General features: G+C 30.8%; 28 protein-coding genes. 5 read left to right on the plus strand and 23 right to left on the minus strand.

The window, feature by feature from the left end; translation table 11 throughout:
• The 10 genes from ACTG3V_RS09340 to ACTG3V_RS09385 form a co-directional block, all read right to left on the minus strand.
• The coding region (locus ACTG3V_RS09340) for an NAD(P)/FAD-dependent oxidoreductase (protein ID WP_439131898.1) at window positions 1–793 on the minus strand (793 nt) is incomplete at its 3' end.
• A gap of 82 nt (window positions 794–875) precedes the next feature.
• Window positions 876–1,451: a precorrin-2 dehydrogenase/sirohydrochlorin ferrochelatase family protein gene (locus ACTG3V_RS09345; RefSeq protein WP_439131899.1), complete on the minus strand. Its 576-nt coding sequence runs from the start codon at window positions 1,449–1,451 to the stop codon at window positions 876–878.
• A complete protein-coding gene (cobA, locus tag ACTG3V_RS09350) occupies window positions 1,451–2,227 on the minus strand; it encodes a uroporphyrinogen-III C-methyltransferase (RefSeq protein WP_439131900.1) in 777 nt (258 codons plus the stop codon). The genes ACTG3V_RS09345 and cobA overlap by 1 nt, the downstream gene beginning before the upstream one ends.
• A gap of 4 nt (window positions 2,228–2,231) precedes the next feature.
• Window positions 2,232–4,337 (minus strand): HEPN domain-containing protein, encoded by a 2,106-nt coding sequence (locus ACTG3V_RS09355; RefSeq protein WP_439131901.1) that lies wholly within the window; start codon window positions 4,335–4,337, stop codon window positions 2,232–2,234.
• Between the two features lie 85 nt (window positions 4,338–4,422).
• Window positions 4,423–5,670, minus strand: coding sequence for a sulfate adenylyltransferase subunit 1 (locus ACTG3V_RS09360; protein ID WP_439131902.1), 1,248 nt, complete (start codon window positions 5,668–5,670; stop codon window positions 4,423–4,425).
• Between the two features lie 85 nt (window positions 5,671–5,755).
• Window positions 5,756–6,661, minus strand: coding sequence for a sulfate adenylyltransferase subunit CysD (cysD, locus tag ACTG3V_RS09365; protein ID WP_439131903.1), 906 nt, complete (start codon window positions 6,659–6,661; stop codon window positions 5,756–5,758).
• A gap of 11 nt (window positions 6,662–6,672) precedes the next feature.
• Complete coding sequence (locus ACTG3V_RS09370) at window positions 6,673–7,287, minus strand: phosphoadenosine phosphosulfate reductase domain-containing protein (RefSeq protein WP_439131904.1); 615 nt, start codon at window positions 7,285–7,287, stop codon at window positions 6,673–6,675.
• A complete protein-coding gene (locus ACTG3V_RS09375) occupies window positions 7,287–7,550 on the minus strand; it encodes a DUF2061 domain-containing protein (protein WP_439131905.1) in 264 nt (87 codons plus the stop codon). The genes ACTG3V_RS09370 and ACTG3V_RS09375 overlap by 1 nt, the downstream gene beginning before the upstream one ends.
• 225 nt (window positions 7,551–7,775) lie before the next feature.
• Window positions 7,776–8,996 carry an acyloxyacyl hydrolase gene (locus tag ACTG3V_RS09380; protein WP_439131906.1) on the minus strand — a complete coding sequence of 407 codons (1,221 nt, stop codon included), beginning with the start codon at window positions 8,994–8,996 and terminating at the stop codon, window positions 7,776–7,778.
• Window positions 8,997–9,009: 13 nt separating this feature from the next.
• Entirely contained in the window at window positions 9,010–9,444 is a 435-nt protein-coding gene (locus ACTG3V_RS09385; RefSeq protein ID WP_439131907.1) for an RrF2 family transcriptional regulator, read from the minus strand.
• A 277-nt stretch (window positions 9,445–9,721) separates the two neighbouring features.
• Between ACTG3V_RS09385 and ACTG3V_RS09390 the strand changes: the two genes are divergently transcribed.
• Both ACTG3V_RS09390 and ACTG3V_RS09395 read left to right on the plus strand, forming a co-directional pair.
• On the plus strand, window positions 9,722–11,503 hold the full coding sequence (locus ACTG3V_RS09390; protein WP_439131908.1) for a T9SS type A sorting domain-containing protein: 1,782 nt from the start codon (window positions 9,722–9,724) through the stop codon (window positions 11,501–11,503).
• 28 nt (window positions 11,504–11,531) lie between these two features.
• On the plus strand, window positions 11,532–11,702 hold the full coding sequence (locus tag ACTG3V_RS09395; RefSeq protein ID WP_439131909.1) for a hypothetical protein: 171 nt from the start codon (window positions 11,532–11,534) through the stop codon (window positions 11,700–11,702).
• Window positions 11,703–12,897: 1,195 nt separating this feature from the next.
• On the opposite strand, the gene ACTG3V_RS09400 is transcribed toward ACTG3V_RS09395, so the two are convergent.
• The 13 genes from ACTG3V_RS09400 to ACTG3V_RS09460 form a co-directional block, all read right to left on the minus strand.
• A complete protein-coding gene (locus tag ACTG3V_RS09400; protein WP_439131910.1) occupies window positions 12,898–14,292 on the minus strand; it encodes a sulfatase in 1,395 nt (464 codons plus the stop codon).
• 41 nt (window positions 14,293–14,333) lie between these two features.
• Window positions 14,334–15,053 (minus strand): sialate O-acetylesterase, encoded by a 720-nt coding sequence (locus ACTG3V_RS09405; protein ID WP_439131911.1) that lies wholly within the window; start codon window positions 15,051–15,053, stop codon window positions 14,334–14,336.
• Between the two features lie 45 nt (window positions 15,054–15,098).
• Window positions 15,099–16,688: a sulfatase family protein gene (locus ACTG3V_RS09410; protein ID WP_439131912.1), complete on the minus strand. Its 1,590-nt coding sequence runs from the start codon at window positions 16,686–16,688 to the stop codon at window positions 15,099–15,101.
• Between the two features lie 10 nt (window positions 16,689–16,698).
• Window positions 16,699–18,093 carry a sulfatase gene (locus ACTG3V_RS09415; RefSeq protein WP_439131914.1) on the minus strand — a complete coding sequence of 465 codons (1,395 nt, stop codon included), beginning with the start codon at window positions 18,091–18,093 and terminating at the stop codon, window positions 16,699–16,701.
• Between the two features lie 40 nt (window positions 18,094–18,133).
• A complete protein-coding gene (locus ACTG3V_RS09420) occupies window positions 18,134–19,900 on the minus strand; it encodes a right-handed parallel beta-helix repeat-containing protein (RefSeq protein ID WP_439131915.1) in 1,767 nt (588 codons plus the stop codon).
• A 4-nt stretch (window positions 19,901–19,904) separates the two neighbouring features.
• Window positions 19,905–22,586 (minus strand): LamG-like jellyroll fold domain-containing protein, encoded by a 2,682-nt coding sequence (locus ACTG3V_RS09425; protein WP_439131916.1) that lies wholly within the window; start codon window positions 22,584–22,586, stop codon window positions 19,905–19,907.
• A 19-nt stretch (window positions 22,587–22,605) separates the two neighbouring features.
• Window positions 22,606–23,943, minus strand: a complete 1,338-nt coding sequence (locus ACTG3V_RS09430; protein ID WP_439131917.1) for a T9SS type A sorting domain-containing protein — start codon at window positions 23,941–23,943, stop codon at window positions 22,606–22,608.
• Between the two features lie 152 nt (window positions 23,944–24,095).
• Window positions 24,096–25,901 carry an alpha-1,3-galactosidase-related protein gene (locus ACTG3V_RS09435; RefSeq protein ID WP_439131918.1) on the minus strand — a complete coding sequence of 602 codons (1,806 nt, stop codon included), beginning with the start codon at window positions 25,899–25,901 and terminating at the stop codon, window positions 24,096–24,098.
• A gap of 41 nt (window positions 25,902–25,942) precedes the next feature.
• Complete coding sequence (locus ACTG3V_RS09440) at window positions 25,943–27,586, minus strand: RagB/SusD family nutrient uptake outer membrane protein (RefSeq protein ID WP_439131919.1); 1,644 nt, start codon at window positions 27,584–27,586, stop codon at window positions 25,943–25,945.
• Between the two features lie 11 nt (window positions 27,587–27,597).
• The gene (locus ACTG3V_RS09445) at window positions 27,598–30,714 is read right to left on the minus strand and encodes a SusC/RagA family TonB-linked outer membrane protein (RefSeq protein WP_439131920.1); all 3,117 of its coding nucleotides are present in this window, start codon (window positions 30,712–30,714) and stop codon (window positions 27,598–27,600) included.
• Between the two features lie 36 nt (window positions 30,715–30,750).
• Window positions 30,751–32,664: a right-handed parallel beta-helix repeat-containing protein gene (locus ACTG3V_RS09450; protein ID WP_439131921.1), complete on the minus strand. Its 1,914-nt coding sequence runs from the start codon at window positions 32,662–32,664 to the stop codon at window positions 30,751–30,753.
• Between the two features lie 72 nt (window positions 32,665–32,736).
• A complete protein-coding gene (locus ACTG3V_RS09455; protein WP_439131922.1) occupies window positions 32,737–32,919 on the minus strand; it encodes a hypothetical protein in 183 nt (60 codons plus the stop codon).
• 28 nt (window positions 32,920–32,947) lie between these two features.
• Window positions 32,948–35,488, minus strand: coding sequence for a T9SS type A sorting domain-containing protein (locus tag ACTG3V_RS09460; protein ID WP_439131923.1), 2,541 nt, complete (start codon window positions 35,486–35,488; stop codon window positions 32,948–32,950).
• 233 nt (window positions 35,489–35,721) lie between these two features.
• On the opposite strand from ACTG3V_RS09460, the gene ACTG3V_RS09465 reads away from it, so the two are divergent.
• The 3 genes from ACTG3V_RS09465 (at window position 35,722) to ACTG3V_RS09475 (ending at window position 43,082) form a co-directional block, all read left to right on the plus strand.
• Window positions 35,722–39,714, plus strand: a complete 3,993-nt coding sequence (locus ACTG3V_RS09465) for a hybrid sensor histidine kinase/response regulator transcription factor (protein ID WP_439131924.1) — start codon at window positions 35,722–35,724, stop codon at window positions 39,712–39,714.
• A gap of 127 nt (window positions 39,715–39,841) precedes the next feature.
• On the plus strand, window positions 39,842–41,410 hold the full coding sequence (locus tag ACTG3V_RS09470) for a sulfatase family protein (RefSeq protein WP_439131925.1): 1,569 nt from the start codon (window positions 39,842–39,844) through the stop codon (window positions 41,408–41,410).
• Window positions 41,411–41,435: 25 nt separating this feature from the next.
• Window positions 41,436–43,082 carry a solute:sodium symporter family transporter gene (locus tag ACTG3V_RS09475; RefSeq protein ID WP_439131926.1) on the plus strand — a complete coding sequence of 549 codons (1,647 nt, stop codon included), beginning with the start codon at window positions 41,436–41,438 and terminating at the stop codon, window positions 43,080–43,082.
• The last annotated feature ends 122 nt before the right edge of the window (window positions 43,083–43,204 follow it).

Raw genomic sequence — 43,204 nt, forward strand, 5'->3', positions numbered from 1 at the left:
TTTTTTCGATTTCTAAGCCCCAGTTACCAATTGGCCCCAATTTTGGTGATAAACCAAATAAAGGTATAAAATGATCTGTATCAATAATAAAAGCATCTTCACCTTTTTTCTCCACTGCAACACCTGTAACTTTATCTGTACCAATAACTCCTTTTACCTCTGCAGGAGTGATGATATTAATTTTACCTAAATTCTTTAATTCTTGTGCTTTTTCAACAGAATCTAATGCGCCTCTAAACTCATTTCTTCTGTGAATTAACGTTACTTCTGAAGCTACATCTGACAAGAAAATTGCCCAATCTAAAGCTGAATCTCCACCACCAGAAATCACTACTTTTTTATTTCTATACAATTCTGGTTCTTTGATGATATACTCAACCCCTTTATCTTCAAAATCTGCAATATTAGGAATTAATGGTTTTCTTGGTTCGAAAGAACCTAAACCACCAGCAATTGCAACTACTTTTGCATGATGTTTTGTGCCTTTATTAGTAGTTACTATAAAAGTTCCATCATCTTGTTTATCTATTGTATCTGCACGTTCCCCTAAAGTGAAGCCAGGTTCAAATTGTTTAATCTGCTCCATTAATTTATGTGTTAAATCTCCTGCTAAAATCTCTGGATAAGCAGGTATATCATAAATTGGTTTCTTTGGATAAATTTCTGAACATTGTCCACCTGGTTGTGGTAAAGCATCAATTAAATGACACTTTAACTTTAATAAACCCGCTTCAAAAACTGTAAATAATCCTGTTGGTCCTGCTCCTATAATTAGAATGTCTGTTGTAATCATTTTTTTAAAATTTGCTTTTAGCTATTTGCTTTTAGCCGTTCGCTAATTGCTAATTGCAAAAAGCTAAAGGCTAAGAGCCATCTTATTTTTCTACCAAACTTTTTGTAAACTCGTTTAGTTTATCAACTTTTTCCTCAAAGTTTCCTTTGATGGTTTTTCTATATTCGTTTAAATTCTGTACTAAATCGTCAATATTTTCTGGAATTACTTCTTCGAAAAACTGACGTAATCTTTTGGCTGTTGTTGGTGATTTTCCGTTGGTAGAAATGGCCACTTTTACATTTCCCTTGGTTACAATTCCGCCCATATAAAAATCGCAATATGGTGGGTTATCAGCAACATTTACCAATTTAGCTTCTGCTCTACAATCTTTCCAAACTTGCACATTTATTTCTGGAATATCTGTAGTTGCCACCACAATATGCCTTCCTTCTAAATATTTTTTATGATATACATCTTTAATCAATGTAACACATCCTTTCTTTGCCAAATTAATAGTACCTTCTCTAAACATTGGAGAAACCATAGTTACTTTTGCATCTGGACTCGATTTTAAAAGAAATGTCAATTTTTCTTCTGCAACAAAACCTCCTCCTACTATCAGAAAGTTTAGGTTTTTAGCTTTTAGAAAAATGGGATATAAATTATTTCTTTCCATTACACCAAACCTCTTAAATCATTCGCATAAAACTCTTGCAATTCTAAAATACTTTGACGATGTTTTACAACTTCTCCTAAAACAATAATAGCAGGATTTTGTAATGACTTTTCTGTAACAATCCTTTCAATGGAATCAACTGTTCCGATTCCAAATTTTTCTCTACTCGTTGTTCCATCTTGAATGATGGCTACTGGTAAATTATTTTTACCTTCCTTTTGAAACATTTGTACAATTTCTGGAAGTTTACTCATCCCCATTAAAATAACAACTGTTGCGTTTGATTTTGCAGCGAGCTTGATATCTTGTGAAATTTTATGTTCTTTGGTAGTACCTGTTATTACCCAAAAACTTTCTGCACTTCCTCTTTTAGTAACAGGAATATTTTGATTGGCAGCCACTGCCATAGCAGATGAAATTCCTGGAACCATAGCAACTTCAAGACCGAAATTTGCTGCATATTCCATTTCTTCTGCACCTCTACCAAAAATAAAAGGGTCACCACCTTTTAAACGAACAACATGACCATTTGATATTGCTCTAGCCACAATCAATTCATTGATTTGTTCTTGTTGATATTTATAACAACCTCTTCGTTTTCCAACAAAAATTTGTTCTGCATTGGGATTGATATAATCTAACAATTCTTCGTTTACCAAAGCATCGTACAACACAACATCCGCAGATTTTAAAGCTTTTATTGCTTTTATTGTAATTAAATCTGCATCTCCAGGACCAGCTCCAACAACCGTTAATTTTGGTATTTTAAAATTCATTATTTTAGATTGCATTTTCTTTTAAAGCTGTTTCTTTTATTCTAAATGCTCTTACTTTTTCTAAAAACTGTTCTGCATCTTTTATATATTTTTTTGCAAATTCTTGTTTTGGAGCATATTTATTGATTTGATAAACTATATCTGAAAAAGAAGTTTCTAAATCAATTTTGTTTGTATTGATGAAATTCTCATCAAATTGAGCAATAATTGTTGCTTGTGAATTTGTTTTTATATTTTCTGCCAACAACAATGCTTTTGCTGAATTTACCATAGAACTATATGCATGATAAATTGCACTTGAATACACTTTATCTATATAAGATGTTTTAGCATTGTTAATTTTTTCTTCGCTTTCTAGAAATAAGGTTTCAATTAAATCGATAACAACACCTGCACATTCTCCAATACCAATTTCTTTTACATATTCTTCATTGGTTCCCCAATCAATAAAATCTTCTTGGGTTAAATTGGTTACATCTTGTAAATCATTTAAAAAATCGTAGAAATATTTTTCTCCTTTTTGTTGGTAATAATTTTCAAAATTTTGTCCATTAGAATTCTCTTCAAAATCATTTAAAATTCTGCGTAAAGCTTCAGGACCTCTTCTGCTTGGTACTTTAACAACTTTGTCTGCAAAAACCCCTTTTCCATTTCCTGAATTTCCTCCTCCTAACAATACTTGTAAAGCTGGTGCTACTAATTTTTCTGGTGTACGAACAGACATTCCTTGAAAACCAATGTTTGCCATATTATGTTGTCCACAAGCGTTCATACATCCACTTATTTTAATCACTAAATCTTTATTACTTAAATATTGTGGGTATTCACTTTTAATAACTCTTTCTAATTCTTCTGCTATCCCTGTACTACTTGCAATACCTAAATTACATGTATCAGTACCTGGGCAAGCAGTAATATCCACAGCTTTATTGTAACCTGGTTCTACAAAATCTAACTTTTTTAATTCTTGATAAAAAAGAGGTAGTAATTCCGCTTTAACAAAGGGAATTAAAATATTCTGACGCAAAGACAACCTGATTTCTCCAGCAGCATAATTCTCTACCAGATCTGCCAATAATCTTGCTTTGTCTGTATAAAAATCGCCTAACAAAACTTTAATACCAATAGCAACAAAACCTTGTTGTTTTTGTGGAACCACATTCGTAGCTTTCCAGATTTTAAATGCTTCCTTATCTTGAATTTCCACTTCTGGAATTTCATCAATAGAGACAGGTTTTGAAGCTTGATAATCATCCGTATTTATTGGTACTGATTTTAAAGCTATTGCTTTTTGTTCTTGATCTACTAACTCTTTAAAAACCTCTAAACCAATATTTTTTATTAAAAATTTCATTCTAGCTTTGGCTCTACTTTTACGTTCACCATGTCTATCAAAAACTCTTAAAACACCTTCCATTAAAGGAATGATTTTATCTGACTCAAGAAATTCATACAACACATCTGCATGTCTTGGTTGTGATCCTAAACCACCACCAATCATCACTTTAAAACCACGAACATCATTTTTAATTTTTGCAATAAAGCCTAAATCGTGCATGTAAGAAAGTCCTGTATCATCATCAGAAGCAGAAAAAGAAACTTTAAACTTACGCCCCATTTCTTGACAAATTGGGTTTCTTAAAAAGAACTTGAACAAAGCATCTGCATAAGGTGAAACATCAAAAGGTTCGTTTACATCTATACCTGCAGTTTCTGAAGCAGTTACATTTCTTACTGTATTTCCACAAGCCTCTCTTAAGGTTACATTATCTCGTTCTAATTCTGCCCATAATTGAGGTGTTCTATTTAAATCTACATAATGAATTTGTATATCTTGACGTGTTGTAATGTGTAATCTTCCTCTAGAATATTCATCTGAAACCTCCGCTATTCTTTTTAATTGATTGCTTTTCACCTTACCATAAGGTAATTTAATACGAATCATTTGAACCCCTTGTTGGCGCTGACCATAAACACCTCTTGCTAAACGTAAGCTTCTAAATTTTTCTTCATCAATTTGTAGATTATTGAATTTTTCAATTTTATCTCTTAATTCAAGAATATCTTTTTCTACAATTGGATTCTCTATCTCTGTTCTAAAACTCTGCATCTTTTTAGTATTTAGTAGTTAGTATTAAGTAACAAGAAATTCCCACCTCTTAAAAACACTACTTTAATTTTACTTTTTACTTTTTCTATTTGATAAAACCAACTCCTACTGTGTTGTTCGTTTTTGGATTGATTAAAATGAATGAACCATTGGATTTATTTTCTTTATAAGAATCATAAGAAAATGGTTTACTCAATTTTAATTGTATCTCTCCTATTTGGTTTAAGGTTAACTCTTCTGGATTTTCTTGCTTGCCTGAAAAATCTGTTTTTATAATACTTGATAATTGTGTAATTTTTGCTTGTGCATCATTTACGCCATGCTTTATAAAATATTTTTGAGTTGGTTTTAATGGGGCTGTATCCATCCAACAAATGGTAGCATCTAATTGTTTTGCTATTTTTGGCTGCTCATTAACTTTTACCAACATATCACCTCTACTTACATTTACATTGTCTTCTAAAGTGATGGTTACAGAACTTCCTCTTTTTGCTTTTTGATATTCTTTATCAAAGAAATTAATGTTCTTAATTTTAGATTTGGTTAACGATGGTAATACTACAACTTCATCACCTACTTCAAAATCTCCACCATAAATTTTACCTGCATAACCTCTGTAATCGTGATATTCCTCAGTTTTTGGTCTGATAACTGTTTGCACAGGAAAACGAGTTTGTGAATCATCATTAATATCATCTGAGTCTAATCTTTCTAAATGATGCATTAAGGTTTCTCCTTGATACCAATCCATATTTTCAGATTTTTCAACTACATTATCTCCTTTTAAAGCTGATAATGGAATGAAGGTTAAATTCTGATTTTTATACTCGCTTTTACTTGCTAAATATTCGATTTCACCTTTGATAACATTGAATTTTTCTTCAGAAAAATCAACTAAATCCATTTTATTTACGGCGATAACAACATCTTTAATTCTCAATAAATTATTGATAAAAAAATGTCTATAGGTTTGTTCTACAACTCCGTTTCTTGCATCAATTAAAACGATAGATGCTTGTGCAGTTGAAGCTCCTGTAACCATATTTCTGGTATATTCTATATGGCCTGGAGTGTCTGCAATAATGAAACTCTTTTTTCTGGTTGAAAAATAAATATGCGCTACATCAATGGTAATTCCTTGTTCACGTTCTGCAACTAAACCATCTGTTGCTAAAGAGAAATCTAAATAGTCAAATCCTCTTTGACGACTTTTCTCTTCAATTGCCTCTAACTTATCATCGGTCAATGATTTTGTATCGTATAAAATACGACCAATCAAGGTACTTTTACCATCATCTACACTACCTGCTGTTGCTATTTTTAATACTTTCATTTTTTCTTGGTTTTTGGTTGATAGTTTTTGGTTTTTGGTTCTCACTGAAACCATCAACTAAAAACTAATTACTATCAACTAAATTTTAAAAATACCCTTGTTGCTTTCTTTTTTCCATTGCTGCTTCAGAACGCTTATCATCAATTCTTGCACCTCTTTCTGAAATGGATGAATCTCTAATTTCTTCTACTACTTTAGTAATATCTACAGCGTTTGACAAAACTGCTGCTGTACAACTCATATCACCTACAGTTCTAAAACGCACCATTCTTTCTATAACTTCTTCCTCTTCATCTCTGTACACCACTTCATCATCTGCAGACCAAATCATTCCATCACGAACAAATGTTTTTCTTTTGTGAGCAAAATAGATAGAAGGAATTTCAATTTTTTCTTGCTCTATATATGACCAGACGTCTAATTCTGTCCAATTTGAAATTGGAAATACACGTACATTCTGACCTAAATCAATACGTCCATTTAACATATCGAATACTTCTGGGCGTTGATTTTTCTCATCCCATTGTCCAAAATCATCTCGTACAGAAAAGATTCTTTCTTTTGCTCTTGCCTTTTCTTCATCTCTTCTTGCACCACCAATACACGCATCAAAACCAAATTCTTCAATAGCATCTAACAACGTTTCAGTTTGCAACATATTTCTACTTGCATATCTTCCTGTTTCTTCTTTTACTCTACCAGAATCGATATTATCTTGTACATTTCTTACAATCAACTCCACACCTAATTCCTTAACCAATCTATCTCTAAATTCGATAGTTTCTGGAAAGTTATGCCCTGTATCAATATGCATTAATGGAAAAGGAATTTTTGCAGGATAAAATGCTTTTTGCGCTAAACGCACTAAAGTTATACTGTCTTTTCCACCAGAAAATAATAAAACAGGTTTTTCAAACTGCGCTACTACTTCTCTGAAAATAAAAATTGCTTCACTTTCTAAAGCATCTACTTGTATTGTTTCTTTGCTCATTTTATATTTTTTTAGATGTGTAAACCACATTCGCGGTTACTCTCTACTTTTGTCGGATCGAAATATGTAAATTCATTTGGCAATTCTTTTTCTTCTAAATAAGCATCCAATTCTTCATCAGACCAATGGTAAAAAGGACTCACTTTTATGATTCCATCTTTACTTTGAGAAACAACATCAATGCTATTTCTGAAAGCAGTTTGCCCTTTACGTAAATTTGTAAACCAAACGTCTGGTTGATGTTCTTGCATCGCCCTAGAAAATGGTTCTAATTTTACTTGTTCTGTAAAAATTACATGCTTTGGGTCGTCTATTGATGGAACTCCTAAAACTACATTTCTATGAGCAGCAGTTTGTTTTGGTGTGTATAAATGAATGTTTAAGTTCAGTTTTTCAATAATTTCTTCTGCGTGTTTATAAGTTTGCACAGTATTATATCCTGTATCACACCAAATTACTTTGATATCTTTTTTTACCTCTGTAACTGCTTTTAAAATAGCGACTTCATAAGGCCTAAAGTTGGTTGTGATTACTGGGTTCTCTGCAAAAGTAATTGCCCACGAAATTATTTCTTCAGGACTTTTCCCCTTTAACTCTTTATTTACTTGTACTAAATTCAAACTCATTATTTTCCCCATTTTATGGTATTCCAAATTCTTTCGTGAAAGAAATATAAAACCAATTTTGTTAAAAAATCTACTGATGCAATTGATGCTGCTAATGCAATTTTACCTGTGAGAAAGTAGGATACAATCAAAGTATCTAAAGTACCTATAAACCTCCAACTAAAAGCTTTTACAATACTTCTTATTGGTTTCTCTGAAACTTTATCTTCCTCAAAACTTTGTTTTGCTATTTTTTTACTAAAAATCATTTGATCTACAATCATAACAGCTTGTTCATATTAATACCCTACTTAATAAGTAGGGTATGCAAACATACAGCTATTATATTAAAAAAATGAACATAGCGTCTAAAAATTTATTATTACCCTATAGATTTAATAGATTAATAACAAATTAAGATTAATTTTAAGAAAATGAAACTACGAAATGCTTATCGTTAATAAATTATTTGATTTATAAATTAAGATGCTTTAGTACAAATACTAAACTTAAAAGGTTTTTCCTAAAGTTAGTTGTAAAGGGATAGCTACACCATCATTTCTAGTAAAAATATTACCATTAGAATAATGCATAATTCTTAACTCAATATTGTATTTGCGATTTTCACCAAAAAAAACACCAAAGCCCATAGTATCATGATAAGTTATTTTTGGACCAGATTTAAAACCATCTATATCTGCTTTAGAAATAAAAGCGGGCCCTATGATAGAATAGTTTGTGTAAAAATCAAAATCTTTTTTTCGCATAAGATAAAAACGTAAAACAGGAAATATAGAGAAAGCAAAAACATCTGATTTTCCTTTCCTTGATTGAAAATATGTAGCACTTACCCCCCAATCTAAAGAAAAAATCTTTTCTGACCTATAAATTAATCTTTGATATGTTAGTGATACAGCATGTTGTGCTTTTACATTGCCAACCCAAAAAACAGGGATTCCAAAACTTTCGAAATTACCTACAGGTAAACTCATTCCGAAAAATTGGTTGAACCCAAAACCAATGGCACCTGTACCATAACTTATTTGAAAAATATTACTAGGAAAAAAATAGTTGTTTGAAGCATATTGTATTGCTGTTTGATCATCAATTTGCTGTAAATGGTATTCAAACCCCAAAGTTGCTTGAGAAATAGAGGGTTGATTGTTTTGATTTGATTTTGGTAAAAATGTACCGTTTGCAGACAATCGCCATTTGTCTGACAATCTATATTGTAATCCAAAACCATAAATTAAACTTGCATAATGAGCATCATCGTAAATTACTTTATCATTTATAGAAAAACCGAATCTTGTTAAATTTGCTATACCTGCCTCTAAATAAAATGATGTTTTTTGTTGTAATTTAAAATCTTTTTTTAAAGACAAAGACCATGCATTGATCCATACACTTCTGTCATAACCAATATTATTTACATTATCATATTTAAACCAAGAAGCTGGTCTCATAGTACCAAATTGCACTGATAAATCTTTGGTGAATTTATGACCCAGTAGCAACCTACCAGAAAACCAGTTTCTACTAAATGTTTCTGTTTGATAACCATCAATTAAATTATCGTTTGAAAAAGGATAAAAAATTCCACCTAAATTGATGCTGTAATAAGAATTTGCAAGAAAATTGGTAAACTTTGTTTTACAAATGTTATCCTCTTGACAAAAAAAGCATATTGGAATTAGAAATATAAATAAGGTTAAACACAATTTTTTCATGTAACGCTATTTCTTAATTTTCATGAGATTCTTTTGCTCTTAAAGTTAAATCAGCCAAAGTAGTATTTCTAAAAATTTGGAGTGTGTTATCTCTAACTTGTATCATTAACTTATGCACAGCGCATGTATTTTCGTCTGGACAATCATCACATTTCTCATAGAAATTAAGGCTTACACATGGTACCATTGAAATTGGTCCTTCTAAAATTCTATAAATTGTAGTCATTAAAATTTCATTAGGATTTTTTAATAAGTAATATCCACCACCTTTACCTTTTTTTGAACCTAAGATGCCGTTTTTACGAAGCGTTAATAAAATACTTTCTAAAAATTTTAATGAGATGTTTTCGTTTTTAGAAATTGTGGCGATTTGCACTGGTGTCTTATACTCTTGCCTTGCTAAATAAGTAAGTGCCTTTATACCGTATTTTGTTTTTTTAGATAGCATAAAGCTAATATAGCTAATTTATTATCAAATAAAACACTACTAACTTAGTTCTTTCAATTAGGAGTAAAAACAATTTGAGTACAATGCTTTATTTAATTTGATATTTAAACCTAAGCATAAAACCTTAATAAATTAAAGCAAGATAATTTGTAATCTCGTTACTTAAAGGAGTATCTAATGATGTAAACAATGGTATAATGACTATTGTACTACAGTAAATAGCTCTACAAAAGTAGTACAAAGTTTTTTTAGATTAGACCCTAGTGTACATTCACACTTGCACATTACTTACAAAAATGAATCTGCGTTAAATAATCAAATACGTATACAATGGATTTTAGCATCTCCTTCAACTAGAAAAGGTGGAAACATAAATATATCTTCTAGTATGACTGATTTTGAAACAATAACTTACGATTTAGCTGGTGAAAAAGGAACAGATTGGACTACTGCAGAAGCTATTGGTTTTCAAATAATTATTAGAGACACTAACAATAGTAATAATTCATCAGCAGGTGATTTTTTAATTCAATCTATCGCTTTTAACAACTCTGTTACACCACCGAATATTTTTAGTGCAGAGACTGATAGTGATTGGGCTACAGCAACTAACTGGAGTTTAAATGAAATACCAACTGCTGCATCTAATGTTACAATACCAACGAACACAAATACAACTATTGGGGCTTCTACTGCTGCAGCTGTAAATAATTTAGATGTTGATTCAGGTGGTAGTTTAACGATGAATGCAGGAAGTTCACTAATTGTAATTGGAACATCTACAGGAAATGTTACCTTAAACAGAACTTTAAACTTTGTATCTGGTAATACAAATGGATGGCACTTGGTTAGTGCTCCAGTAGCAGGCCAAGCTTACAATGATACTTATGCAACAACAAATAGTTTAGCAACAAGTGATACAAAAAGAGGTTTAGCTACCTATAATGATGCCAATGCAGCTGGCTTAAAATATACATATTTAGAAGATGATAACAGTAATGCAGGAACTTTTACTTCTGGAATGGGATATTCAATGAAAAGAAGTGCTACTGGTACTGTTGCTTTTACAGGTACTATAAACACTGCTGATATTAATGGTGTGGCAGTAACTACTGCTAATGATGGGTATAATTTATTAGGAAACCCTTACACGTCTTACATGAGCAGCGAAACTTTTTTAAATGCAAATACCAATACAACAGGTCAAATTTGGACGTGGACGGAAGGTGGTGGCTACACTGCTAGAACAGCTGCTGAGAATTTTATTTTAGCTCCAGGGCAAGGTTTCTTTGTAAGTGTAGCAAGTGGCTCTACTGTAGATTTTGCTGAGTCTAATCAAGCTTCAGGTACAGATAATTTCCAAAAATCAGAAAAAACAGAAATCAATTTAGTTATTGAAAGCGGAAAATTAAGTAGAACAGCAAAATTAATGTATTTTGATGCTAATGCAACCAAAGGCTTTGATTGGGGTTATGAAGGAAAAACGTTTACAGGAGTTACGAATGAAATGGAAGTTTATACACAACTGTTAGAAGATAATGTTGGTGACAAATATCAAGTACAATCACTTCCAAAAAACGATATGGAATCTTTTGTTATTCCTGTTGGTATAAAAGCAAATGCTGGTGAAATTACCTTCTCTGCTGATGCTTTAAATTTACCATCTGGTCTAAAAGTATTTTTAGAAGATAACGTTACCAATACTTTTACAGAATTAACAAATTCATCGAATTACAAAGTTACTTTAAATGCTGCTTTAGATGGTGTAGGTCGTTTCTATGTACATACAAAGTCTTCTGCAGTATTAAGTACAGATAGTGTTAGTTTAGAAGGCGTAAGTATTTATCCTACAGGTAAATCAAGCTTAAGAGTTGTAGGTTTATCTCAAGGAAAAGCTAATGTAAAATTGTACAATGTTTTAGGAAAACAAGTATTTAATACTTCATTTATGGCTAATAGCATTAAAGATATTTCACTTCCTAAGTTAACTACAGGAGTTTATATTGTTCAATTAGAAAACCAAAATGGAACACTAAATAAAAAAATTGTTTTAGAATAATTTATCAACTTTTAAACTAGAAAACATCATGAAAAATAAAGAAAATAAAGCACAAGATATTTCAAGAAAAGAAGCTATTAAGAAAATTGGAAACTATGGTAAATATGCAGCTTTAACTGCGTTAGGTACCTACATGATTTTAAATCCACAAAAAGCGCAAGCTGCTTCTGCCCCTGCAGATCCTGGAGCAGGGTTTTAAGAACTTGTGAATTTTAATAGTACAAGAAGATAAAAAATATCAAGAACTTTTGTTCTTGATATTTTTTTATTTAATACTGTATTATACTGCTATAGGTTGACCTTTTTTCAAATGATTTTGCTAGTTGGACCAAAAGTTATTTCCATTTTTTTTCTGTGCCTTTTGAATGGACCCAAAAAAATTAGAATAACTTTTTATTTTATGCTTATATTTTAAGTTCATGTAAATTTACTTTATTTTTCCGATATGACTTGTATTTGATGTTTGGATTTGAATGAACCTCAGCAGGCTTTCTAAGATCGAGACTAAAATGTATTCTTAGATTACTATAAATATATAAAGCTTATAAGTTAAATCTCTTGCTATTGGAGTGTTTTTCACAGTTTGCTGTATTGATAGATTACTTCATAGCCTTCTTTTGAGGCATTCGAAACTTACTTCACAATAGAAATAAATCACTAAAAACCTTACATCGAGATTCTAATAAAGAAGTTTTTATTATTTGAGTTTACCACGTTTACCAAAACCGTACCACTAAAATAATCGCTGTACCACTTGCTACTATTGAACTTTACCAGCTTTACCACAATTACCACCAGTACATAATAGTTTATCAGACTATAAATATTTCATGTCAAATCTGGGGGACCACCCTTACTCTCTATTAGTAGTAGGAAGGTTCCACGGATTTGACATTTTTTATTCAAGCAAAAAAAAAAAGAGATGCTTCGATTTATTATACTATTTAATTCTCCAAAACTGAAATTCCTTCACTTTTCATAGATCCTAGCAAAGCAATAAGAAATTGGGGAATTATTTTAAACCAATTTTTAGCTATATTTAAAAACAGGATTAAACTATGAAAATTTAACCCTGTAATTTTAATTTACACACTTAGTGGGAAAGTGTCATTAAATTTTATATATGGATAAACATTTATAAAATATGAAGTCTATAGCCTCATTTCTTTATTGGCAATTGGTTTTTCTCATCTAAATTTTTTTTGCGAAAATTGGAAATGATTTATGATTTTCTAATTTAAATAATTTTCGGTTTTTATCTAAGGCTTTTTATGTATTTTTCAGCTCAAATTTTAATATACAATTGATTTATAATTTGAATTTCATTAAATTTTTTTACAGATTAATTTAGAAATTGTATTTTCAAAATAGTTTAAATATTAAGTTGAAAAAATTTAATTTTTAACATTAATTATAGGGCTTTGTGCATTAATTGATAGTTTCCAAGAATTAAGTTTTGAGAATAATTTTTGAGTTAATAGTTCATCGCTAGCTGCAATATTTTTAGTTTCTTCAATATCATTTTCAAGATTATATAATTCTAAAACATCTGTTTCTAGGTTATGTATCAATTTGTATTTACCTTGTCTTATAGCACTGTAAGGAACAGCTCCTTCTAAATGATAGTGTGGGTAATGCCAAAATATAGGACGTTGTTGTACTTCTTTTTTATCTGTTAATAATGATGCCAACGAAATTCCGTCAAACTTTATTTTTTGTGAATGGGAAAGCTGAGCTAAATCAATTATAGTGGGTAAAAAATCAGGTGAAATAATTGGAGTATTATCAACTCTTGGTTTAAAATTATTGGGATAATAAAATATGCAGGGAACCCGAACTCCGCCTTCAAACATATCTCCTTTTCCTGATCGTAGTGGAAAGTTTGAAGTAACTTTATTTTTGAACCTAACATGATTCCCTACCAATCCTCCATTATCTGAAGTAAAAACTATAATTGTATTTTCCTCTAAATTAAGTTCTTCTAGAGTATTTAAAACTAAGCCAACAGCATCATCAACATGTTCAATCATTGCTGCATAAGTAGCATTTTTATGATGTAACGAATCGTTTTTTAGAGCAGCATATTTCTTAGTTTTTTCTTTTTTTGCTTGTAAAGGCGTATGAACAGAATAAAACCAAAGATTCAGAAAAAAAGGTTCTGCTTTATTATTTGTTATAAAATCTTTAGCTTCATTCGCTAATCTGTTTGTTAAAAATTCATCATTAGCTCCATCCTCAAGTCTTGGATTTCCATATGGAGAAAAATATCCGTTTTTACCATTTCTTTTGTTTTTTATTGGTGCTCCTCTAGAAAACCCTCCAATATTTACATCAAAACCTTGATTTTCTGGCCAATATAAACTATCATTTCCTAAATGCCATTTACCAATATGAGCCGTATTGTATCCATTATTTTTAAATATTTCTGCTGTTGTTACTTCTGAAGTATCTAAAAATTTTTGCCATTTTGGAGGTTTTAATTTTGCATTTGGAAAATCTTTTCCTGAAATATAATCTGTTAAATGTAAAGTTGCAGGATATTTACCAGTTAGAATACTTGCTCTTGTTGGAGAACAAACGTTAGTGGCTGTGTAAGCATTTGTAAATTTAACTCCTTGGTTAGCTAACTTATCAATATTTGGTGTTTGATAATACTTTGATCCGTAAGAAGCAAGATCTGTCCAACCTAAATCATCTACTAAGATAAAAATGACATTTGGTTTTTTATCTACAGTTTTACAGGATACCAACAAAAAAAATAAAAATAGGATTGTTATTTTTTTAAGCACGCTCTAGTTTGTTGTTAGAGATATATTTTATCTAATTGATGTTACTTATTATCTTCTATAAGTTTTATGGCTTTATCAGCAAAACGCTCGCCCATAATTACATAACCTTCTGCAGTCATGTGGATGCCATCCTTTATATTTTCACCTTTTCTATTAACACCTGTATTGAGGTCATCCGTGTTAATCCAAGCAAATCGAGGGTTAGATTCTGCTACTTCAACTTGAATATTTCGAATTTGCATCCAATCTGGCCATCCTTTTTTTATCAAGCCAAAGTCACTTAACCTACCAATTACAAAATTGACATCTGTTCTACCTAATTCATCAGACAGTTGTTTGTGTAAGCCTAAAAGACTTTTTCTGTACACGGCTCTACGAGATTTTCTAGCATCTCTTTCTCCTTGCATCCATACAAACGTTACAGTGGCTATGTCTTTATTACGAATTGCTTTTTTTACTTTTTTCATTAAAGAATCATACAAGTAAGGTTCTGCTTTTGATTCGTTTTCAACTGCCGGAACCCAGTCTTTGTACCATTTTCTAATGGATTGTGAACCTTTTGCAAATTGAACAACAATAACATTTCTTTTCCCAAATTTTTTATTCAGTTTAGGAGTAAAAGATTCTTTTGGTCTTAAAAGTTCCATATTTGATTGGCCTGACAAAATGAAAAGATGTTTTCCTTTTTGTTTCTGTGCTGTACATGAAATTGATGAAATTACTATGATTAGATTAAGAATTAATTTATTTAAAAGTGCCATATTCGATTTTTTTTGAAGTATTAATTTAAAAATAACTACAAAAAATTAATTCTTTTTCTTTTCAAAATCAGAATCATTAATCCAGCCAGAATTTACTTTTTTTCCACTCATATAATTCTCATAAAAATTTTCATTTCTATCTGGTTTATAATTATCAAAAACAGCTCCATTACCAAACATCCTTGGATCTTTTTGTTTTTTTAATTCGTTGATTAAGATTGATTTTAGTTCTTCTTTTATGGTTTGGTAATTTTTATCATTAGCCAAATTATTAATACAATCCTCATCTACCTCTATTTGAAAAAGCTCTTCTCTTGGATGTTTACCAAAGTTTAAGTTCCAATAAGTTTCATTTTCACCACTTCTTTTAAGGTTTAGGATTTGAGTTTTAGTTGGACTTCCATCAGTATTCGTATAACCCGTTTCAGGATTTCCAGCAGGCCATCTGTCTTCTTTAAAATTAATTTGAAATAAATATCCATCTTTTACGATTCCTCTTACAGGATAACCAACGTCATTTGGTCTACCAACATCATGTCTTTCTTGACCTAACAAAACATAATCCTCTTCAGCAGTTATAACATCTTCTTTATTAGAATCGAAAAATGGTTTTAAACTCTTACCTTGAATAGATTCCATCCCTAAATCTTTGGCATTGTAACCTGCTACATCCACAAAAGTGGCAGCAAAATCAGTAAAACTGATATAATCTTCAATAATTCTTCCAGGGTTTTCAATTCCATTTTTCCACATGATTGCTAGTGGTAAATGATTAGAATGCTCATAGCTTAATCCTTTAACTCTTGGAAAAGGCATTCCATTATCTGAAGTTACCACAATAATTGTGTTTTCTAATTCGCCTTTTTCTTCAAGAATTTTTAGAATCCCTCCAAGTTGTTTATCAAAATATTCCAGTTCAAAAGCATAATCCAACATATCGTTTTTTACAGTATCAGATTGTGGCCAATATGAAAAGACAGAATCGATTTGAGATAATTTCTTTTTACCTACACTTACGCCAGTTCCATACTCATATTTTCTGTGAGGTTCGTGTCCTCCATACCAAAAGCAAAAAGGTTCATCTGCTTTCTTTTGATTCATAAAAGTTTTAAAATTGGCAACATAATCTATTTTAGAAATTCCTTTTGTAGGTGCTTTTCTTTTGATTTTATTATACGGTTTTACCAATAATTGTCTTTTTGTTCCATCTTTATTTAGTGCAGTTCCAGGAGCCCAACCTTTTCCAGTAAATCCTACATTATACCCCTTTTCTGATAATGCTTCCGGATACGTTTTAAATTTAGTAGGAAAATAAGCTAAATGATTGGCAGCTTCTTCCAATTGCCAAGAATTTCTTCCTGTTAAAATAATAGATCTTGATGGGCCACATTTTGCATTTGGCGTGTACGCATTAATAAATAGCAAACCTTCTTTAGCTACTCTATCAAAAGAAGGAGTATTTACCCATTTAGCACCGTAAGCACTCATATGTTTCCAAGTAGCATCATCTGCAATACAAAATAGAATGTTTGGTTTTTTCTCTTTTTTCTTGGTTTGAGCTGTACAAGCACCTTGTATGCTCATTATAATTATTAAGGATAAGAAGAGTTTTATAGAAAGTTGATTTATCTTCATAAAAATTAAATTATTGAACTCCTGAATATTGTGCTACATCCATTTTCTTTTCCCATTTAATGAGTTTTTCAACCAATTCTTGTACTTTATCTGGGTTTTTATAAGCAAGATCATTTTGCTCTTTAATATCGTTTACAATATTGTAGAGTGCTGTTTTTCCACTTCTATAGGCTAATAATTTCCAATCTCCTTCTCTCACAGAAACGTATAAATCTTCATAAGCTCTATAACCGAAAACAGCCTCTCTTTGTAAGGTGCTATTATTTTTAAGGGTTGATGCTAAAGAAATACCATCTAGATCTTTAAATTGATTCACATTTCCGCCAGCAATATCAATTAAAGTAGGAAACAAATCTGTAGATTGGACTACAGAATTATTAATAGTATTTGGTTTTGTAATACCTGGCCATTTTACAAAGAATGGTACTCTAGCACCACCTTCAAATAAAGTTTCAGTCATTTTAGCACCCCTAAAAGGCGCATTTTCAAAATATCCCCCTTGGTCTGACAGGAAAATAATGATAGTTTCTTTTTCAATTCCTTTTGCTGTAATGGCTTCTAAAACTTTACCTACAGATTCGTCTGTAGCTTTTACCATTGCTGCATAATTTGCAAATTTTCCTTCTAAACCTTTTTCTTTAAAATAAGCCAATAAATCTTTTCTTCCTTGATGAGGTGTATGCACAGAATAGTAAGAAAAGGTTAACATAAACGGATTTTCTTTATCGTAATTCGCTATAAAATCAACAGCTTCGTTGGTTAATTTATCTGTTAAATACGTGTTATTCTCATCTGTGTAATTGCCTTTATAACCAAAATAAGGAGGATAATACGATTTTGGATGACCTGCATTTGAAGTTCCTATTTGCTGATTAAAACCTTGATGTATGGGATGAAACTTTTCATGACCTAAATGCCATTTTCCAACAAATAAATTATAATAGCCTTGGTTAGATAAGGCTTCTGCGTAAGAAACATGCTCTAAAGGTAACCAGTTTCTACTTGGAAATTGAGCAGGATCTCTTTCTAGGTAATGGTATTCTTGATTAGTATTTCCCTGTCTATCAAAACCATTTTTTTTACCTCCAGGAATATGACGTACCATTTTTAATCTTGCAGGATGTTTACCAGTAATTAATGTTGCTCTGCTTGGGCTACATGTTGGACTAGCAATATAAGCTTGCTCAAAATTGATACCAGATTTTGCTAGTTTATCAATATTTGGGGTTTCAAAGACTGAGTTACGAAAACCTAAATCTGCCCACCCTAAATCATCCACAAAAAATAGCACAATATTTGGCTTTATTGATTTTGTAACTTTTTTTTGACTTTTGTTTACTGTTTTACAGCTCGATAATAAACCAAGACTTAATACTGATGCAAAGAAAATTATATTGATTTTCATTGTAGGATTTTTAGTAAAAATTGAAAAAACATAAAGCCACTTAATCTTCGAAAACTAAATTGGTATTGTTATTCTTAAGAATGAGCTCAGTTTCTTCTGATGGATCTTTTGAATTACGAATAAATCTATTGCCTTTAATTACTGTATTTACAGAACATTCTACAAATAATGCGTGTTTATTGTATTTAAAGGTATTGTTAATAATGGTAATATTTTTTATGCCTTTCCAATCTGCTCTAGCAACACCACTCCATTTCTTTTTAGATTCTGGGTTTTTAAGTTTGCCAACACTCATTTTTATGGTTGCAGCGCTTTCTTCTTTTAAAAAAGCTGAGTCATAACCACAATTGTTAAAAATATTATTTTGAATTAAAATGTTATTTGCAATAAAGCCTTCTCCCCAATCTACACCATTCTCTAATGTAATTGCAGATTGACTTAAATTTTGAAACACATTTCGTTCTATAATTCCGTAAGAATTTTGTAAAAGAATTCCATACCTACGCGCATTTTTAAACGTATTGTTTCTAATAACAAAAGACTCATTAGATCTAGAATCTACGTAAATAAGATCATTTTTTTTGGTTTCTCCAGTATTTAATTCAATGTCAATAGGTTTGTCTAACGTTAATTTCATTTGATTTTCTCCAAGAAACTTACTCTCTAAAACTTTATATTGACCTATTAAAATACCTTCTCTTGGATTGTATATATTAATAACTTCATCTTTTTGAATATTAAATTTAACGATGAGTTGTGTTGGCGATTTTTGCTGTAAAATATTTCTTTTTGTAGATTTCATATTTACAGCATCATCACTATAACCTTCAAAAAGAGAGTTCTCTATCCAAGGCCCAAATTTACCACCATTTACATGCATACAATCTGCATTTGCACTATGCAATCTACCTGGTTTTAATTTTACTTGAGCACCAATAATATTCCATTCTTCCATTTCAAAAGCGTTGTAAGTACCTGCAGGACTGGAATAATTAGTGTTATTAAGGTAGGTAATGTTTTTACTGTGGCCAGATTTAAAAACGCTTCTACCATTTGTTCTTGCCATATGAACATATAAATCTCCTACATTCATTGCTTTAAGAAGGTTAATTGCCCTTATTTTTATTCTGAATACACCTGTAGAGATTTCTTCAAATTCTTTAGAAGCAAAAAGGTTAGGTGCACCATCTTTTAATTTTCCAGGAATTTTAGGATCCATTAACATACCCCAAACTCGAGACGCATTTTGAAACATTTCGTGGCTTAATTTTGGAAAGCCTTCATCTAATTTTAAATCAAAAACACGTGCTTTCAAGTCTATGTTTACTATTTTTCCTTGCGTAAATGGCAACGGATCATAATCTATAAATAAATTTTTAAGAATAATATTTTTCGATTTAAAGACACTAAAAAAGCCTTTTAAAGGATCGTGAATGATAAGTTCTGAACCATTCCCATCAATAATAATATTATTGGCGTTTTGTAAATTTATAATATGAGATCTTCTTTCTAGTTTTGGATCACTAAATAAATCATACGTTCCCTTTTCAAAAATTAATTTTACAGCTGATCCTGTTGAAGTTATTTTTTTGCAAAAATTTAGTGCTTTTGTAACGGCTGGTGCATCATTTTTACCATCATTTGGTATTGCTCCAAAATCGCTCAACTTTATATTCATACTTGTAGGAAAATCTACTAAAGGTAAGTTACGTTTTGTTCTAAAATGATCTGGCAATGTAAAATTATATTGAGCGTGAGACGAAAAGCCCAAAATGCATAGAATGAGTATTAAAATAGTTTTTTTCATCTGTTTATTCTTTTAAAATCTTAGTAATTTGTTGATTGTTAATTTTTAAAATATATAAACCGGGAGATAAGTTTGATACATCAAAACTATCTTTATTAATGTTTTCTTCAGAAATATATTTTTTACCCAGAAGATTATAAATAGTAAGATATTGGATAGGTTTAGTAAAATTTATTTTACCTTTTGTAACAGTTGGATATACTTTTATTTTGTCATTAGCTATATTGAAATCCTGCGTTGATAAGGCTCTTTGCCAATCATTATATATTGTTTCGACTTGAGCACCACATAATTTATAATCAAAAAAGCGGATGTCACTAATTAATCCTTTAAATCTTGGAACAAAATCGACTTTATTTTCTGCTGTGTTTATCAGAACATTTTTACCTGTTTTTGTTTCATTAGAAGCGACGCCATTTTTAAACAATTGTATACTGAAAAAAGTATTATTTTCAGGAACAGTAATTGCAACATGGTTCCATTTGCCAATATCTAAAGGCAAATCATCCATTCTAACAAAATTATTGTCATTATCTGTAACCCTTAATACACCATTTGTTTGCATTTGTATGGCAAAAACACTTCCTTCTGAAGGACCACCACTATAGAGTAATGTATGAAAAATAGCTTCTTCTGGTTTAATCCAAAAAGAATAGCTTCTTGCTTGACCATTTAGTGGCCCAGCATATGCAGAATTATCATTTTTGTTGATTAAACTCAAACGACCATTACCAGCTGTAATTATTTTAAAAGTATTCCCTATTTCTAAGTCCGTAAAACCTTGAATAATTTCACCATCTGTTGTGTTTATTTCTACACCTATGTTTTGATTACTTCCACTATTATTGATGGTTGTTTCTTGTGAAGTATCGTTCAATAAAAATTGAAAATCAGCATTTGGTAGTGTAGCTTCTTTTGCTGTATTACTAACGTTTCCACTATTTAAAATAATAATATCTTCAGGATTTTCGCCACTACTTAGTGTGATATCTTCATCTCTATGACAAATAAAATTATTGCTTACTGTTAGTCCTTCAATGTTCTTTAAATACATTCCTTTTTTATTGTAAAGGATGGTATTGTCTATTATTCTGATATTACTATGTGCTCTATAGTTACTTGTTTCTGTGCCACAAAACCTTCCTCCATTTCGTATACAAGGTATTTTTACTTTTGCAAAGTCAACAGAAATAGCTGCAGAGTTTTCTTCATTTACATAACTATCATCATAACCACAATTTTCGAATCTATTGTTACGAATTTCAATTTCATGAGCTCTAAAGCCCTCAGTCCAATCAACACCATTTTCAATGCGAATACCAGCACCACTTAAATTTTGGAAAAGATTGTTTTCTATTAGTGCATATTTGCTTTGTATAAGAATTCCATATCTTCTTGAATTTCGAACAATATTATTTCTAAAAATAAAAGATTCATTAGAACGACTTTCTACATATAATTTATCTGCTAGTTGATCATCATCTTCATTGACAGTGGTCAAATTAACAGCATTAGAAAGCGTTATTCTAAATAAATTACTTCCTAAATTTTGTACAGCACTAACTGTTGCTGTTCCAATGAGTTCAGCATCTCTAGGATTGAAAAACTCTAATTTTTCTCCAACATCTAAATCGAATTGAATTGTAATTTCTGTAGGACTATGTATTTCTTTTATTGTTCTTCTAGAGTATTTGATGTTCATAAAATCGTCAGAAAACCCCTCAAAAGAACAATTTTCTACCCAAGGACCAATATAATTACCATTTGTATGCATAGCATCTGCATTAACACTATGCACTCTACCTTCTTTTAGCTTTATATGGCAATTGATTACGTTCCATTCATAACAATCTCTAGAATTAAAACCACCTGAAGCGCTTGCGTAACCTGTAATGTTCATATAGGTGATGTTTTTGCCTTGTGTATTTCTCATTAATGTAGCACCATTATATCTACCAATATGTACAAAATAATCGCCAATTGCTGCATTAACAAGAGTGTTAGCATTTTGCCCACCATATCTATATGTTCTTGTACCAATTGATTCGAAAAAACGATTGTGTGGAATTAAATTTCTAGTACCTTCTTTAATACCTCCTTTTGCATTCTTAAACATACCCCATCTTTGTGGTGAGTTAAAAAAAGGATCTGTTGTAGGTTCTGGTGAAAAGTCCTCTAAAACAAAATCAAAATAACCTTCTGCTTTATTTATGTTTGTTACTATTCCTTGAGAAAAAGGAAGTATAGCATGGTCTATAGAAAAATCTTTTAAAATGGTGTTTTCACAACGCAGTAAAGCCAAAAAACCAATTGTTGGATTGTGTAATAGAAATTCTGCATTTTGGCCATCCCAAAGCAAGCCATCAATATCTGCTATATCAATTACATGCGAAGAAGTCCCAGCATACATAATATCGTAAGTACCAGATTCAAAAAGTAAACGCACTGGGTTTTGAGCTGTAGCAATACTTTTTACAGCATTTATTGCATTTCTTATTGCAGTAACATCATCTTTACCATCATTGATGATAGCTCCATAATCAGAAACATTAATTGTTGTAGTAGTGTTTAAATCTAATAAAGGTAGCTCACGCTGAACTCTAAAAAAAGAGGGTACAGAACCCAGTTGTTGAGCAGAGCTACTTAGTGTAAAAAACAAAATAAAAATTACAAATATGTTTCTCATAATGTGTTTTTTAAACTATTTATTTTTTTATGAATTTTTCTGCTTTTTTATTATCAAAAACAATTAAATACAACCCTGTACTTAAAAAATCTACAGAAATTTCTTCTTGATTTTCTGTAAGAACATCTCTTAAAACTTGCCCTTTTAAGTTGATAATCTTAACATTATTTTGTGGTTTACTAAAAAATATTTTAGAAGAAGTTAGTGTTGGGTAAGCTATTGGTTTTACGCTTTCATTAAATTCGTCTGCAGATAATGAAGTTTTGTTTACTAAATACCCATCACTATTTAAACCAACTGAATCACTAACACCATCAACAACTATCTGTGCTAATTGTGCAGTGGTTAAACCTGTATTATCTGTCCCAAATCTTAAAACGCCTTCTTTATAGCCTGTAATATTTAAAGTTCCAGAATTCCATTCTACTTCAGAACTATTAGAAAAAGAAAGCTCAGTAATACTAGTATCTACAATTAAATTTAATGTACCATTGGCAGTTCCTCCAGCGAAAGTTATAGCTCCTATATTACTTTGATTTGCATTTGCGTTAAAAGTAAAAGATTGACTACCATTTACAGAAATATTTCCTTGATACACGTTAATACCATTAACATCAATACTTCCATTTGCGCCATTGATTTGGATTTTTCTTTCTGCTGGCAAAAACACATTATTATCAGCAGTATTTACAACAACTTTAGCATTAGGACCTACCCAAACAAAATCACCTTCAAAATCAGGATTATTTGATGTACTTCCAAAAGTAGATATTATATTTGCATTCACTCTTAATGGTGCTGCCCCTGCCAAAGTTCCATTGAAAACAAAATTATTACTAGAACCAGATCTAGCTTCAAGTGGGGTGTTTAATGTTAGTAATGAATTCTCTGAAAAACTGATTGAATTACCAGACCCATTTCCATTTCGCATTAATGTGTTCTTTAAGCCTTCCGTTATAGAATTTTCAATTGTAATGTTACCATTAAAACTTAGCATTACATTATTGTTTGAAAGGTTCTCTATACCATAATATTGATTAGAAACTGTTATATCTTCTTTAGTATCAATAATTAATACAGCTGAACCGGCTATTGATGTAATTTTATTTTCTGTTGTAGAACTAGCACCTGTTGCAAAAGTGGTTTGTACTCTCTTTACAGTAAAATCTGAATCTACTAAAGATTCAAATAAATTAGGTAAACGAACTGTAGTACTTGAATTTGGAATTACATTGAGACTCCAATTTGTTGAGTTAGACCAAAGCAAATCTCCACCGTTATTATTAAAATTATTATCTTGACCAAGTGTTATTGATATTGTAAAAAACAATACTAATAGGATGTAATTTTTTTTCATAATGTAAAATTTTGAATTAATTATTATTTATTCTTAGATTAAAATTATTCTACTTCAAATATAAATGAAGGTGAAATTTTTAACTTTTAGTGATGTAACATAAACTTTATGAAATGTAACATCTGTATTTATTTTAGTGTAAGATTATTGAATTACTTAAAGCCTTTGTTCTTTTTTACAACAAGTGTTTTTTGACTTTGTCTATCCGCTTTAATCGCTATTTTACAATCGCCTTTGTAATTGTTTTTTTCCACAATAGTATTTTTACAATTTTTCAAATCTATTAGTGGAGCATCAGGATATAATTCAGGTGCATTATTGGTTTTTATAATTGTGTTATCTTTTATGATGAGTCCATCAACTCTATCTGCCCATACAATTCTGTTTCCAAAGGTTTCTATGGTATTATTTATGAAACGTATATTTCTATCATATGTAATGGATGTATCATAAGATTTTCCTAAACGTGGTGTAATATTCAAAATAGCATGTTCTGCCCCACTGTAGGCAGCATATTCAAATGTATTGTTTTGTATAAGCACATCATTTACAGCCCCAGATTCGTACCAAAAAAAAGTTTCTCCCCTAAAAAAAATAGATGACATCATAGAAGAAAAGTAATTGTTTTCAATCACGGTCTTTAAAGGTGTTTTAAGGACAATATTTCTAGCTCTGTGATTTTTAATTGTGCAGCCTCTCATTGTAAACTCAGGGTTCCATGTTTTGTTTTCTAGAATATCTCCTGGCTTGAGGTCTTCTGGAATTTCAGCATTAAAAGTGACTTCACTAAACTCTTCGTTTATTGATTTTACGTTGTTAACTAGACCAATTTCAGTACGTTCAGGAGAAGGTTGTTTTATAAACCACATCTCATCTCCAGGTCTTGTAAATTCAAAACCACGTTGTTCAAAATGCACTAATTTAGTTCGTACAGTTTTATTATCAATAACTTTATCAATCACTACATAAGTCCCATGAACATTTGTACCATCATCAAGCATATTTTCAAACCTACAGTTTTCAATTAAAATTGAACCCTTACAATTTGCAAAATGTGTAGCATCTGCTGTTGTTGATATTACCCTATTTGTACCTTCTCTTAAATAAATACCAGAATTAATTAATTGAATATTCTCAGATAGTTCAAAAAGAAACCCCATACCTAGAGCATGATGAATAGTAATATTATCGAGCTTAATATTTGATGATTTCTTAAAATCGAAAGCAGGTGCGTATCGATCATGCTCTCTATCTCCTTTAGAACTTAACAAAGATCCCACAGGTGGATAATGTTTTAAGAATTCGTGAAATCTTAAATTTCCATTCTTTAATTTTTCTACCCACCTAGGATGACTTTCAATATCCCAAGCACCATGAACAGGTCTTTTCTTTTGGGCATCAAAAGCTAATGTACTGCCCAAGATATTATAGTTAAAACCATCTACATTTGGAAACTGTAATCTTCCTTTTTTTAACTTCCAAGAAAATCCTTTTTTAAAGGGTCTTATATCTCGCCAGCCTTCTTTTTCATTTACACCAATAACTTCTCCAAGAAAGGTAAATGGAATATCCCAATCAATAGTAAGGTTACTTATGGTTACTGCTTCAGAATTTTTGAATAAAAATGGCATTATTTGTCCATGAAAAATAAACTCAGCACCATTACCATTAATAGTAATTTTTCGAAATTTACTTAAATCAAAAGCTATACGCTTGTAGCCATTGCCATGGTTTGTAATATCTAAATACTTACCAAAAGCATAATCTGGATTGAACTTATATATACCTTTTTTAAATACTAAATGTAAATCTTTTGTTTTGGTATTTTCTATAATATTCCTAATTATAAGTGTCATATCACCCTGTTTAGGTGATATAATGATTGGATTTTTTTCTTGTGCTATAGTCCAATAAGAACAAGTGACAGTTAAAAGGGTAACTAATAGAAACCTTTTCATGTTTATTAAGGTTTTAAAATTAATTTTTCATTGAAGGAATTTTAATAGCCAGGATTTTGTTTGAGATTTGAATTCAAATCAATTTGTTGTAATGGTATAGGAAACCAAACTCTTTCTGAAAACCAATTTTGTTGTAATAACACAACATGACTGTTCCAAGCCCCATTACTTGGGTCTAGTGAATTTATAGTTTGATCGAAAATATTAAATCTAGCCAAATCAAATCTTCTCCAGATTTCAAAACACAGCTCTCTAGAGCGTTCATCTTGTAACTCTTTAGCAAAATTTGAGTTAAAATATTCAGAATTAAGGTCTGTAACTGTTGCAGGAGCAATAACTGATCTTTGACGTAATTCTGTTAATATTGCTCGAGCACCAGCTTCATTGCCTGTATAGAAAAGTGCTTCAGCTCGTAATAAAAGTATATCTCCATATCTTAATAATGGAATTGAGATACCTGAAGCCCATGGAGCGTAGGATTTCTGATCAGGATCTTTCATTCGATATTTACCTATACTCATAAATCCAGAACCTTTTCCAGCTAAGTCACGAGGTTGATAATATCTAACACCATCAATTTCTATTGTTTGAAGTATGTTTGGATTACCTCCTAAGTTTCCAGAAACATTATGGCTAAATCGAAAATCGTTTGAGTTATACAGATCAAAAAGTTCTCCTGTTGGACGTGTCCAGCCAGAACCACCACCAACTCTTCTTGCATTTCCTTGTGGAATAAAACTATTGATAACGATTGTAATAACCTGTTGTGAAGCATCTGATGAGCCTTCTGCTGCAAACATAACTTCTTCAGCTTGTGCAGATTTAGTAGATTCTCTAAAAAGGCGATCGTAATTTTGTGTTAAACCATAACCACTGTTAGCAACAATATCTCCAGAGATGGTAACTGCATTTTGATAACTTACATTTTCATCTACCCAATTAAAACTGTTCAGCGTAAAACCAAAGTCACTTAGACCATTAATTTTCATACTTGCTAAGTAGGTGTGTACTTTTACTAATAACCCAGCAGCAGTCCATTTATTTACACTGGAAGCTAAAGGTCCTCTGTTTTGAAGGTTTTGATAAGCAAATTCATAATCTGATATTATTTGAGCATAAACTTCTTGAACAGACTGTCTTGCTTTAGTAGGACTATCATTAGTACTTGTATATACAGGAATAGCTCCATGCATCATAGAAAGTATGGTATGAAAAAATCCTCTTAATAGTTTTGCTTCAGCTTCAATTTCAATTTTTCTTGTACCTGCAAAATCAGCATCTGGGATATTAGGTAAATTTTCAAGAAGACTATTTGCTCTACTAATCCCAGCATAAAGGAAAAACCAATTAAAATTTAAATCAACATCTTGACTAGTAAAAGCTGCTGTTCCAAACTGTCCTCCTCTATTATTTGAAAATTGCTGAGGTACAACTCCTTCACCTGTACCACCCACTAGCATTTCAAAGAGATCTCTTCTAAAGGAATCTGCATTTCCTTGACCTTGAATATCCCCAGCAGTAATTGTATTATAAACACCTACTAAAGCTATTTCAGCGTCTTGTGGAGTTTTATAAAAATTTTCTGGTGATGTAAATGAATATGGTGTTGGCTCTAATATATCTTCACATGAAGCTATTAAAACTATAAAAGCTAAAAATAAAGTGTTTTTTATAATATTTTTCATGGTTTGTTTGTTTAGAATGTTGCGTTAAAACTTATAGTAAAATTTCTCGCTCTTGGGTAAGCTATTCTATCTAGACCTGAAAGAAGAGGGTTATTAAAATTAACTTCTGGATCCCAACCTGTATAGTTAGTCCATGTTAATAAATTATTACCTATTAAGTTAAATCTTAAAGATTTGAAACCTAATTTTTGAGTGATATTTTTAGGTAATCGATACCCCAAAGAAACCGTTTTTAATCTAAGATAAGAACCATCTTCTACGTAGTAAGAGGATGCTATTTGTTGATCTAATTGACGATATGCAGGAGCAGTATTAGTAGGGTTTTGGGGAGTCCAATTATTCTCAAAATAATCTTGAGAAATATTCATCCAAGGTTGTACTCCATTAAGCCTAACTTTTGCTGCATTATACAACTCATTACCATAAGACCATTGGAAGAATACAGATAAATCGAAATTTTTATAAGTAAAAGTATTATTAATTCCACCAAAGTGTATGGGATTACTATCCCCAATAACTTGTCTATCTTCATCATTTACAAAACCATCACCATTTAAATCTGAATACTTCATTCTACCTGGAAGTGCGGTACCAGAATATACAGGAAGTCCGTCTTTTAAAATGAAGTTTCTGTCTTCAAAAGCCACATTAGGGTCGCTATTGTTTTGCCATGTAAAATCCTCAATCTGATAAATTCCATCAAACTTATAACCGTACATTGTACCAATTTGTTCACCAACAATTACTCTACCAACATTGGCTTGCCACCCACCAAAAGTACTAATAGGAATAAATTCGGCACCACCTAAATCTTTCACCTCATTTCTATTAAAAGTAATATTAAAATCTGTTTTCCATTTGAAATCACCTTTATTAACATTGAAAGTAGATAATTGTAATTCAACACCAGAATTGTCTATTCTACCTATATTTTGAAATTGTGAATTGAACCCACTTTGTGAAGGTATGGGTGCATTCAATAATAAATCTGTAGTTATTTTTTTGTAAACATCTGCAGTTAAATTTACCCTTCCTCCAAAAAGTCCTAAGTCAATACCTGCGTTAAGTTGTTCTGTAGTTTCCCATTTTAAATCTGGATTTGGAAGTGTTGATGGAGCCAAACCAAAGATAAGATTATCATTACTTGCATAGAATGCAGGATTTAGTTGAGCTAGGTAGGTGTATGCAGGTATTCTTTCATTTCCTGTAGCTCCATAACTTAATCTTAATTTTAGATTAGAAATTGCACTAATGTTTTTTATAAACGATTCATTAGTCATTTTCCAAGCTAATGCTCCAGAAGGGAAATAACCCCATCTATTTCCTTCTCCAAATTTATCTGAACCATCTGCTCTAATAGTTGCAGTTAAAATAAATCTTTTGTGTAGGGTATAATTCATTCTACTTAAAAAGGAAACTCTATTTGTAGAAAACCTTTGGGTACTGTATTGACTAACAGAAGTTCCAACGCTAATATTATTAACTCCTGTTGTTTGGTTTTCAAACCCGATAACTTCGTTTAAAAAATCTTCAAAGTTGTAGTGAAAAATTTCAAAACCTGCTAAAGCATCAATTCTGTGATTCGGATTAAAACTTTTTCTAAAATTTAATCGTGAGGAATGATTGATAGAATAGGTATTTACTTCTTTTACTCTTGCTCTACCATTTTGTAATCTACCCCAACCTGTGTTTGAATTATAAAATTCTTTTACCTTAGAATTACTAATATTAATACCTGTAAAACCTGTATAACTTAAATTATCAGTAAATTTATAGTTAATGTTCATGTTACCAAAAAGTCTAAAAATGCTAGTTTGTTTATCAGATTCATTAATTAAATCTAAAGGGCTTATGAAAGCATCATCTGCAAAAACAATATCGTCTGTTCTAATATTCCAAGGATTACCAATTACAAGAAATTGAGTTATCCCAGTAAAACTATCAGGACCACCATTATTGGCTATACCACCCAATACAGAATAAGAACCATTAGAATTGAACGTTAGACTAAGTTTGTCATTAATATCAGTTTTTAATCGCATTCTTAAATTATATTGTTCATAGTCATTGTTTACAACAAGTCCTTCTTGTTGTAAAGCACCTAAGCCAACAGAATAGTTGGTGGTTTTATTACCTCCTCTTACTGATAACTGATGTTGATGACTTATAGCAGTTCTTAAACCTTCTTCTTGCCAATCAAAAGAAGGTATCTGAGTAAAATCTCTAGGAGTATCGAAATTGCCATCATTGTTAGTATCTTGATTTAAAAATTGATCATTACTTATATCTTGTTGGTAGGTTATATAATCTTCTGCAGATAAAACCGATAATTTTTTTACAACCTCTGAAATTCCTAAATTGTAACTATACTCAGCAGATATACGACCATCTGAAGAACCTGATTTTGTAGTGATAATTACAACCCCATTTGCTCCTCTTGAACCATAAATTGCTGTTGCAGACGCATCTTTTAATATATCTATAGATTCTATATCTGCAGGATTAATACCTGTTAAGGGATTTATTCTTGCTTGTGAGGAACCTGTAGTTGCAACTTCATCATAATTTACATCTATTTGAACACCATCTATTACAAAAAGAGGAGAGGATGTACCATTTATAGATGTTTGACCACGAACAGTTATGTTATTTCCTCCTCCAGGTTGCCCAGAATCTGAAGATATTTGAACTCCAGAAACTCTACCTTGCATTGCTGAAAAAACATCTGTAGTTTGCGACTCCATAAGTGTTTTTGGTTTTATACCAGAAACAGCACCAGTTACATCGCTTTTCTTTGTAACTCCATAACCAATAACTACAATTTCATCTAGGCTATTTGCTTCTTCCTCTAGTTGAACATTAATTATTTTTTTTCCATTATACTTTACTTCTATAGTTTTCATTCCTAAGTAGCTAAATACAAGAACACTCTCTGCATTGGGTAATTCAATGCTATATTTACCATCAAAATCAGAAATATCTCCAATTTGAGTACCCTTAATTAGTATTGTAACACTGGGTAAAAGATTACCTTCTGTATCTGTAACTTTACCTGAAACAGTTATCTGACTAAAAGAAAACTGAAACGAGATAAGAGTAAGTAATAAAATGATACTATTTTTTTTCATTTTTAAAGTTTTAGGTAGTTATTTTAAAGACTTTATTTATTTTGATTTTTTGATTTTAAAATCATCTTTTTTAGATGTTTTTACATTTGTAGATTTTGAATCAATCGTTAACGTCCCTTCTTTACCATCTAAGCTTTTATATTCATTTCCTTTAATAGAAACGTTATTACAATTTACAATTCTTAAATTAGAGATGCTAGGGAAAAGAGGTTTGTATTTATTTGTTTGAAAAATCGTATTGTTTTCAAAAACAAGCCCATCTACTGAAATAGCATGTAAAATGGAACTGTCAAATGTTTTGATGGTATTTTTTCTAATGGTAATGTTTTTGCTATAAGTTCCATCAAAATTTTTCTTGTTTTGATATTGAGGATCAATTAAAAATATAGATTGTGGTCCATTACCACCATAAACTGCATTTTCAATAAGATTATTTTCAATTAACAAACCTTCATTTGGTCCAGATTCGTTCCATAAACCTAAATCTCCTGTTAATCTAAAACTTGCCATTTGTGATGATAAATGGTTATTACGAACCGTAACTTTTCTTGGAGTAGAAATTAAAAAACTACGTGCTCTATTATTTCTAACTATGTTATTCTCTATTATCGCCGAAGCATGCCAAGAAATATTTTCTACACCATCATAAACGTTAACTTTTCCTGTTATTGGTTTATCAAATGTGATGTATGAGACTTTTTCATTAACTCTTTCTACCTTTTTTAAAATCATGGTAGATGTTGTTGGTTGAATATTGGCTTGCTCAATAATTTGAACCCTATCTCCCTCCTCTCCAAACAAATAGCCATTTTGATGTGGATGATAGGTTTCTACAGCCAACGTATAATTATCTATTATTTTGTTAACTCTAACATAAGTGCCATGGATATTTGTGGCATCATCTAGCATGTTTTCGAAGGTAGAATTTTTTATAACTACTGTACCTTTTACGTTACAAAAATGCGTAGCATCTGCTGTAGTAGTAACCATTCTTCCAGAACCTTCTCTTAATACTACATTAAAACTATCTAATGTAATGTTTTCTGACCTTTCTGCAATTAAACCCATTGCACCTGCATGATGTACATTCACATTCTTGAATTCTAAATCTTGAGATTTAAAAATTCTAAAAGCAGGACTTGTTCTATTTTGTAAGTATTCTCCTTTAGAAACCATAATAGATCCAATAGGAGGTAATTTTTTCATTTTGGTAGTAATTCTAATCAATCCTTTTTTTAATTCCTCTGCATAAATTCCTTTTTCTGGCATATTGTACATTTGAGTATTGTACAAAGGAGCCATTGTTTTTGGGTCCCAAAATATATTCTGACCTATTTCAAGATTGTAGTGCTCCCAATACGCAAATCGTTTTCCATATTTTCTTTCATAAGGCGTGTCTGGTCTTTCTAATTTTAAATATAAATGCCCAAACTTTACTTCATAAGGAGATTTTACTTCAATATCAAAAGTTTTAGTATTCATATCTTTGGCAACAACTAAACCTTCTAATGCAAAAGGAACTTCCCAATCTACACTTAAATTAGTAACTTTAATATCTGAGCTCTCCTCAATAATAAAGGGAATCATTTTACCATGATATATAAAATCTGATCCACCTCCATCGATTTCGAAATTATGAAAATCAATCAAAGGAAAAGATGTTCTTTTTAAACCATTATCATTATTGGTAATTTCACAATAGATTTCAGGTGCAAAAGTTGGATAAAAATGATATGTGCCTTTTGGAAAAATAAGTTTACTTACACCTTCTTCTTTAGCTTTTTTTAATGCTTTTACAACAATTGGTGTAGCATCTTTATTAGCTTTAATATTAAACTCTGATAAGTTTAATACTTTTTGGCCATAACTTGTCATGGCTAAGAAAAGTATAAAAAACACCAATTTCTTTTTGAAGATTCTATATTTTGGAGTTTCTGGATTTAACTTCATTGATTGATTTTATTTCTAGTTTATAAAGACCTATCCGTAATTAAAATTACGGATGGTTTTAATTTATTTATTTTAGAATCCTGCACCCGGATCTGATGGAACAGAGCTAGCTTGCGCTTTTTGAGGGTTCAAAATCATGTAAGTTCCTAAAGCTGTTAAAGCTGCATATTTTCCGTAATTTCCTATTTTTTTAATAGCGTCTTTACGAGTGATTTCTTGAGGATTATCTTGGGTATTTTTTATATTTTTTTTCATGTTGTGATCGAGCTTAAGGTTTGATGAATTATTCTAAAACAATTTTTTTATTCAATGTTCCATTATTATTTTCTAACTGAACAATGTAAATTCCAGTAGCTAATTTGGGAAGATTCAAATCATAAACACCATTCGAGGTAAAAGCAGTATTTAAAACTTGTTTGCCTAAAACATTAAACATCTTTACATTTGATTTTCCTTGAGATAAACCAACAATTCTTAAAGTAGAATTATTAGTAGAATAGATACTAATACTATTTAAATTTACACTTTCAGTGCTTAAAGCAGAAGAAGAGGTGTGTAGGTAAAAACGACCCACATCATTTGTAGCTTCCAGCAAAGAAATTTTAAAGTTTTCTGTTTTAGAGATTTCATTAAAAGTATTGTTTGATCTATCTTCTAAATAAACTTTAACTCCTAAGGGAAAATTAAATGACTTTAAAGAGAATGTTAATTCTTTTTCTGCTTCAGCAATAATTCCCAAAGGTATCGTTAAAGACTCAAGTTCAGATTTTGGTAAAGATTGTATTTGATAGTTTTTACCTTGATTATCCTTTACTAAGTGCGTAAAGAGTTCAAAATCATTTTTAACCCCATCAAAAACTTCTCCCTCCCAGCCAAAGTCATAACCTTTGGTTGCATTATCTAAGAAATAGATTTTAGTAAAGCGACTATTTTTACCATCAGAAACTAATAATTTTAATTCAGTTCTGGCAGTTTTTTGAAATGTACCACCTGTTGTTGCTTGGTTTGATTCTGCAAAATTGAGATTCCCTGGAGTAGTTACTTTTACAAAAAAACCTTGAGCAGGTGCTAACATAAAATTATCCCCAGATACTTGAGCTTCATATTGTCCAGCTCCACCATTTAAAGTTTGATTCCACACCCAAATTTGTGATTTGTCTATTCCAGAAGCATCCCCTAAAAATGTTGCAGTATTTATATGAGCAACATAAGGATTACCTAATAAATTAAACCCAGTAGTGTTAGTGGTAATAGTGACATCCTCTGTGTTAAAATCTCCCTCAAAACCAACTTCATTATTTGCGTATTCGCCTCCACTTGCTTCAAATGTTATATTATCTGGAGTAATTTTCATAGAAAAACCTTTACCAGAATTTGCAGGTATATTTGTGCCTGTAAAGTATGACCAATCACTATTACTTGGGTTATATGTTGCAAGCCCTCTATTTGACCCAGTACCTGAAGCAAGATCATTTTTGTCTGCAAAAGCTGTATCAAAAACCTCACCAGATAAAGGAGAGGCAACCAAATACCAAGCTTTAGTATTATCAGCATCGTTTTGTAGGTTTGCAAAATAACGTACTGTACCAGTTATATCAGATTCTCCGTTTACAATAAAAACGTTTTGATTTTGGATTCTCAATTCAGTTGTAACTTTAATATCATTTACAGCAATTCCAGTGGAGAACATATTACAAATTGATCCTATTATAGCTATGTTTTCTGTACCATCTCCAACTGGAGCAGTGCCACTAGACCAATTTGAGTCTTCAGACCATAAAATAGACGTTGTACCCTCAAAAATATTGATTTCAGAATCCCAAGCTCCTGCATCATTATTGTCATTTCCGAAATCAATTGGAGTAGCATCAGACAATGAATTTGGTGCAGAAAAAATAACTCTATTCATTGAAGAATTCCATACAAGGTTTGATGCTGAAAGATAGTCTGAATTTGTGATTGTTGAGTTATTATTTGTATCAAGATTGTTTTGATATTGTGCAAGACAGTTGGTCATTGTCATTGAAGCACCTGGTACAGCATTGAAATCGGAATTAGCACCACCACTAACTTGATTGTTGTAAAATAAACAGTTTGTTGCATTTACAGTAGCACCACTTGCACTAGCTCTAACTGCTGCACCGTTAAAATTTCCTGTTCTTGCTAATTTGTTTTCAAAGAAAGTACAATTGGTTAAATTTACAGTAGCATTGTAAACAATAATTGCCCCACCTCGAGCTTCTAGAGTTGTAGCAGTTACAATTTGATTATTATAAAATGTGCTATTTGAAATATTTGCGGTAGTCGTGCCTCCACCGCTTAAATAAAGAGCACCACCACCTGATGTAGAGGTAGAAGAATTTCCAGAAAAAACACAGTTTGTAATGGTTAAATTAAAATTTGCCTGAGTGTTAAATAGAACTCCTCCAGCATAATCTGTTGGTGCTGAGTTTCCTGGGTCAGGATCTATTGACGCTATTCCTTGAAAAATAATGTCTGAAAATGAAATTGAAATGTCTGAAGCTGAAATGACAAATAGCCTATTTGAACCGTTTCCAGTTATAGTTGCCTCTGATTGCCCCTCAAAAGTTAAATTTTTATCAAGTGTAATTTCACCTGTTTGAGTTACTGTCCCAAGGATAATTATTTTGTCGTTATCACTAGCAGCTGAAACTGCACCACTAACTGTAGGATGTGGATTTGCTTGAGAACCCAAAGTTGCACCACCATCAGTTATTGTTGTTCCAACATATCTATCAACACTAAAAAGACTTGTAGAAATAAAGAAGCATAAAAATGCCACTAAAAAATTTTTTTGTTTCATAATCTGTAATTTGTTATTGTTTTGAATTCATAATTTGATTGAGAAGTGAAATTTTAAATCACATTAAAATATCACTCCTCAAAATTAGAAAAAGGGCTTGTTAACGGTGTTTTGTTATGTATCAATGAGTTTTACTATTGTAACAAATTGAATATTTAATAGTGTTTAAGGTGTTTTTTTTAATTTTTATTTATTTTCTTTGGTAAAAACTAACAGATATTTAATTCTTATACATGACCAGGTATTTTTTACATTTATTATTTATCCTCGGTACCTTTTATACAGTTTCCGCTCAGAGATTGCAGTTTAACGCATTAACTGTGCAAGATGGATTATCCCAACATGATGTGAGTTCTATAATTCAAGACTCAGAAGGTTTTTTATGGGTGGGGACTTATGATGGTTTAAATAGGTTTGATGGCTATACTGTAGAAAGTTTTTTTCATAAAAACGAGGATGAGTTTAGTTTATCAAGCAATAGAATACGTTGTTTATTAGAAGATGATAAAAGCCGTATTTGGGCGGGTACAGATGGTTATGGTTTAAATTATTACTCTTTAAAATCAGGAAACATAAAAAGATTAAAAGTTCCAGAAAGTTTTGAGATTATTAATGATCTTATACAAGATGCTGCTGGAAATATTCTTGTGGCTACTGAAAATGGACTACTGAAAATATCAGAAAATCAAAATATTTTAAAAGTAGAAATCTTACAAAGCCCACTCACTGGAATTCAAGTTAAAAAGATTGATTTGATTGGTGATAATCAAATTATTTATGCAACTAATAAAGGTTTATGGTTATTTCAAAATGATACATATACTATATTAAAAGACTCAGATTATATGCCTTTTCGAACTATTGTAAATACGACTTCTAATAAAGTTTGGACAGGTGGAAAAAAAGGGTTATTTGAAGTAATTGATGGGAAACTAGTACAAGAAAAAAGTTTAGCAAATTTTGATATCCTTTCTGTAATTGAAGGCACAAATAGTGATTTATGGATTGCTACTTTTCAAAATGGTTTAATTCATTTTAATATGAAAACCAAAACTTTAACCAAGACTGAAGCTGCTGATTACAATAATCAAAACTCACTTTTAAACAATCCTATCAATCAAGTTTTCTTAGATGAAAATCATACACTTTGGGTTTCTAATAGAAAAGGACTTTTATATTCTAATTTAGAGAGTAAAAAATTTAGTAGTTTGCCAATTGCCAAACGAGGCCATGTAAGAACTCTTTTTGCTACCAATGATAGGGTTTATTATGGATTTCAAACTGATAAATTTTATAGCTATAACTTCTCTACTAAGTCAAATAATCTTATTAATATTGATAAAGAAGCAAAAGCATTTAAAGTAGATACCTTAAATGGTAGAATACACTTAGCGACAACTAAAGGTTTGTATGTAGAGAAAAATGTAGGTAAAGGAGAATTTGAACCGGTTTCTATTTTTCAAAACACAAACAAAGAAAAAGACTTAATTGTTACCAGTTTTTGTAAAGATAAATTTGGGAATCAATATTTTGGTTCTTTTAAAGGATTGATTTATAAAGACTCAAAATCCACTAATTTTATCCCAGAAAAATTTCAAAATTTTGAAAGTTTACGGAATATTAGAGTAATTGCTTTAAAATTCGATTATTTTCAAAATGCAATTTGGGTCGCTACAATTTCTAAAGGATTATTCAAAATAAACCTAAATGAGTCTGGAGAAATGATTTCTCTAGAAAGTTATAATGAAGAGATGACAGGCTCTTATCATATTCCAAACAATTCTATTTGGTGTTTTTATCAAGACAAAAAAGGAACCTTGTTTGTTGGCACAGATACGGGCCTTCTTCAAAAAAGTTTAGAGCAGAATAAATTTTTAGCAATTTCTTCAGAACATATTAAGAACAAGAAAATTATGGGTGTTATAAGCGATAAAGACTCAAATTTATGGCTTACGAATTCTCAAGGTATTATTAAGTATTCTCCAAACTCAGAAGTATCTTATAACTATAATTATAATGATGGATTACTCACCAATACTTTTACAGAAGCTGTGTCTAGTAATGAAAATGGTCAACTCTTTTTTGGAAACATTTCTGGAATAAATTACTTAAAATTTGATGAACTCGTTACAAATCCTTTTCCTTCAAAAATTTCTTTGACTAAACTTTTGGTCAATAATAAAACTGTAAAAGTTAATGAGAATATTTTAGGATCAACCTTATTACATCAAAGATTAAACAAAACTAAAGACTTAGTGTTTAGTTACAAACAAAACGACTTTACCATTGAGTTTACGAGTACAAACTATGCTAATGTAAAAGTAAATAAGTACAGATATAAACTCATAAATTATGATAAAAATTGGCAGGTAGTTGCTAATAATAAAAGAACTGCAAAGTATTCTAGAATACCTAGTGGAAATTATAAATTGATTGTACAAGCTACGAATCCTGATGGAAAATGGTCAAACGAATCTAAAAGTATAAATATTAATATCAAACCTGCACCTTGGAATTCTTGGTGGGCTTATCTTTTATATTTTTTATTGATTAGTTTAATTTTATATACCATTTTTTATTTTTGGTCAAACAAGCAAAAGCTAAGAACGCAAATAGAGTTATCAAACTTAAAAAACGAACAAGAGAAAGAAATCAATGAAATGAAATTAGTTTTCTTTACGGATGTAGCACACGAATTTAAAACACCATTATCTTTAATTATTGGCCCTTTAGACGATTTGATTAAAAATAATACTTCTACAAGTCACAAAAAATTTTGCTATAATATTTTATCAAGAAACACTAATAGAATGATGAATTTAGTGAACCAACTGCTCGATTTTAGAAAAATAAATTCAGGTATAAATATCTTACAAGTTTCTAGAAATGATTTATGTGCTTTCGTAAAAAATGTTTCCAAATCTTTTGAATGGCAAGCAGAAAGTACAGATATTAAACTCAGTATAATTTCCCCAGAAAGCTATTTTTGCCATTTTGATAAAGACATTTTAGAAAAAGTAATTTACAATTTACTATCAAATGCATTTAAATACACACCTTATGGAGGTGTTATAGAAATTGAAATAAAACCTACTTGGAAACACGATTTAGAATATTTTGTGATTCTGATTAAAGACAGTGGAAAAGGTATTTCACAAACTAACAAAAGAAGAATATTTGAACGGTATGTGCATGGAAAAGATAGAGATTCCTCAGGTATTGGTTTACATCTAACCGCAAAACTGATTGAAGCGCATAAAGGTGAAATCAATGTATTAAATAGTGCATTAGGGGGTACAGAGTTTATGATTACGTTGCCTGTTTCGTCCAAAGCTTTTACAGAAGAAGAGTTTTTATCAAAAGACGATATACCTTTGGTTATACCTAGTCATTTTACACCTGGAGATACCCCAAATACCAACGAAGAAATTGAGGAAAATGAAGAAAATGGAAAAGAAAAAATTTTAATTGTTGAAGATGATCATGACTTAAGAAAATATCTCAGAAATATATTATTAAGTGATTATAAAGTGGTTGAAGCTACTAACGGGTTTGAAGGTGTTGAGATGTGTATCAAAGAACTGCCAGATATTGTAATAACGGATGTAATGATGCCAGAATTGGATGGTGTTGCAATGTGTGAAAAAATCAAAAAAAACATCTTGGTTTCTCATATTCCAATTTTAATGCTAACTGCAAAAACTGATGAAGAATTTTACAATAGAGGTTTAAAAGTTGGTGCTTGGGATTATATTGCTAAACCTTTTAACACCTCTCAATTACTTCAAAAAGTGAAAAATATTTCTGAAACTAGAAATAGTTTTAGAGAGCATTTGGTAAAAGGGATACCAGAAAAAACGAAAAATCATTATGTTTCATTTGATCAGAAATTTGTATTAAAGGCAGGTGAAATCATCAAAAAACAAATGTCAAACCCAAATTTTTCAGTAGAAATGTTATCTACAGAATTAGGTTTAAGTAGAATGCAACTACACAGAAAATTAAAGACTTTAATTGGTTCAAATACAACTGCTTTTATCAATTCCATCCGAATAAAAGAAGCAATTCAAATGTTTGATGACGGCTGTGATCGAGTTCAAGAAGCAATGGATGGTGTTGGTATTAATAGTTATGCACATTTTATTACTTTATTTAAAAAAGAAAAAGGAATTACACCAAGCAAATATATTGAACAATTAAAAGAATTATCAGAAATAAAAAAGTAAAACATTATTTGATAATTTTCATAAAGGTAACTTAATGTTACAATCATAAAGGTAATTGTTACATAAAAAAAGATATTTCAAAAAGTTTCAAGTTAGTTTTGAAGAGTAAACTAATTTCATACACACCATGATTAAATTGAAACCATTCTTTCTTCTAATAATTACTTTTTTTATAGTTTTTACAAGTTGTAACACACCAGGTACGCCAAAAGAAAAAACTAAAAATAACAAAATTAAGGTTCCTAATATAATTGTCATTTATCTAGATGACTTAGGTTATGGAGATGTAAGTTCTTATGGGGCTACTGAACTTCAAACACCAAATATTGATGCTTTAGCAAATGGAGGCATAAAATTTACAAATGGTTATGCTTCTTCAGCAACATGTACCCCAAGTAGATATGCATTATTAACAGGAATGTATCCATGGAGAAACAAAAAAGCAAAGATTTTACCAGGTACAGCTCCTCTTTTAATTTCTACAGAACAACAAACATTACCCAAACTATTAAAAAAGCAAGGTTATCAAACAGCAATTGTAGGGAAATGGCATTTAGGTTTGGGAACTGGAATTGTAAATTGGAACGAAAAAGTAACACCTGGTCCAAATGAAGTTGGTTTTGACGAGTCTTATATAATGGCAGCCACTCAAGATCGGGTTCCAACTGTCTATATAAAGGATGGAAATGTGGTTGGTTTAGATAAAAATGATCCTATTCAAGTAAATTATAAAGAAAATTTTGAAGGTGAGCCAACAGCTATTTCAAATCCAGAAATGCTAAAAATGAAATGGCATCATGGTCATAATAGTAGTATTGTAAACGGAATTCCAAGAATCGGTTATATGAAAGGTGGAGAAAACGCAAAATGGACAGATACAGAAATGGCTGATCAGTTTTTAGAAAAAGCCCAAAATTATGTAAAAACACATAAAGAAAAACCTTTCTTTTTATATTATGCTATGCAACAACCACATGTACCAAGAACTCCTCATCCAAGATTTGTTGGCAAATCAGGAATGGGTCCAAGAGGTGATGTTATTTTAGAAGCAGATTGTATGATTGGTGAATTTATGAAAACACTAAAAGAAGAAGGTGTTTTAGAAAATACCCTAATCATTTTTTCAAGTGATAATGGTCCTGTTTTAAACGATGGATATTATGATGATGCTGTGGAAAAAGTTGGTAAACACGACCCTAAAGGAGGTTTAAGAGGTGGTAAGTACAGTATTTATGAAGCAGGTACAAGAGTTCCTTTTATTACCTATTGGAAAGGTAAAATCATACCACAAACTTCAAGTGCCATTGTTTGTCAGGTGGATTTATTAGCTTCTATTGCAGATTTGGTGGGTGCTAAAGAAAGCACTTCAGATAGTAAAAACTTACTTCAAACCTTTTTAGGAAAATCTAAAAAAGGGAGAAACAATTTAATCATAGAAGCTACAGGGAAAACAGCTTTACGAAGTGGAGATTGGTTATACATACCAGCATATAAAGGCAAAAACTTTAGAAAAGCTGTAGGCATAGAAGTTGGTAATTTTCCTCATGAACAACTCTATTACTTAAAAGATGATAAGGCACAACAAAATAATATAGCAGAATCAAATCCTGAACAATTAAAAAAAATGAAGCGAATTTTTATCAGCTTAAGAGGTAAAGATTATCAAAAAGGGGTTAAAGAAGTGGTTTTTAAATAATTATTAATTAAGAAAAAATTCCTCTATGCAAATACTTACATTTTTAGGCTTTACGATATTAGTTGCAGTAATTTCATATTTAGCAACAAGAAAAACAGCAGAAACTTCATCTGATGGTTATTTTTTAGGAGGCCGAAGTTTAACTGCGGGTGTCATTGCAGGTTCTTTGTTATTGACCAATTTATCTACGGAACAAATTGTGGGTTTAAATGGTTCTGCCTATACAAGTGGTTTATCAGTAATGGTTTGGGAAACATTAGCGGCAATTGCCATGATTATCACTGCTGTTTATTTATTACCAAAATATTTAAAAAGTGGTCTAACAACAGTTCCAGGTTTTTTAGAAAAAAGGTTTGATGTTAGTACAAAAACACTTACTTCAATATTATTCTTAACAGGTTATGTAGTTGTTTTGTTGCCTGTTATTTTATACTCTGGTTCCTTAGCCATTAGTGGAATGTTCGATGTTCCTTCACTTTTAGGGGTAACACACACACAATCCATTTGGATTTGTGTTTGGGGAATTGGTATTATAGGATCAATTTATGCAGTTTTTGGCGGATTAAAAGCAGTTGCTGTCTCAGATTCAATTAATGCAATCGGCTTGTTAATTGGTGGTTTATTAATTCCCATATTTGGTCTATTACTAATTGGTGATGGAAATTTAGCTGAGGGTTTAAATGTTTTAGTAACAGAGCATCCAGATAAATTTAATTCTATTGGGGGTGTAACAGATCCAGTTCCGTTTTACACCATTTTTACAGGAATGATGTTAGTGCAATTGTTTTATTGGGGCACAAATCAACAAATTATTCAGAGAGCATTGGGTGCAAAAAATTTGAAAGAAGGCCAAAAAGGATTGTTGTTAGCTTCTTTTATTAAAATTTTAGGACCTTTAATTGTAGTTTTACCAGGGCTAATTGCTTATCATATTTTTAATGGGAATTTAGAAACTGCAGATAGTGCATATCCTATGTTAGTTAAAAAAGTATTGCCTGCTCAATGGGTTGGTTTTTTTGCAGCAGTCTTATTTGGGGCAATTCTAAGTTCTTTTAATAGTGTGTTAAATAGTTCAGTTACGTTATTTGGAATTGACGTTTATAAGCAACATATCAACAAAAAAGCAGACGAAAAAACAGTAGTAAAATACGGTAAAACATTTGGTGTTATTTTGGCAATAGCAGCAATGTGCATTGCTCCTTTAATTGCAAAGGCAGGGAGTTTGTTTGATTATTTACAAGAAATCAATGGTATTTATAGCATACCAATATTAACCATAATTGTAATTGGGTTTACCACTAATAAAGTACCAGCTATTGCTGCTAAAATAGGTTTATTATCTGGGTGTTTGTTATACGTAATCAGTCAGTTTTTTTTACAACCTTATTTTATTAATACTGCTTTAGATGAGGCTAAATTAATAGGAATTACAGAACCTGCTGAATTGGCTTTGATTGAATCTCAAGCATATCCTCACTTTTTAGATGTAATGGCTATTTTATTTGTCCTTAATATTTTAATTATGTTAATTATCGGAAAAATTAAACCTAGAAAAACAGCTTTTATTCAGGAATATACCAAACAAGTAGACATTAAACCTTGGAAGTATGTTAATAGCGTTGGTGTTTTAATAACTTTAATTGTTTTATTCGTTTATATCTATTTTGCATAATACAACAAAAAGTATTAGCAAAAGTTAGGTTGTGGCTACATAGGCTTATACTGTTATCCAATTAATCAACCATAATTTTGATGTTGTCATTAGTGATAATTTATCTAATTCAAATAAAAAAA

The organism is Polaribacter sp. (assembly GCF_965660385.1).
Lineage (GTDB): Bacteria > Bacteroidota > Bacteroidia > Flavobacteriales > Flavobacteriaceae > Polaribacter.

Coding starts and splice junctions, on each gene's coding strand:
- ACTG3V_RS09345 (WP_439131899.1), bottom strand. CDS start 1,451: ATGGAAAGAAATAATTTATATCCCATTTTTCTAAAAGCTAAAAACCTA.
- cobA (WP_439131900.1), bottom strand. CDS start 2,227: ATGAATTTTAAAATACCAAAATTAACGGTTGTTGGAGCTGGTCCTGGA.
- ACTG3V_RS09355 (WP_439131901.1), bottom strand. CDS start 4,337: ATGCAGAGTTTTAGAACAGAGATAGAGAATCCAATTGTAGAAAAAGAT.
- ACTG3V_RS09360 (WP_439131902.1), bottom strand. CDS start 5,670: ATGAAAGTATTAAAAATAGCAACAGCAGGTAGTGTAGATGATGGTAAA.
- cysD (WP_439131903.1), bottom strand. CDS start 6,661: ATGAGCAAAGAAACAATACAAGTAGATGCTTTAGAAAGTGAAGCAATT.
- ACTG3V_RS09370 (WP_439131904.1), bottom strand. CDS start 7,287: ATGAGTTTGAATTTAGTACAAGTAAATAAAGAGTTAAAGGGGAAAAGT.
- ACTG3V_RS09375 (WP_439131905.1), bottom strand. CDS start 7,550: ATGATTGTAGATCAAATGATTTTTAGTAAAAAAATAGCAAAACAAAGT.
- ACTG3V_RS09380 (WP_439131906.1), bottom strand. CDS start 8,996: ATGAAAAAATTGTGTTTAACCTTATTTATATTTCTAATTCCAATATGC.
- ACTG3V_RS09385 (WP_439131907.1), bottom strand. CDS start 9,444: ATGCTATCTAAAAAAACAAAATACGGTATAAAGGCACTTACTTATTTA.
- ACTG3V_RS09395 (WP_439131909.1), top strand. CDS start 11,532: ATGAAAAATAAAGAAAATAAAGCACAAGATATTTCAAGAAAAGAAGCT.
- ACTG3V_RS09405 (WP_439131911.1), bottom strand. CDS start 15,053: ATGGCACTTTTAAATAAATTAATTCTTAATCTAATCATAGTAATTTCA.
- ACTG3V_RS09410 (WP_439131912.1), bottom strand. CDS start 16,688: ATGAAGATAAATCAACTTTCTATAAAACTCTTCTTATCCTTAATAATT.
- ACTG3V_RS09415 (WP_439131914.1), bottom strand. CDS start 18,093: ATGAAAATCAATATAATTTTCTTTGCATCAGTATTAAGTCTTGGTTTA.
- ACTG3V_RS09420 (WP_439131915.1), bottom strand. CDS start 19,900: ATGAAAAAAACTATTTTAATACTCATTCTATGCATTTTGGGCTTTTCG.
- ACTG3V_RS09425 (WP_439131916.1), bottom strand. CDS start 22,586: ATGAGAAACATATTTGTAATTTTTATTTTGTTTTTTACACTAAGTAGC.
- ACTG3V_RS09430 (WP_439131917.1), bottom strand. CDS start 23,943: ATGAAAAAAAATTACATCCTATTAGTATTGTTTTTTACAATATCAATA.
- ACTG3V_RS09435 (WP_439131918.1), bottom strand. CDS start 25,901: ATGAAAAGGTTTCTATTAGTTACCCTTTTAACTGTCACTTGTTCTTAT.
- ACTG3V_RS09440 (WP_439131919.1), bottom strand. CDS start 27,586: ATGAAAAATATTATAAAAAACACTTTATTTTTAGCTTTTATAGTTTTA.
- ACTG3V_RS09445 (WP_439131920.1), bottom strand. CDS start 30,714: ATGAAAAAAAATAGTATCATTTTATTACTTACTCTTATCTCGTTTCAG.
- ACTG3V_RS09450 (WP_439131921.1), bottom strand. CDS start 32,664: ATGAAGTTAAATCCAGAAACTCCAAAATATAGAATCTTCAAAAAGAAA.
- ACTG3V_RS09455 (WP_439131922.1), bottom strand. CDS start 32,919: ATGAAAAAAAATATAAAAAATACCCAAGATAATCCTCAAGAAATCACT.
- ACTG3V_RS09460 (WP_439131923.1), bottom strand. CDS start 35,488: ATGAAACAAAAAAATTTTTTAGTGGCATTTTTATGCTTCTTTATTTCT.
- ACTG3V_RS09465 (WP_439131924.1), top strand. CDS start 35,722: ATGACCAGGTATTTTTTACATTTATTATTTATCCTCGGTACCTTTTAT.
- ACTG3V_RS09470 (WP_439131925.1), top strand. CDS start 39,842: ATGATTAAATTGAAACCATTCTTTCTTCTAATAATTACTTTTTTTATA.
- ACTG3V_RS09475 (WP_439131926.1), top strand. CDS start 41,436: ATGCAAATACTTACATTTTTAGGCTTTACGATATTAGTTGCAGTAATT.